General features: G+C 67.0%; 54 protein-coding genes (2 of these 54 cut by a window edge). 36 read left to right on the forward strand and 18 right to left on the reverse strand.

Features of this window, described 5'->3' with window-relative positions:
* From BMZ19_RS02960 to BMZ19_RS03020, 13 genes are all read left to right on the forward strand, one after another.
* A protein-coding gene (locus tag BMZ19_RS02960) for an ExeA family protein (RefSeq protein ID WP_090306633.1) crosses the window boundary here: on the forward strand, positions 1-487 show its 3' portion. Its footprint begins 452 nt before the window's first position; 487 of the gene's 939 nt are visible here — the last part of the coding sequence; its start codon lies beyond the left edge, outside the window; the stop codon is at positions 485-487.
* On the forward strand, positions 484-1,956 hold the full coding sequence (locus BMZ19_RS02965; protein ID WP_090306636.1) for a tetratricopeptide repeat protein: 1,473 nt from the start codon (positions 484-486) through the stop codon (positions 1,954-1,956). Before BMZ19_RS02960 ends, BMZ19_RS02965 begins: the two co-directional genes overlap by 4 nt.
* Positions 1,956-3,677: a GspE/PulE family protein gene (locus BMZ19_RS02970; protein WP_090306639.1), complete on the forward strand. Its 1,722-nt coding sequence runs from the start codon at positions 1,956-1,958 to the stop codon at positions 3,675-3,677. The genes BMZ19_RS02965 and BMZ19_RS02970 overlap by 1 nt, the downstream gene beginning before the upstream one ends.
* Positions 3,677-4,918 (forward strand): type II secretion system F family protein, encoded by a 1,242-nt coding sequence (locus BMZ19_RS02975; RefSeq protein ID WP_090306641.1) that lies wholly within the window; start codon positions 3,677-3,679, stop codon positions 4,916-4,918. Before BMZ19_RS02970 ends, BMZ19_RS02975 begins: the two co-directional genes overlap by 1 nt.
* Complete coding sequence (locus BMZ19_RS02980) at positions 4,915-5,424, forward strand: hypothetical protein (RefSeq protein ID WP_139214631.1); 510 nt, start codon at positions 4,915-4,917, stop codon at positions 5,422-5,424. Before BMZ19_RS02975 ends, BMZ19_RS02980 begins: the two co-directional genes overlap by 4 nt.
* 29 nt (positions 5,425-5,453) lie before the next feature.
* The gene (locus BMZ19_RS22760) at positions 5,454-5,951 is read left to right on the forward strand and encodes a prepilin-type N-terminal cleavage/methylation domain-containing protein (protein WP_090306646.1); all 498 of its coding nucleotides are present in this window, start codon (positions 5,454-5,456) and stop codon (positions 5,949-5,951) included.
* Positions 5,952-5,997: 46 nt separating this feature from the next.
* A complete protein-coding gene (locus BMZ19_RS22765; RefSeq protein WP_090306649.1) occupies positions 5,998-6,450 on the forward strand; it encodes a type II secretion system protein in 453 nt (150 codons plus the stop codon).
* 162 nt (positions 6,451-6,612) lie between these two features.
* Positions 6,613-7,092 carry a type II secretion system protein gene (locus tag BMZ19_RS22770; RefSeq protein ID WP_090306653.1) on the forward strand — a complete coding sequence of 160 codons (480 nt, stop codon included), beginning with the start codon at positions 6,613-6,615 and terminating at the stop codon, positions 7,090-7,092.
* Between the two features lie 4 nt (positions 7,093-7,096).
* A complete protein-coding gene (locus tag BMZ19_RS03000) occupies positions 7,097-7,543 on the forward strand; it encodes a type II secretion system protein (RefSeq protein ID WP_090306656.1) in 447 nt (148 codons plus the stop codon).
* Positions 7,540-8,037 carry a type IV pilus modification PilV family protein gene (locus BMZ19_RS03005; protein WP_090306659.1) on the forward strand — a complete coding sequence of 166 codons (498 nt, stop codon included), beginning with the start codon at positions 7,540-7,542 and terminating at the stop codon, positions 8,035-8,037. The genes BMZ19_RS03000 and BMZ19_RS03005 overlap by 4 nt, the downstream gene beginning before the upstream one ends.
* Positions 8,025-8,900: a PulJ/GspJ family protein gene (locus BMZ19_RS03010; RefSeq protein WP_244517090.1), complete on the forward strand. Its 876-nt coding sequence runs from the start codon at positions 8,025-8,027 to the stop codon at positions 8,898-8,900. Before BMZ19_RS03005 ends, BMZ19_RS03010 begins: the two co-directional genes overlap by 13 nt.
* Positions 8,890-9,324 (forward strand): hypothetical protein, encoded by a 435-nt coding sequence (locus BMZ19_RS03015; RefSeq protein WP_090306662.1) that lies wholly within the window; start codon positions 8,890-8,892, stop codon positions 9,322-9,324. Before BMZ19_RS03010 ends, BMZ19_RS03015 begins: the two co-directional genes overlap by 11 nt.
* A complete protein-coding gene (locus tag BMZ19_RS03020; RefSeq protein ID WP_139214632.1) occupies positions 9,321-12,068 on the forward strand; it encodes a DUF6701 domain-containing protein in 2,748 nt (915 codons plus the stop codon). The genes BMZ19_RS03015 and BMZ19_RS03020 overlap by 4 nt, the downstream gene beginning before the upstream one ends.
* A 268-nt stretch (positions 12,069-12,336) precedes the next feature.
* Here BMZ19_RS03020 and BMZ19_RS03025 read toward each other — a convergent pair whose 3' ends face one another.
* The 4 genes from BMZ19_RS03025 to BMZ19_RS03040 all read right to left on the reverse strand — a co-directional run bounded on the left by BMZ19_RS03025 (position 12,337) and on the right by BMZ19_RS03040 (position 16,508).
* A complete protein-coding gene (locus BMZ19_RS03025) occupies positions 12,337-13,548 on the reverse strand; it encodes a Bcr/CflA family multidrug efflux MFS transporter (protein ID WP_090306668.1) in 1,212 nt (403 codons plus the stop codon).
* A gap of 78 nt (positions 13,549-13,626) precedes the next feature.
* Entirely contained in the window at positions 13,627-14,949 is a 1,323-nt protein-coding gene (locus BMZ19_RS03030) for a TRAP transporter large permease (RefSeq protein ID WP_090306672.1), read from the reverse strand.
* Positions 14,946-15,479, reverse strand: a complete 534-nt coding sequence (locus BMZ19_RS03035) for a TRAP transporter small permease (RefSeq protein WP_090306675.1) — start codon at positions 15,477-15,479, stop codon at positions 14,946-14,948. Before BMZ19_RS03035 ends, BMZ19_RS03030 begins: the two co-directional genes overlap by 4 nt.
* A gap of 6 nt (positions 15,480-15,485) precedes the next feature.
* Entirely contained in the window at positions 15,486-16,508 is a 1,023-nt protein-coding gene (locus BMZ19_RS03040) for a TRAP transporter substrate-binding protein (RefSeq protein ID WP_090306678.1), read from the reverse strand.
* Positions 16,509-17,108: 600 nt separating this feature from the next.
* Between BMZ19_RS03040 and BMZ19_RS03045 the strand changes: the two genes are divergently transcribed.
* Positions 17,109-18,341 carry an OprD family porin gene (locus BMZ19_RS03045; RefSeq protein WP_090306682.1) on the forward strand — a complete coding sequence of 411 codons (1,233 nt, stop codon included), beginning with the start codon at positions 17,109-17,111 and terminating at the stop codon, positions 18,339-18,341.
* A 60-nt stretch (positions 18,342-18,401) separates the two neighbouring features.
* On the opposite strand, the gene hpaA is transcribed toward BMZ19_RS03045, so the two are convergent.
* Positions 18,402-19,310, reverse strand: coding sequence for a 4-hydroxyphenylacetate catabolism regulatory protein HpaA (gene hpaA / locus BMZ19_RS03050; RefSeq protein WP_090306684.1), 909 nt, complete (start codon positions 19,308-19,310; stop codon positions 18,402-18,404).
* A 204-nt stretch (positions 19,311-19,514) separates the two neighbouring features.
* On the opposite strand from hpaA, the gene BMZ19_RS03055 reads away from it, so the two are divergent.
* From BMZ19_RS03055 to BMZ19_RS03100, 10 genes are all read left to right on the forward strand, one after another.
* Positions 19,515-20,264 carry a fumarylacetoacetate hydrolase family protein gene (locus BMZ19_RS03055; protein WP_090306687.1) on the forward strand — a complete coding sequence of 250 codons (750 nt, stop codon included), beginning with the start codon at positions 19,515-19,517 and terminating at the stop codon, positions 20,262-20,264.
* Positions 20,265-20,275: 11 nt separating this feature from the next.
* Complete coding sequence (locus tag BMZ19_RS03060; protein WP_090306689.1) at positions 20,276-21,055, forward strand: fumarylacetoacetate hydrolase family protein; 780 nt, start codon at positions 20,276-20,278, stop codon at positions 21,053-21,055.
* Positions 21,056-21,065: 10 nt separating this feature from the next.
* Positions 21,066-22,526: a 5-carboxymethyl-2-hydroxymuconate semialdehyde dehydrogenase gene (hpaE, locus tag BMZ19_RS03065; protein ID WP_090306692.1), complete on the forward strand. Its 1,461-nt coding sequence runs from the start codon at positions 21,066-21,068 to the stop codon at positions 22,524-22,526.
* 141 nt (positions 22,527-22,667) lie between these two features.
* Positions 22,668-23,588, forward strand: a complete 921-nt coding sequence (gene hpaD, locus BMZ19_RS03070; RefSeq protein WP_090306695.1) for a 3,4-dihydroxyphenylacetate 2,3-dioxygenase — start codon at positions 22,668-22,670, stop codon at positions 23,586-23,588.
* A 12-nt stretch (positions 23,589-23,600) separates the two neighbouring features.
* Positions 23,601-24,011 carry a 5-carboxymethyl-2-hydroxymuconate Delta-isomerase gene (locus BMZ19_RS03075; protein WP_090306697.1) on the forward strand — a complete coding sequence of 137 codons (411 nt, stop codon included), beginning with the start codon at positions 23,601-23,603 and terminating at the stop codon, positions 24,009-24,011.
* A 7-nt stretch (positions 24,012-24,018) separates the two neighbouring features.
* Positions 24,019-24,822, forward strand: a complete 804-nt coding sequence (gene hpaH / locus BMZ19_RS03080) for a 2-oxo-hept-4-ene-1,7-dioate hydratase (protein WP_090306700.1) — start codon at positions 24,019-24,021, stop codon at positions 24,820-24,822.
* 10 nt (positions 24,823-24,832) lie between these two features.
* On the forward strand, positions 24,833-25,636 hold the full coding sequence (hpaI, locus tag BMZ19_RS03085) for a 4-hydroxy-2-oxoheptanedioate aldolase (RefSeq protein WP_090306702.1): 804 nt from the start codon (positions 24,833-24,835) through the stop codon (positions 25,634-25,636).
* A 21-nt stretch (positions 25,637-25,657) separates the two neighbouring features.
* Positions 25,658-27,112, forward strand: coding sequence for an NAD-dependent succinate-semialdehyde dehydrogenase (locus tag BMZ19_RS03090; RefSeq protein ID WP_090306704.1), 1,455 nt, complete (start codon positions 25,658-25,660; stop codon positions 27,110-27,112).
* Positions 27,113-27,199: 87 nt separating this feature from the next.
* Positions 27,200-27,655, forward strand: a complete 456-nt coding sequence (hpaR, locus tag BMZ19_RS03095; RefSeq protein WP_090307344.1) for a homoprotocatechuate degradation operon regulator HpaR — start codon at positions 27,200-27,202, stop codon at positions 27,653-27,655.
* Positions 27,656-27,830: 175 nt separating this feature from the next.
* Positions 27,831-28,265 carry a GlcG/HbpS family heme-binding protein gene (locus BMZ19_RS03100; RefSeq protein WP_090306707.1) on the forward strand — a complete coding sequence of 145 codons (435 nt, stop codon included), beginning with the start codon at positions 27,831-27,833 and terminating at the stop codon, positions 28,263-28,265.
* A 126-nt stretch (positions 28,266-28,391) separates the two neighbouring features.
* Here the strand turns inward: BMZ19_RS03100 and tfpB are convergent, their stop codons facing one another.
* Positions 28,392-30,176 carry a type IV pilus assembly ATPase TfpB gene (gene tfpB, locus BMZ19_RS03105; RefSeq protein ID WP_090306710.1) on the reverse strand — a complete coding sequence of 595 codons (1,785 nt, stop codon included), beginning with the start codon at positions 30,174-30,176 and terminating at the stop codon, positions 28,392-28,394.
* A gap of 139 nt (positions 30,177-30,315) precedes the next feature.
* A complete protein-coding gene (locus BMZ19_RS03110) occupies positions 30,316-31,680 on the reverse strand; it encodes a CYTH domain-containing protein (protein WP_090306714.1) in 1,365 nt (454 codons plus the stop codon).
* A gap of 113 nt (positions 31,681-31,793) precedes the next feature.
* On the opposite strand from BMZ19_RS03110, the gene BMZ19_RS03115 reads away from it, so the two are divergent.
* The 4 genes from BMZ19_RS03115 (at position 31,794) to argA (ending at position 36,502) form a co-directional block, all read left to right on the forward strand.
* Entirely contained in the window at positions 31,794-32,471 is a 678-nt protein-coding gene (locus BMZ19_RS03115) for a TIGR00153 family protein (RefSeq protein ID WP_090306716.1), read from the forward strand.
* A 37-nt stretch (positions 32,472-32,508) separates the two neighbouring features.
* A complete protein-coding gene (locus BMZ19_RS03120) occupies positions 32,509-33,774 on the forward strand; it encodes an inorganic phosphate transporter (RefSeq protein WP_090306719.1) in 1,266 nt (421 codons plus the stop codon).
* 96 nt (positions 33,775-33,870) lie between these two features.
* Positions 33,871-35,028 carry an acetylornithine deacetylase gene (gene argE / locus BMZ19_RS03125; protein WP_090306721.1) on the forward strand — a complete coding sequence of 386 codons (1,158 nt, stop codon included), beginning with the start codon at positions 33,871-33,873 and terminating at the stop codon, positions 35,026-35,028.
* Between the two features lie 172 nt (positions 35,029-35,200).
* A complete protein-coding gene (gene argA / locus BMZ19_RS03130; protein WP_090306724.1) occupies positions 35,201-36,502 on the forward strand; it encodes an amino-acid N-acetyltransferase in 1,302 nt (433 codons plus the stop codon).
* A 70-nt stretch (positions 36,503-36,572) separates the two neighbouring features.
* Here argA and gshA read toward each other — a convergent pair whose 3' ends face one another.
* From gshA to BMZ19_RS03145, 3 genes are all read right to left on the reverse strand, one after another.
* Positions 36,573-38,153: a glutamate--cysteine ligase gene (gene gshA / locus BMZ19_RS03135; protein ID WP_090306727.1), complete on the reverse strand. Its 1,581-nt coding sequence runs from the start codon at positions 38,151-38,153 to the stop codon at positions 36,573-36,575.
* 161 nt (positions 38,154-38,314) lie between these two features.
* Positions 38,315-38,698, reverse strand: coding sequence for a PaaI family thioesterase (locus BMZ19_RS03140; RefSeq protein ID WP_090306729.1), 384 nt, complete (start codon positions 38,696-38,698; stop codon positions 38,315-38,317).
* Position 38,699: 1 nt separating this feature from the next.
* The gene (locus tag BMZ19_RS03145; protein ID WP_090306731.1) at positions 38,700-41,030 is read right to left on the reverse strand and encodes a Tex family protein; all 2,331 of its coding nucleotides are present in this window, start codon (positions 41,028-41,030) and stop codon (positions 38,700-38,702) included.
* Positions 41,031-41,207: 177 nt separating this feature from the next.
* On the opposite strand from BMZ19_RS03145, the gene ompR reads away from it, so the two are divergent.
* Both ompR and BMZ19_RS03155 read left to right on the forward strand, forming a co-directional pair.
* Positions 41,208-41,951, forward strand: a complete 744-nt coding sequence (ompR, locus tag BMZ19_RS03150) for an osmolarity response regulator transcription factor OmpR (RefSeq protein ID WP_090306734.1) — start codon at positions 41,208-41,210, stop codon at positions 41,949-41,951.
* Positions 41,948-43,261, forward strand: coding sequence for an ATP-binding protein (locus BMZ19_RS03155; RefSeq protein WP_090306736.1), 1,314 nt, complete (start codon positions 41,948-41,950; stop codon positions 43,259-43,261). Before ompR ends, BMZ19_RS03155 begins: the two co-directional genes overlap by 4 nt.
* Here the strand turns inward: BMZ19_RS03155 and rimK are convergent.
* From rimK to BMZ19_RS03170, 3 genes are all read right to left on the reverse strand, one after another.
* Positions 43,258-44,163 carry a 30S ribosomal protein S6--L-glutamate ligase gene (gene rimK, locus BMZ19_RS03160; protein ID WP_090306739.1) on the reverse strand — a complete coding sequence of 302 codons (906 nt, stop codon included), beginning with the start codon at positions 44,161-44,163 and terminating at the stop codon, positions 43,258-43,260. The two genes, BMZ19_RS03155 and rimK, sit on opposite strands and share 4 nt — an antisense overlap.
* Positions 44,160-44,639, reverse strand: coding sequence for a retropepsin-like aspartic endopeptidase RimB (gene rimB / locus BMZ19_RS03165; RefSeq protein ID WP_090306741.1), 480 nt, complete (start codon positions 44,637-44,639; stop codon positions 44,160-44,162). Before rimB ends, rimK begins: the two co-directional genes overlap by 4 nt.
* A 66-nt stretch (positions 44,640-44,705) precedes the next feature.
* A complete protein-coding gene (locus tag BMZ19_RS03170) occupies positions 44,706-45,992 on the reverse strand; it encodes a diguanylate cyclase (protein ID WP_425287158.1) in 1,287 nt (428 codons plus the stop codon).
* A 364-nt stretch (positions 45,993-46,356) separates the two neighbouring features.
* On the opposite strand from BMZ19_RS03170, the gene BMZ19_RS03175 reads away from it, so the two are divergent.
* From BMZ19_RS03175 to BMZ19_RS03185, 3 genes are all read left to right on the forward strand, one after another.
* A complete protein-coding gene (locus BMZ19_RS03175; protein WP_090306748.1) occupies positions 46,357-46,749 on the forward strand; it encodes an RNA-binding S4 domain-containing protein in 393 nt (130 codons plus the stop codon).
* A gap of 113 nt (positions 46,750-46,862) precedes the next feature.
* Entirely contained in the window at positions 46,863-47,750 is an 888-nt protein-coding gene (gene hslO, locus BMZ19_RS03180; protein ID WP_090306751.1) for an Hsp33 family molecular chaperone HslO, read from the forward strand.
* A 123-nt stretch (positions 47,751-47,873) separates the two neighbouring features.
* A complete protein-coding gene (locus BMZ19_RS03185) occupies positions 47,874-49,418 on the forward strand; it encodes a phosphoenolpyruvate carboxykinase (RefSeq protein WP_090306753.1) in 1,545 nt (514 codons plus the stop codon).
* A gap of 70 nt (positions 49,419-49,488) precedes the next feature.
* Here the strand turns inward: BMZ19_RS03185 and BMZ19_RS03190 are convergent, their stop codons facing one another.
* The 3 genes from BMZ19_RS03190 to yrfG all read right to left on the reverse strand — a co-directional run bounded on the left by BMZ19_RS03190 (position 49,489) and on the right by yrfG (position 51,614).
* Entirely contained in the window at positions 49,489-50,157 is a 669-nt protein-coding gene (locus BMZ19_RS03190) for a YceH family protein (protein WP_090306756.1), read from the reverse strand.
* A gap of 143 nt (positions 50,158-50,300) precedes the next feature.
* Positions 50,301-50,765, reverse strand: a complete 465-nt coding sequence (locus tag BMZ19_RS03195; protein ID WP_244517091.1) for a hypothetical protein — start codon at positions 50,763-50,765, stop codon at positions 50,301-50,303.
* Positions 50,766-50,930: 165 nt separating this feature from the next.
* Positions 50,931-51,614: a GMP/IMP nucleotidase gene (yrfG, locus tag BMZ19_RS03200; RefSeq protein WP_090306761.1), complete on the reverse strand. Its 684-nt coding sequence runs from the start codon at positions 51,612-51,614 to the stop codon at positions 50,931-50,933.
* 120 nt (positions 51,615-51,734) lie between these two features.
* Between yrfG and nudE the strand changes: the two genes are divergently transcribed.
* Both nudE and cysQ read left to right on the forward strand, forming a co-directional pair.
* Complete coding sequence (gene nudE / locus BMZ19_RS03205; RefSeq protein ID WP_090306764.1) at positions 51,735-52,301, forward strand: ADP compounds hydrolase NudE; 567 nt, start codon at positions 51,735-51,737, stop codon at positions 52,299-52,301.
* A gap of 8 nt (positions 52,302-52,309) precedes the next feature.
* Positions 52,310-53,128 carry a 3'(2'),5'-bisphosphate nucleotidase CysQ gene (cysQ, locus tag BMZ19_RS03210; protein ID WP_090306767.1) on the forward strand — a complete coding sequence of 273 codons (819 nt, stop codon included), beginning with the start codon at positions 52,310-52,312 and terminating at the stop codon, positions 53,126-53,128.
* Between the two features lie 187 nt (positions 53,129-53,315).
* On the opposite strand, the gene BMZ19_RS03215 is transcribed toward cysQ, so the two are convergent.
* Entirely contained in the window at positions 53,316-53,768 is a 453-nt protein-coding gene (locus BMZ19_RS03215) for a thioesterase domain-containing protein (protein ID WP_090306769.1), read from the reverse strand.
* 187 nt (positions 53,769-53,955) lie between these two features.
* Between BMZ19_RS03215 and BMZ19_RS03220 the strand changes: the two genes are divergently transcribed.
* On the forward strand, positions 53,956-54,318 hold the full coding sequence (locus BMZ19_RS03220) for a BON domain-containing protein (protein ID WP_090306772.1): 363 nt from the start codon (positions 53,956-53,958) through the stop codon (positions 54,316-54,318).
* Between the two features lie 69 nt (positions 54,319-54,387).
* Here BMZ19_RS03220 and metK read toward each other — a convergent pair whose 3' ends face one another.
* Positions 54,388-55,187 carry the 3' portion of a methionine adenosyltransferase gene (metK, locus tag BMZ19_RS03225; protein WP_090306773.1) on the reverse strand. 391 nt of this gene lie beyond the right edge of the window, so only the last 800 of its 1,191 coding nucleotides appear in the window; its start codon lies off the right edge, out of view; its stop codon occupies positions 54,388-54,390.

The following is a 55,187-nucleotide window of genomic DNA, read 5'->3' on the forward strand; positions in this document are numbered from 1 at the left end:
CCTGGAAACCGAGCATTGCAAGCTGCTGCAGGTGGTGCTGTTCGGCCAGCCGGAACTCGACGAATTGCTCGAGCGCGCCGAATTCCGCCAGCTGCGCCAGCGCATCACCTTTTCCTACCGGCTGCGCCCGCTGGACCTGGCCGATACCCGCCGCTACGTCGACGAGCGCCTGATCCATGCCGGCTACCGCGGCGAGCCGCTGTTCGACGCCCGCGCCCTGCGCCGCCTGGTCGCCGGCAGCGGCGGCATTCCGCGGCTGATCAACATTCTCGCCCACAAGGCGCTGATGGTCGCCTTCGGCGCTGGCAGCCGCCAGGTGCGCGCGGCCCACGTGCAGCGCGCGCTGGAAGATACCGAAGGCGCCCGGCCGTTCCTGCGCCAGGGCTCCGTGCGCCTGGGCTGGAGCTTGGCCGGCGCGGGCGTGTTGCTGATGTTGCTTGGCCTGTGGCCGTGGCTGCAGGCCTGGTTGCCGGGAGGTGGAGCGTGAGCCTGGTCAACGACATGCTGCGCGACCTGGAAACACGCCGTGCCCCGCCGGCCGAGCGCGCCCCGCTGGACGGCCTGCTGCCGGCCGACGAAGGCGCCAGCGTTCGCCGCGCCGGGCGCCAGCGTCTGTTGCTGGGCCTGCTGTGGGGCGCTCTGGCCGTGCTGGCCGCGCTGCTGCTGGCACGCATCTGGCTGGCGAACCAGGCGCCGCCGCTGGCGGTCGTGGCGCCGGCCGCCCAAGCGCCAGCACCGGCGGCGTCGACTCCCCCAGCAGTGCCCGCGCCCGCCGAGGCTGCACTGCCTGCCGGCGAGTTGCCGGTCCAGCTGCTCGCCACCCTGCCGCAGCACGGCGATGGCCGCTTCATCCTGCAGCTGCTGCTCGACCGCGCGCCGAGCTACCAGCGCAGCGAGCAGAGCGGGGTGGTCGGCCTGCGCTTGCCGCAGCTGCGCCTGAGCGACGACGGTCCGCGCTCCGGCCGCTTCGAGCAGGGCGGCCGCAGCCTGAGCTGGAGCCTGCAGCCGCTGGGCGACGGCGCCGAGCTGCTGTTGGTCGGCCTCGGCGACGGCCTGCAGGTGCTCGACCGCCTGGAGCCGGCCGGCGAGCGCTGGCAGCTGTGGGTCGAGGTGCCGTTCTCTGCCGCCAGCAGCGACGCGCTCGATCCCGCGCAGCTACCGGTGGCCGGTGACGACGAAGCGGTGGCCGACGACTACCCGCCCGAGCGGGGTGCGGCTGCCGTGCCAGAGGTGCGGGTGGCTACCGAGGACAGGCAGCACGCAGCGGCGCCGGCTTCCCGTGGACAGCCGACCGAGCAGCTTGCCGCCGCCCCGCTGATGCCGGTGCAGCGTGCGCCTGCGCCCGCCGCGCCGGTCAGCCGCAGCCCGCAGGTCAGCGTCGCCAGCCACCAGCCCGACCCGTTGAGCGAGGCGCGCCAGGCCCTGCTGGCCGGCGACACCGAGCGCGCCATCGCCCTGCTCGAAGAACTCAACCTCCGCCAGCCGGACAACCGCGAAGCCCTGCGCTGGCTGGCCCGTGCCTGGCTAAGCGCCGGCCGCCACGAGCGCCTGATCGCCGCGCTGCCGGCGCAGCTGCAGCGCTTCCCGACCGACAGCGAGCTGCGCGTGCTGCTCGCCCGCGCCCTGCTGCAGAGCGGCGACGGCGCGGCGGCAGTGGCCACCCTGGCCGAGCGCATGCCGCCATTGGCCAGCGATCCGGCCTACCACGCGCTGCTCGCCGCCAGCTACCAGCAGACCGCGCAGTGGCGCGAAAGCGCCCAGCTGTACCGCAACCTGGTGCAGCTGCGCCCGACCCATGGCGCCTGGCAGCTGGGCCTGGGCATTGCCCTCGAACAACTCGGCGAGCGTGCCGCCGCCGCGCAGCACTACCGCCAGGCCCTGCAGGGGCAGGGCCTCGACGAAGACAGTCGGCGCTATGCCCGCGAGCGGGTACAGGCCAGCGGAGGAGAATCCTGATGGATGGCGGCGAACGGCCCCGGCGCAAGCTGCGCCTGGGCGATCTGCTGATACAGTCCGGCCTGATCAGCGAGGGCCAGCTGCAACTGGCGCTGGACGAGCAGAAGCGCAGCGGCGCCAAGCTCGGCCGCGCGGTGGTCGACATGGGCTTCGTCAGCGAGCAGAAGCTGCTCGAGGCGCTGTCGCGCCAGCTCGACATTCCCTACGTCGACCTGCGCCAGTTCAAGTTCAACGAGGCGTTGGTGCAGCGCCTGCCCGAGGCGCTGGCGCGGCGCTTCCGCACCATCCTGCTGGTCGAGGAGGGCGACGGCCTGCTGGTCGGCATGAGCGATCCGCTCGATCTCTACGCCCTCGACGAGCTGAGCCGCCTGCTGCGCCAGCCGCTCAAGCCGGCGGTGGTGCGCGAGAGCGAGCTGCTCGACAACCTCGACCGCTTCTACCGGCGCACCAACGAGATCGCCGAGCTGGCCGGCCAGCTCGACGAGCGCCTGGAGGAGAGCGACTTCGACTTCAGCGGCCTCAGCCTCGACAACAGCGACGCCCCGGTGGTGCGCCTGTTGCAGATGCTGTTCGAGGACGCTGTGCAGATGAAGGCCTCGGACATCCACATCGAGCCGGACGAGAAGGTCCTGCGCCTGCGCCAGCGCATCGACGGCGTGCTCAACGAGCAACTGATCAAGGAAACCCGCATCGTCTCGGCGCTGGTCATGCGCCTGAAGATCATGGCCGGCCTGGACATCTCCGAGAAGCGCCTGCCGCAGGACGGCCGCTTCAACATCCGGGTCAAGAACCACAGCCTCGACGTGCGCGTGTCGACCATGCCGGTGCAGTTCGGCGAGTCGGTGGTGCTGCGCCTGCTCGACCAGAGCGCTGGGGTGTTCAGCCTCGACCGCACCGGCATGCCGGCCGACATGCTGGCGCGCTTTCGCACCCTGCTGCAGCGCCCCCACGGTATCGTGCTGGTCACCGGGCCGACCGGCTCGGGCAAGACCACCAGCCTGTACGCCGGGCTGTCCGAGCTGAACAGCCCGGAGAAGAAGATCATCACCGTCGAGGACCCGGTGGAATACCGCCTGCCGCGGATCAGCCAGGTGCAGGTCAACCCGAAGATCGAGCTGACCTTCGCCCGCGTGCTGCGCGCCGCCCTGCGCCAGGACCCGGACATCGTCCTGGTCGGCGAGATCCGCGACCGCGAGACCGCCGAGATCGCCCTGCGCGCCGCGCTGACCGGCCACCTGGTGCTGTCCACCCTGCACACCAACGACGCGATGACCTCGCCGCTGCGCCTGATCGACATGGGCGCCGAGCCGTTCCTGGTCGCCAACGCCCTCAACGCCGTGCTGGCCCAGCGACTGGTGCGCCGGGTCTGCGAGCACTGCCGCGAGGAACACCTGCCCGAGGAGCGCGAGCGCCACTGGCTGGAAGGCATCGGCGGTCAGTCGCTGGCCGGTCGGCGCTTCGTGCGCGGCAGCGGTTGCCACCAGTGCCACAACACCGGCTACCTGGGGCGGATCGGCGTCTACGAGCTGCTCGAGATCGATGCGCCGCTGGCCGCCGCGCTGCGCCGCCATGATGCCCAGGGCTTCATCGACGCCGCCCGTGCCCAGCCGCACTACCGGCCGCTGGCCGCCGGCGCGCTGGACTTCGCCCTGGCCGGGCTGACCAGCGTCGAGGAAGTGCTCAAGGTCAGCGCCAGCCTCAGTGACGAGCGGGTGGCCTGATGGCGCAGTTTCGCTTCAGCGGGCGCGATGCCCAGGGCCGCAAGATCAGCGGTAGCCGTCAAGCGGCGAGCGCCGAGGTGCTGGCCGGCGAACTGCTGGCCGAGCGCATCACCCCGCTGAGTATCGACGCCCAGGCGGAGAAGGCAGAGGCTGACCAGGACATCCTGCGCCAGCTGAACAAGCTGCTCGGTCGCGAGCGCGTCGAGCTGGAGGAGCTGATCATCTTCTGCCGGCAGATGTACAGCCTGAGCAAGGCTGGCGTACCGATCATCCGTGCCATCGGCGGCCTCGCCGAGTCGGCGCGCAACCCGTATTTTCGCGAGGTGCTGCAGACCTTGCGCAGCGATCTCGAAGGTGGCACGGCCATGGCCGCGTCGCTGGGCAACCATCCCAGGGTGTTCAACCCGCTGTTCGTCAGCATGATCAGCGTCGGCGAGAACACCGGCCAGCTCGACCAGGCCTTCCGCCAGCTGGCCGGCTACCTGGAGATGGAGCGCGAGACGCGCAAGCGCATCAAGCAGGCCACCCGCTACCCGCTGTTCGTGCTGATCGCCATGAGCGTGGCGCTGGCGGTGATCAACCTGCTGGTGATCCCGGCCTTCTCCAAGGTGTTCGCCCAGTTCCACGCCGAGCTGCCGCTGCCGACGCGGATCCTGATCGGCTTCTCCGAATTCATGCAGCAGTGGTGGTGGCTGCTGGGCATCGGCATCGCCGGCTGCATCGTCGCCTTCGTGCGCTGGATCGCCACAGAGCCCGGCGCGCTGGTTTGGGATCGCTACAAGCTGAAGTTGCCGATCGTCGGGCCGATCTTCGAGCGCATCGCCCTGGCCCGCTTCACCCGCACCTTCGCGATGATGTACCGCGCCGGCCTGCCGCTGCTGCAGACCCTGAGCATCAACAGCCACACCGTCGGCAACCGGCATATCGGTACGGCGATCACCGCCATGCGCGAGGGCGTCGAGCGCGGCGAGGCGCTGACCCGCGGCGCCGCCGCCAGTGGACTGTTCACCCCGCTGGTGCTGCAGATGATGGCGGTCGGCGAGGAAACCGGCGCGCTGGACGACCTGTTCGTCGAGGTCGCCGACTTCTACGAGCAGGAAGTCGACTACGACCTCAAGCGCCTGGCCGACGCCATCGAGCCGATCCTCATCGTCGCCATGGGGATCATGGTGCTGATCCTTGCGCTGGGGGTGTTCTTGCCGATGTGGGAACTGTCGGCGGCGGCCAAGGGCGTCAAGTGAAGCGGTTGCCGGCGCGCGCCGAGCGGCTGCTGCTGGTGGCGCCGCTGCAGCGCCTCGCCTGGTGGCTGCTGGCTTTGATCCTGGCCAATGTGATCTTTATCTCGTTATGGCATATTGCGGTCGACAGCGAGAGGCAAGCCATGAACACGACGGCGGCGCACCTGGCGCGAAGCCTCAATGCGCTGGCCGCCGAGAATATGGCGCAAGGCCGCTCGCTGGACGCCGGCTGGGCCACGCGCAATCCGTTCGTCCTGCTGCGCGGGCAGCAGGGCAACTACTGCGGCGAACTGGCTGACGGCCAGACGCCGAGCCGGGGCTGCTGGTACTTCCTGCCGCAGCAGGCCCGCGTGCTGTATCGCGCCCGCTTTCGCGGCTGGCGCAGTAGTGGGGAGGAAGGCGTACAGGTCTGGCAGTTGGTGCGCCTTCCGCTGCAAACGATGGAAACCGCAAAGACCGCACGGCTCACCGCCGTGGAGCTGCGGGCGGTGAACAGGGCCGACCCGTGACAACGCCCGCAGGGCAAATGGAGATGGAAATGCAACGACAGAAGGGTTTTACCCTGATCGAACTGGTGGTGGTGATCGTGATCCTCGGCGTGCTTGCCGCGGTGGCGCTGCCGCGCTTTATCGATGCGACCAATGACGCTCACACTGCGGCGGTCAAGGGCACCGGCGGTGCGCTGGCGGCCGGCGTGGCGCTGGTGCGTTCGCAGTGGGAGCTGAACCGGGCCAGGGGTGTTGCCACCCCTCAGACCAACGTGGCCGGCTTCGGTGCGAACAATGTGGATGTGGACGCCACCAGTGGCTGGCCGCTGGGTATCAATGGTGCGTTCAATTGCCTTGAAGTATGGGAGAACGTGATGCAGGGTTCGGCGCCGCGTGTGGCCATTGCGGCTGCTACAGGTATCGACTATGTCGCCACCTCTGCCGGGTCCGTCTGCACCTACACCTACAGCCTGGACGGCCGTACTGCCGGTCAACGCAGCATTGCTTACGACTCCTCCAATGGCGTCGTGACAACTAGTGCCAACTGATTTGTTCTGCCTTCAATTTAATTAATCATCCGAAAGGACTTTAAACATGAAAAAACAACAAAGCGGCTTCACCCTGATTGAACTGATCATGGTCATTGTGGTGCTGGGTATTCTGGCGGCATTTGCGCTGCCGAAGTTTGCGAACTTTTCTGGTGATGCACGTTTGGCAGCTATGCAGGGGGCTTCAGGGGCCGTGAAGTCGGCTTCTGCAATAGTCCATTCTGCAGCGTTGGCTGACCCTGCTGCTGTTACTGCAGGGAAAGTTGATGTAGAGGGTGATATCGCACTCGTCGGCTCATATGCAGCGCCAACTGCGCTCGGCATCGGCTTGGCTGCCCAGTTAAGCGCTGGCGATTTCACTATTGATGTGGCCACTGCTGATACTTTTATTGTGAAGGATAAAACCAAGTCTGCCTGTCTGTTTAGCTATAAAATGGCGGCTGCTGATAGTGTTCCGACCATCACTACTACGGCCCTTACTGCGGCCAATTGTGATTAAATAGTTATGCTGGTGTTGCTTGTTGATAATTAGGAGTATGCGGGGCATGCCCCATTACTGATTTAATACTCTAAACAAGACAGGTGCCCTTGGGCACCTGTCGACTAATTATTCAACGGTCGGCTCGGAGCTGGCTGATCTACCCAGACAAGGACTGTCTGTATGCAACGACAACGTGGCTTCACCCTGATCGAACTCATTCTGGTGATCGTGATGCTTGGTATCCTCTCCGCCTTCGCCCTGCCGCGCTTCGCCGATCTGGGTCGGGATGCGCGCATCGCCAGCGTCCAGGGCGCCGCCGCATCGATCCGCTCGGCAGCCGCCATTGGCCACGCGGCCTGGCTGGCCGGGGGCGGCACGGGAAACGACATAGCTTATGAGGACACCTTTGTGCTGATGCAAGGCGGCTATCCTCAGGCACACATAAAGCTCGCCGGTGCCGTCGGCATTGCCGGTGCTGCCGGTATCGATGCCGGCAGTTACCAGATCAATCCGCTGCCGTATACCAATGTGAACACATCCACGGTGACCGTCCGGCCGCTGGGAGTTGCCGCCACAGCGACATGTTATGTGAGCTACACCCAGGCCAATATGACTGGCACAGTACCCCCGTCCATCAGCATGCAGACCGGCGGCTGCTGACCCCATGCATTCCCGCGGCTTCACCCTCGTCGAGTTGATCCTGGTGATCGTAGTCATCGGTATTCTCGCCGCCGTGGTGGGGCCGCGCTTTTTCGAGCGCTCGACCTTCGACGACCGCCTGTACGCCGAGGAAGTCCGCGCCGGGCTGCGTCATGCGCAGAAGCTGGCGCTGGCCGGCGGCTGCAGCATACGCTTCAGCCTGGATACGACGGGCTACCAGCTGCTGCGCGATGCCGATTGCGAGGGCAGCGGCAATACCTTTACGCCCAGCGTGCTCGACCCGTCCACCGGGCAGGCGCCCTACGCCGGCACGCCGCCGACCGGCATCACGCTGTCGGCGGCCTTCAACGTCGACTTCGACTCCCTCGGCCGGCCCAGCCAGGCGGTCAGCGTCACTCTCGGCGCCGGCCATGCAGTCCGCGTCGAGGCGGTCACGGGGTTCGTGCCATGAACCGCCAGCGCGGCATGACCCTGGTCGAGCTGGTGATAGCCATCGTGATCGTCGGTATCGCCGCCGCCGCGCTGTACAGCGCCATGGCCAGCATCACCAGCCGCTCGGCCGATCCCATGTTGCGCCAGCAGAGCCTGGCCATCGCCGAGGCCTATCTGGAGGAGATCCTCGCCCGGGACTTCCTCGATCCGACCAGTCACGATCAGTGCCCGGCTGCACCCGTGGCGCGCACCGACTTCGACAACGTCTGCGACTACGCCGGCCTCGACGACAGCGGTGCCCGTGGTGCCGATGGCAACCTGGTTCCCGGTCTGCAGGACTATCAGGTCAGTGTCGCGGTGACGCCGCAGGCCTTCGACAGCCTGAGCGCTGCGGCGGCGCTGCAGGTGGTGGTGACGGTCGAGGCGCCGGATGGCCAGACGCTGACCCTTGCCGGCTGGCGCACCTGCTACGGCGAGTACGACGGCGCGGGGGGCTACGCATGCGTGCCCTGATGGGAGGCAACCCAGCACGCCAGCGCGGCTTCACCCTGGTCGAGCTGATCCTGGTGATCGTCCTTTCCGCCATCGTCGGGGTGATGGTCAGCAGCGTGCTGTCGCGCCCGCTGGAAGGCTTCGTCGCGCAGAGCCGGCGCGCCGAGCTGGTGGATATCGGCGCCAGTGCCCTCAACCGCATGCAGCGCGACATCCGCATGGCGGTGCCCGGCTCGCTGCGGGTCAGCGCCGATGGCCAGGCGCTGGAGCTGCTGCTGATCCACAGCGGTGGGCGCTATCTGCCCAATCGTCCGCTCGACAACAGCCTGAACTTCTCCGCCACGCCGGATGCGCAATGCAACGGCCCGCTGGTGGCGGGTGTGCCGGCTTGCGATGTGCTGCAGGTGTTCGCCCCGGGTTTCTCGCCGCCGGCCGCCGGCTGGCTGGTGATCGCCAGCAGCCCGTTCAGCTGGACGCCGAGCAATCCGGGCAATATCACGCCGACCAACACCGTCTTCACCCGCTTGCCAGAGTCGGATACGGCGGCCTATCCAGGCATCAGCCTGATCCGCGTCACTCCGCCGGGAGCGGGCGGTGATTTCGCCTTCGCCGCGCCTTCTGCGCAGCGGCGCATCTATTTCGCCGACCGGGTGGTCGGCTATCGCTGCAGCGGCGGCCAGTTGCTGCGCTACGAGCACGACCAGCTGCAGCCCACGCTGCCCGCCGCCTTGCCGGCCACCGGCCGCCTGCAGGCCGACCGTGTGGAAAGCTGCGACTTCCGCTACGCCAGCGCTAGCGGACTGGCCACCTTGCGTCTGAATATCGCTACGGCGGGCGAGAGCATCCGTCTGGCCCAGCAGGTACAGGTGAACAATGCGCCCTGAGCGTGGATTCGCCCTGGTGGCGGCGCTGTTCGTGATGGTCATCATCGCCGTGGTGGTGGCGACCATGAGCCGGCTGTCGGTCACCCAGAACACCAGCCTCGACCTGGCCATCCAGCAGGCCCGCGCCTACCACGCCGCCCGCGCCGGTCTGGAGTGGGGGCTGCACCAGCTGATGGCCGAGAGCAACACGACTGGCGTCTGCCCGGTGGGTAATCCTTCTCTGGCCGGCAGTGGCCTGAGCGAGTTCAGCGTGAGCCTCACCTGCGTCAAGCTGCCCTGCGCCACGGCCACATGCGCGCAGAGCTATACGGAGGGCAGCCGCACCTTCAACCTGTACCGGCTGACCGCCACGGCCAGCAACGGTAGCCCGGATAGCCGGGTGGACTATGCCTGGCGGCGGCTGGAAGTGACGGTGGAACGATGAAATTGAAACGCTGGGGGCATTCGATACGGTTTTTGCTGGCCGTGCTGCTGGTGACGGCCAGTCCGGGGGCGTGGGCGGTCTTGTGTTCCGATGTTTTTTTCAAGGGCGCCGACGGCGATGGCCTGAATGCCGGGGTCCCGTTATTGACCTTGCCGGATTTCAACGCGGCGAGTTATCCCGCGCTGACAGCGGCGAACCCGCGGGCGGTTTCAGTGAGCAATAGCTACTGGGCGGGTGGAACCGCGCCCAACGGCTGGATATTGACTGCGCCAAGTTCAGGGACGGCCCGTGTCTACGTCAAGGGTGATCTGTTCATCTCCAACAATGCCGAAATCAATAAATGGGGGAAACCGCAAAACCTGATTATCGTGGTCATCGGCAATCTGGATATCCAGAACAGCAGCAATACTCAGCTCAATGCGCTGGTCTATGTGACGGGCAATGTGACGATCGGCAACAACCCGAGCATCGCCGGCGGGATTTCCGCGGTGGGCAGTCTGGTGCAGGGTAACAACGTCGTCTATGACTCGAGCGCCATCGCAGCAACGGACTTCGGTACGCTCTGCGACAATCCGGCCTCGGTGGGCCAGATCGACCACTACCGCTTCCTGCATGCCGCCAACGGGCTGACCTGCAATCCGCTGGATGTCACCCTGCAAGCCTGTGCGGATGCCAGCTGCAGCCGCCTGTACGAGGGCAGCGTCAATCTCGCCCTGAGTCCCACCAGTTGGGCGCCTGGCAATGTGGTGGCCTTCAACAGTGGCCAGGCCGCCCTCAAGCTGCATGGTAATGCACCGGGCTATGTGACTCTTGGCGTGGCGTCGGCCGTTCCGACGGCCAACAATACGCTGCAATGCAGCACCGCCGATTGCCGGGTGCTGTTCCACGACAGCGGCTTCGTCTTCGACGTGCCACATCCGCTCGCCGCCAAGGAGCAAACGGGCATTGTCCTGCAGGCGGTACGCAAGGACGTCACTAGCCAGACGTGCGCGCCGGCCTTTGGACCGGCCACGCGCACCCTGCAGTTCTGGAGCGACTATGTCGATCCCGGCGCGGGGAGTATGAAGGTGCAGGTCAACGACACGGCGATAGGCAACAGTGCGGCCTCGCCGACGGCACTGCCTCTCGTTTTCGACTCCGAAGCCAAGACACAGTTGAAGGTGCGTTACGACGATGCCGGCAAGATGCGTCTGAATGCGCAATATGTTGGAACAGGCGTCGAAAGCGGTCTGATCATGCTTGGCTCGGACGAATTCGTCAGTAGGCCCTATGGGCTGCATATCTCCACACCGGTCGACAGCACCTGCAGCACCGCCAGCGTGGCTGGCTGCGCTGCCTTGAGCTTGGCCGGAGTGCCACGTGCGGCTGGCGATAGTTTTCCGCTGACCATCCGGGCAGTGGCCTGGCAGGCCGATGGCGAGGCGCTTACCGAAGCCGCGCTGCGCGACAATCCGACCACTCCGAACTTCCAGCTGAACGGCATCGCCCTCAACTCCATGCTGGTCGAGCCGAGCGTCGCGAGCGGCGGCGTGGCCGGCACCTTCTACCGGCATGCCGCCGATGGCACTCGGCAGGCCGCGCTCATCAGCTACGACCATGCCCAGGGTGCCTCGACCACCCTGCAGGTCGGTCAGAGCGAGGTCGGTATCTACCGCATCACCGCCACGCCGCCGGCCGGCACCTACCACACCCTGACGGTCAGCGGCGGCGAGAGCGCGCTGATCGGCCGCTTCACCCCGGCGTACCTAGGCGTGACCAGTACGGCCAGCCTGACTCCGGCCTGTGGCGCCTTCAGCTACCAAGGGCAGCCCATCGGCTTCGCCGGCGGGCAGCCGGGTATCGTGATCACCGGCTACAACCGGCAGGGTGCGGTGACGCAGAACTACGACCGCGATCCGTTCTGGAACTGGTCAACCGATCCTTCTCAATATCCCCCTACTCGTCAGCCGTACAGCTTCAGCAGTGCGGGCAAGCCAGGCTTGGTCAGTCGATTGCAAACGCTGGGCGACGAGCAGGCGCTGGCAGTGGCGGACAGCGGAGCGGCCGACGGCAGTCGGACCTTCGACTGGCGGGCCGAGGGTGTACGCCAGGCCGATGCGCTGCTCTGGCAACTGCCGTCGCCGCCCACGGCCGAGGATCTGCCGTTCGTGCTGACCGCCGCGGGCGAGCATGTGGCGTTGACACTGACAGGCGAGCAACTGACGGATGAGGATGGCATCTGCTACCGCGGCAGCGACGGCAGTGCGGCCACCTGCCAGGACTTCGTCCATGCCTTCGGTGGCACCGAGGTACGCCTGGGCCGTCTGCGCATCGACGCGGCCAGTGGTCCGGAGAACCAGGCACTGGATCTGCCGTATTGGCTGGAAAGCTGGCAGGATCCAGGCAGCGGCCCGGTGTTCGGCGCGGCGGTGGGCGACAGCTGTTCGTTGGCGGCGCTGGGCGATGTGGTGCTGTCCGGTTTCACCGGCGACCTGCTGGCGAGCCATTTCCCGACGCCGCCTGGCACATTGGCTGCGGCGACTGGGACGCCGCTGCCGACCGGCGTTATTCACCTACCGGCGCCGAACCACAAGGGCAGCGCACTGGCGAGCCTCTCCGGCCTGAATGGCGCGACCCCGGCGCTGCCCTGGCTGCTGTTCGACTGGAATGGCGACGGCACGGCCGAGGCGCCTTCGGCACGGGCGACCTTCGGCGTGCTATCCAGCCAGCGCGCCCTGATCTTCCGCCGCGAAGTCTATCGCTGAGCCTGCCCTTTCCCGGTGCGAGCGCACAATCCATGTGCGGGAGGCGACAGTCTGGAGACTATCCGACAGTCCGCTTTCCCTTGCTCTAGAGCCTCGCCCGCTGGCGGAAGGGGATGCGACAGACCCACCAGACATGAAAAAGCCCCGGATCGCGCTGCAATCCGGGGCTTTGGGTATAAAAGGGGGAATCCCCGGCCTGCCTGTACCGTGGTCCCCGAAACTGGATACGGTATTCAAAGCACATGACGTGCCAATTACAGCATGCGGGCTATTTTTCCTGTGTTGCAGTGGCGCCTCGCTCCGGAATGCGGGTCAGCAGCAGGGCCAGCAGGCTGCCGATGCCGGTGGCGCCGACCACCAGGCTCATCGGCAGCGGGCTGCCGTCGTGCAGGGTACTGACCAGTGCGCTGGCGGCGGTGCCGAGGCCGAACTGCAGGGCTACCGCCAGGCCGGCGGCGGCGCCAGCCTGCTTATGGAAGCGCGCCAGCAGGCTGGCCACGCAGTTGGCACCGAGCATGCCGGTGACGCTGACGTAGAACAGCAGGCAGACGACGATGGCAGTCAGGCCGCCAAGGCCGCTGGCGCCGAGAATGGCCAGCGCCAGGCCGGACAGGGCGGCGATGCTGGCGCCGAACACCAGCATGCGCTGCGGGCCGAGGCGGGTGACCAGGCGGGCGTTGAGCAGGGTGGCAACGATGATGCCGCCGACATTCAGGCTGAACAGCCAGGCGTACTGCTGCGGTGACACGCCGAAATACTGGATGTAGACGAACGGTGAGGCGGTGATGAAGGCGAACATGCCACCGAACGACAGGCCCATGCACAGGATGTAGCCGAGCGCCTGCGGCTGCACGGCGATATGCCCGTAGGCGCGGAACACGGCGCCGACCGAGGCGCCGCGGGCGTCGGTCGGATGGGTTTCCGGGATCTTCCAGGCGACGGCCAGCAGGCACAGGCCGGCGAAGACCATCAGCACCACGAACAACGAACGCCAGCCGGCCAGCAGGATCAGGTAGCCACCGATCAGCGGGGCGATCAGGGTGGCGAACATGGTCACCAGGTGCATCAGCGACAGCACTCGCGCGGCGTCCTTGAGCGGGAACAGGTCGCGGACGATGGTGCGCGCCAGTACCGAAGCGCCGGCGCCGCCGAGAGCCTGAAGGATGCGCCAGAACACCAGCTGCTCGGCCTTGGCGGCGAGGGTGCAACCGATGCTGGCGAGCATGTACAGGGCGATGCCGCCGAGCAGCAGCTTGCGCCGGCCGAAGCGGTCGGACAGCGGACCGTAGACCAGCATGCCGGCGCACAGGCCGGCGAGGAACACGCTGATGGTCAGCTGGATCTGCGATTCCGGAGCGCCGAGGTCCTGGGCGATCAGCGGCAGGCTTGGCAGGTACATGTCGATCGACAGCGGGCCGAAGGCCACCAGCGCGGCCAGCAGGACGATCAGGCGTTGGGGATTGGCTACGGCGGGGGGCATGCGATCTCCATCAGGGTGCCGGGGTGTGTACATCTATAAAGAAGAAGGCCGCCCGGAGGCGGCCTTGGAGTCTACCGGCTACAGGGTGAGTAGCCAGAGACAGATGCCGGGGAACAGCGCCAGCAGGATGATGCGCAGGATGTCCGAGGCGAGGAACGGCAGCACGCCCTTGGCAGTCTCGGTGAATGGCACATCGGCCGCGGCACGCTGGACGATGAACAGGTTCATCCCCAGTGGCGGCGTGATCAGGCCGATTTCCACCACCATCAGGGCGAGGATGCCGAACCAGATCGACTTCGAGGACTCATCCAGGCCGAAGAAGTCCAGGCCCATGATCATCGGGTAGAAGATCGGGATGGTCAGCAGGATCATCGCCAGCGAGTCCATCACGCAACCGAGGATCAGGTAGGTGATCAGGATGGCGAGCAGCACCAGCATTGGCGCCATGCCACTGTTCTTCACCCAGTCGGCCAGCTCGGTGGGCATCTGGGTCAGCGCCAGACCGGAGTTGAGCAGGTCGGCGCCGAGCAGCACGAGGAAGATCATCGCGGTGGTTTCTGCGGTGCCGAGCAGGCTGGTGCGGATGCCTTCCCAGCGCATGCCGCCTTGGATCACCGCAAGGATGCCGCAGGCCGCGGCACCGATCGAGGCTGCCTCGGTGGGGTTGGCCCAGCCGCCGTAGATGCCGACGATCACCACCACGAACACGCCGATCACCGGCAGCACATTGACGAAGGCCTTGAGGCGCTCGGCTGCGGAGGCCTTGGCCACGGTATCGGCACTGGCGCTGTCACGGGTGACCATGATGCGCAGCACGATCATGTAGCCGATGGCGGCGAGGATGCCGGGGATCACCGCGGCGACGAACAGCTTGGCGATCGACTCCTGGGTCAGCACCGCATAGATGATCAGCGGCACCGACGGCGGAATCAGGATGCCCAGGGTGCCGCCGGCCGCCACGGTGGCGGTGGCCAGGCGGCCGGAGTAGTTGTGCCGGCGCAGTTCCGGCAGGGCCACGTGGCTCATGGTCGCCGCGGTGGCCAGCGAGGAGCCGCAGATCGCGCCGAAGCCGGCGCAGGCACCGATCGCCGACATGCCCAGACCACCCTTCCAGTGGCCGACGAAGGCCGCCGCGCAGCGGAAGATCGAGCGCGACAGGCCGCCGTGGGTGGCGAACTGACCCATCAGCACGAACAGCGGAATCACCGCCAGATCGTAGTTGGACAGCCGCGAGTAGGCGAGGTTGTTGAGGGTGAACAGCAACGAGGAGAAATCGCCGGCGTTGACCGCCAGGAAGCAGGCCGCGCCGCCGATCAGCATGGTGATGCCGATGTGCACGCGCAGCACCAACAGGGTCATGGTGATGGCCAGGGCAATCAGGCCGAGACTCAGACCGCTCATGCGCGACCTCCGGGCAAGCAGATCAGATCATGGATACGCGCGGCCGAGCAGACAGCCAGCAGGATCAGGCTGGGGACGATCAGCATCAGCGGAATCCACAGGGGAATCGACAGCAGGGTGGAGACGTCGCCGTATTCCATGTTGTCGAGCATCTGCAGGCCGGTGCGCCAGGCGAGGATCAGCGCGGCGAGCAGGCACAGCAGGTGGGCGAAGATGTCCAGGGCGCGCACCACGGTGTCGGGCATCTTCATGGTGAAGGCGTCGACCTTGATGTGGGTGCCCCGCAACTCGCACAGCGGCAGGAAGGCGGCGATGGCAATGGACGCACCGATTTCCATCAGCTCGATGTCGCCGCGGATCGGGGTGGAGAACAGTTTGCGGCCGATGATCGAGATCAGCGACATGTTGATGAGCAGCAGCAAGACCAGTCCGCCAGCCAGGGCAAAGCCCTGGGTGACGTAATGCAGAGCACGGCGGAATACGCCGTGCTCTGGGGTCAAGCCGCTCTCGAAGGACAGCGACTCATTCATCACAGATTACCGAGTGGAGGAGGACAGGTTGCGGGCGCCTTCCACAAGCGCCTTGCCGTCGATTCCCTTCTCGCTGATTTCCTTGGCCCAGGCATCGGCTACGCCGGCAGCCGCATCCTGCATGGCCTTGTAGTTGGTTGCGTCGATGGCGATCATGCCTTCAGCCGGAGTGGCCTTGCGGGCATCGTCCATGGCCTTGTCCCAGGCCGTGGCGAAGCGCTCGGAGAGGGCCTTGCCGCTGTTACGGTCGATGATTTCCTGCAGGTCCTTGGGCATGCTGTCGAACTTCTTCTGGTTCATCAGCATGGTCAGCACGGTATAGCCGATAGCGTGCTGGCCTTCCGGCGCGACGCTGTGGTACTGGGTCACTTCGTTCAGCTTGGTGGCCGGAACCACTTCCCAGGAGGCGAGGGCACCGTCGACCACGCCCTTGGAGATGGCTTCGGTCATCTGCGCCGGCGGCATGCTCACCGGAGTGGCGCCGAGGGCTTCGAGGGTCTTGGCCGCGGTACGGCTGGAGGCGCGCAGCTTCAGGCCGGACAGGTCGGCGAGGGTCTTCACCGGCTTGCCGCGGACATGCAGGTCCATGCCGCCGTCACCGAACAGGGAGAGCATCTTGTAGCCCTTGAAATCGTCCTTGGCGTACTGCTCGTAGAAGCTCCAGATCAGCTCGTTACCGGCCTTGCCGCCGTAGGGCAGCATGAACGGCAGTTCGAGGGCCTCGACGCGCGGGAACTTGCCGGCGGAGTAGGCCGGAGCGGTCCAGACGATGTCGGCCACGCCGTTGCGCACCATGTCGGGCAGTTTGGCGGGAGTACCGCCCAGCTGCATCGACGGGTACAGCTGGCACTTGATGCGATCGTTGGATTCCTGGCGCAGCTGCTCGCACCACGGCTCGATGATGTTGACTTGAGCGTTGGAGGTGGAAGGCAGGAAGTGCGCAACCTTCAGGGTGTAGCTATCAGCAGCTTGAGCGGCAGCGGCAGCGCTGATGGAGACGGCGAGGGCAACGAGTTTCAAGGTTCTCATGGGATACTCCCGTTTATTGTTGTCCCCAGATTAGTAACATGTTAATCGAATCGCTGCATCAAAATTCTGCAAGAAATCCGACCGATGCTTACAGGCTCCGGGTAACGAGTGGATCGGGGCCGAGGATGAAAGGCGGTGGGCTCTGCAGGCATGTCCCGGAAGCCCAGAACAGCGTAGCTGAGCAACCCGGCCTGCGCCTACCCCAGGCGCAGGGGCGGCCGCTTCATCTCGTGCTCTTGCGGTTTTTCACTCACGGCCCGCGCAAGATTTGCGCGGATCCGCTTGCTGGGCAGCTGGCCGCAAGAGGCTTTCGTTAACAAGTTAACCTTTCAATCGTGAGACAGTCGGCGGGCAACGTCAAGTCATGCCAAAGGAGGGGGCGGGGGATCTTGCTGTTCGCTGAAATCGCTTCATGCTTGGCCGGTCGCTTTTTCGCTGTTTTCTTATGCGCAGGAAAGGCGTCGAAGAGCCCGTTTAGAGCAAAAAAATTTGTTAACGAATTGATACGATGGTACAAGGCGCCTCCGCCCCCCGACCAGCTGCCGGTCAAAGGGGTGACCATCGATTGATCGAATAAGTCCCCGTGGAGACAAAAAAACAATGATCAAGACCTCTCAGCGTTCCAAGCTGGCCCTGGGCATCCTCGCTGCCGCCATGGCCGTTCCTGCTGTATCCCAGGCTGCCCTGGTCGAAGACAGCAAGGCCAGCCTTGAGCTGCGCAACATGTATCTGAATCGTGATTTCCGCTCTGGCTCGCAAGCTCCGTCCTATGGCGAGACCTGGGGCCAGGGCTTCATCGCCAAGTTCGAGTCGGGCTACACCGACGGCGTCGTCGGTTTCGGCGCCGACGCCATGGGTCTGCTGGGTGTCAAGCTGGACTCCAGCAAGGGCAATACTGCGGGCAACATGCTGCCCGTGGGCGCCAGCGGCGAGCCGGCCGACGAGTACAGCGAGCTGGGTCTGACCGCCAAGGCGCGCATTTCCAAGAGCGAGCTGAAGGTCGGCACGCTGCAGCCGGTCCTGCCGGTGGTGCAGTACAACAATACCCGTCTGCTGCCGGGCAGCTACGTTGGCGGCATGCTGAGTTCTCAGGATATCGCCGGCCTGACCCTGAATGCCGGTCGCCTGACCGAGTACAACCTGCGCGACTCCAGCAACAACGAAGAATTCGCCTCCAACGTCGACAACTTCGACTTCGCCGGTGGCAGCTATGCCTTCAATCCGCAGCTGACCGCCAGCTACTACTACGGCGATTTCGACAACGTCTACAAGCAGCACTTCGGCGGTCTGGTACACAAGCTACCGCTGGGCGAAGGGCTGAGCCTGACCACCGACCTGCGCTACTTCAACTCCCAGGATCAGGGCGAAAATCCGGCCACCATCGACAACGACATGTACCAGGCCATGTTCACCCTGGGCGTCAGTGGTCACAAGTTCGGTCTGGCCTACCAGGACCTGTCCGGTGACGGCGTCTTCCCGTTCATTACCGGTGGCGATCCCTACAGCCAGAACCTGTCCACCTTCTGGACCTTCAACCGTCAGGAAGAAGACGTCTGGCAGGCCCGCTACGACTACGATTTCGCCTCCGTCGGCATTCCGGGTCTGGCCTTCATGACCCGCTACGTCAGCGGTTCCAACATCGAGAGCGCCGCCAGCAACGATGGCAAAGAGTGGGAGCGCGATACCGACATGGTCTACACCCTGCAGAGTGGTGCCATGAAGGGGCTGCGTTTCCATCTGCGCAATGTGACCTACCGCGTGGCTGACGTGACCGGTGGTCGCGACGTCGACGAAAACCGCGTAATCGTCAGCTACACCCTGCCGCTGCTCTAACCAGCACCCGGTAGTCTGAAAAAGCCCGCCTCACCGGCGGGCTTTTTCGTTTCCGCCCCCTCACTCCAGGCGCTCGCCCTCGCGGCTGCGGTATTCGCTGGGGGTCATGCCGGCCTCGCGGCTGAAAAAGCGGGTGAAGTAGGCCGGGTCCTTGAAGCCGAGCTGGTAGCCGATCTCGTTCACCGAGCTTGAGGTGAACAGCAGCAGACGCCGCGCCTCCTGCATCAGTCGCTCGTGCACCAGGCGCTTGGACGGCAGGTCGGCGATGCGCCGGCAGATGTCGTTGAGGCGCGCCTCGGTGACGCCCATGGCCTGCGCATAGCGCGACAGCGGCCAGTGCTCGCGGTAGTGATCCTCGATCTGTGCGTTGAAGCGGTGGAAGATCTGCAGGTTGTCGTGGCGCACGTGCTGGTTCTTCAGCGGGTCGGTGGCCAGGCGCAGCAGGGTGATGAAGATCAGCTGGGTCAGCGCGTGCAGGCTGGCCTGACGCGCCACCTGGTGCTGGGCGAATTCACTGGCAAGCATCTCGAACAGGCGGTTGAGGCGCTCGATCTCCCCTGCGTAGCTGGCGTCCAGCGAGTTCAGCGCCACGCAGGTGGGCGACACCAGGCGCGGCTCGCCGCCCTGGCTGAGGTGCGCCTCGAGCAGCGGCCAGACCAGCTGCTGGCGCACGGTCAGAACATGGCCTTCACTGTCTGGATGAGTGACGAAGGCATGCGGAATGGTCGGCGGGGTGAGGAAGAACAGCGGCGCGCTTTCGCTGTACTGGCGGTCGTCGAGATACACCCGCGCCGCGCCGCTGGTCACGTAGTGGACCTGGAAGAAGCGGTCGTGGCGGTGCACCGGCATGTTGCGGCCGAAAAAGTCGGCGAGCTTGCCCAGCGCCTCGTAGTGGACGTCCTCGTCGGCATATCTTTGGTCGTAGACCTGGCCGATGTTGATGTTCGGAATCGGCTCGTTTTCCCGCATGGCTCGGGCTCTCCCGCCTGTTCTGGGTCGCTTGCATGATACCGCGCGTCGCCGTGACGACGATGAAAGACTTGACCATGATTAACATGTTAATTATAAAGTTCACATGTTAATTGGCCGTCGCCCGACGGCATGGTCATGGTGAGCGCCGGATCCTGTACGCAGGGGTCGGATTCATCCAACTGGTCTGTGGAGAAAGCTGGCATGCGCCGAGCGATGATTGAAGTGGACGGCAAGGTCCTCGAGGCGACGGTTGACGACAAGGGTCAAGCGCTCGTGAATGGCCAGGCCGTCAAGCCTGACGCCTGGAAAGCCCCGTTCAGCGGCACCGTGTTCGGCATCGCGCTGAACTACCAGGGCCTGCTGGACAGCAAGATTGCCGAGTTCAACCAGGACCCGTACAAGACCCCGCCGAAGACCCCGGTGCTGTACATCAAGACCCCGAATACCGTGGTCGGCCACGAAGGCAACATCGTCTTCCCGGCCGGCGTCGACGCCATCCAGGCCGGTCCGGCGCTGGGCGTGGTGATCGGCAAGCGCGCCAGCCGCGTTTCCGAAGCCGAGGCCATGGAGTACGTCGGCGGCTACACCGCGGTCAACGAAGTCACCCTGCCGGAAGTCAGCTTCTACCGCCCGGCGGTCAAGGCCAAGTGCCGCGACACCTTCTGCCCGGTCGGTCCGGTCGTCGTCGACGCCGCCGACATCGCCGATCCGCACGCCCTGGAGATCAAGCTGCTGGTCAACGGTGAAGTCCGTCAGCAGAACAGCACCGCCAACTTCGTGCGTTCGATCCCCGAACTGATCAGCTTCCTCAGCCAGTTCATGACCTTCGAGCCGGGTGACCTGATCATCACCGGCGTACCGGAAGGTCGCGTCGACATCGCCGTCGGCGACAAGGTCGAAGTCGAAATCGCCGGCGTAGGCCGCCTCAGCAATACCGTGGTCGCGGAATAAGGAGCCGGAACATGAAACACGCACGCATCCGTTACCAGGGCGAAGTCCACAACGTCGCCGTCGAGGACAACAACGCCGTCCGTCTGGCCGATGGCACCCTGCTGGCCGAGGATCAGGTCGAGTGGCTGGCGCCGGCCACCGGCAGCATGTTTGCCCTTGGCCTGAACTACGCCGACCACGCCGCCGAGCTGGCGTTCAAGGCGCCGACCGAGCCGCTGGTGTTCATCAAGGCGCCGAACACCTACACCGGCCACCGCCAGATCACCTGGCGTCCGGACAACGTCGCCTACATGCACTACGAGTGCGAGCTGGTGGCGGTGATCGGCAAGACCGCGCGCAACGTCAAGCGCGAGGACGCCCTGGAGTACGTCGCCGGTTACACCGTGTGCAACGACTACGCCATCCGCGACTATCTGGAGAACTACTACCGGCCGAACCTGCGGGTGAAGAACCGCGACTGCACCACTCCGGTCGGCCCGTACATCATCGACCGCAGCCAGATCGCCGACCCGCAGAACCTGACTCTGCGCACCTGGATCAACGGCGAGCTGCGCCAGGAAGGCTCGACCAAGGACATGATCTTCGACATCCCGTTCCTGATCGAATACCTGTCCTCCTTCATGACCCTGCAGCCGGGCGACATGATCGCCACCGGCACCCCGGAAGGCCTGGCCGACGTGGTCCCGGGCGACGAAGTGGTCGTGGAAGTGGAGGGCGTCGGTCGCCTGGTCAACACCATCGTCAGCGAAGCCGATTTCTTCGCCGTCAAGAACGCCGCAGTAGCCAAGTGAGGGTAGAACAATGATCAAGCATTGGATCAACGGCCGTGAGGTCGAGAGCAAAGAAGTCTTCCAGAACCTGAACCCGGCTACCGGCGAAGTGATCTGCGAAGTGGCCAGCGGCGGCGCCGAGGAAATCGCCCAGGCCGTGGCCGCGGCCAAGGAAGCCTTCCCGAAGTGGGCCAACACCCCCGCCAAGGAACGCGCCAAGCTGATGCGCAAGCTGGGTGAACTGATCGATCAGAACGTGCCCAAGCTGGCCGAGCTGGAGACCCTGGACACCGGTCTGCCGATCCACCAGACCAAGAACGTGCTGATCCCGCGCGCCTCGCACAACTTCGAGTTCTTCGCCGAGGTCTGCACCAACATGAATGGTCACACCTACCCGGTGGACGACCAGATGCTCAACTACACCCTGTACCAGCCGGTGGGTGTATGCGGCCTGGTTTCCCCGTGGAACGTGCCGTTCATGACCGCCACCTGGAAGACCGCGCCTTGCCTGGCACTGGGCAACACCGCGGTACTGAAGATGTCCGAGCTGTCGCCGCTGACCGCCAACGAGCTGGGCCGTCTGGCTCTGGAAGCCGGCATCCCGGCTGGCGTGCTCAACGTGGTGCAGGGCTACGGCGCCACCGCCGGTGACGCCCTGGTCCGCCACAACGACGTGCGCGCCATCTCCTTCACCGGCGGCACCGCCACCGGCAAGAAGATCATGGAAACCGCGGGCCTGAAGAAGTACTCCATGGAGCTGGGCGGCAAGTCGCCGGTGCTGATCTTCGAAGACGCCGACCTGGATCGCGCCCTCGACGCCGCGCTGTTCACCATCTTCTCGCTGAACGGCGAGCGCTGCACCGCAGGCAGCCGGATCTTCATCCAGGAAAGCGTCTACGACCAGTTCGTCGCCGAGTTCGCTGCCCGCGCCAAGCGCCTGATCGTCGGCGATCCGCAGGATCCGAAGACCCAGGTCGGTTCGATGATCACCCAGGCGCACTACGACAAGGTGACCGGCTACATCAAGATCGGCATGGAAGAGGGCGCCAACCTGGTTGCCGGTGGCCTCGAGCGCCCGGCCAACCTGCCGGCGCACCTGGCCAAGGGCCAGTTCATCCAGCCGACCGTGTTCGCCGACGTCGACAACCGCATGCGCATCGCCCAGGAAGAGATCTTCGGCCCGGTGGTCTGCCTGATCAAGTTCAAGGACGAGGCCGAAGCGCTGCGTCTGGCCAACGATACCGAGTATGGCCTGGCCTCCTACATCTGGACCCAGGACATCGGCAAGGCCCACCGCCTGGCCCGTGGCATCGAGGCCGGCATGGTGTTCATTAACAGCCAGAACGTGCGCGACCTGCGTCAGCCGTTCGGCGGCGTGAAGGGCTCTGGTACCGGTCGCGAAGGCGGCGAGTACAGCTTCGAGGTGTTCGCCGAGATCAAGAACGTGTGCATCTCGATGGGCAGCCACCACATCCCGCGCTGGGGCGTATAAGGCTGTCCGCGGCGACCGCCTGACGGTCGCCAGCACCGAAGACGGGCAGCTCCTTCACGGGGGACTGCCCGTTTTCGGCCCTGCACCCCATCCGCATCCACGCCGCGCGCGCCGCTCGCGCCGGCCAACGGGAGAATCGTCATGGGCAAACTTGCTCTGGCTGCCAAGATCACCCACGTTCCCTCCATGTACCTGTCCGAGCTGCCCGGTCCGCGCCACGGCTTTCGCAAGGCGGCCATCGACGGTCACCTCGAGATCGCCCGCCGCTGCCGCGAGCTGAACGTGGACACCATCGTGGTGTTTGACACCCACTGGCTGGTCAACGCCAACTACCACATCAACTGCGGTGCCCACTTCAAGGGCCTGTACACCAGCAACGAGCTGCCGCACTTCATCAGCAACATGGCGTACGAGTTCCCCGGCAACCCGGAGCTGGGCCGCCTGCTGGCCGAAGAGGCCAACCGTCTGGGCGTGGAAACCATGGCCCACGACGCCACCACCCTGGCGCCGGAGTACGGCACCCTGGTGCCGATGCGCTACATGAACGCCGACCAGCACTTCAAGGTGATCTCGGTCTCGGCGCTGTGCACCTCCCACTACCTGGCCGACAGCGCGCGCCTCGGCTGGGCGATGCGCAAGGCGGTGGAAGAGCACTACGACGGCACCGTGGCCTTCCTCGCCAGCGGCTCGCTGTCGCACCGCTTCGCGCAGAACGGCCAGGCGCCGGAGTTCGCCACCAAGATCTGGAGCCCGTTCCTGGAGACCCTCGACCACCGCGTGATCGAGATGTGGGAGGAGGGCGACTGGGACACCTTCTGCGCCATGCTGCCGGAGTACGCGGCCAAGGGTCACGGCGAAGGCTTCATGCACGACACCGCGATGCTGCTGGGCGCGCTGGGCTGGAGCAAGTACGACGCCAAGGCCGAGGTAGTCACCCCGTACTTCGCGGCTTCCGGCACCGGGCAGATCAACGCCGTGTTTCCGGTCACCCCGCAGGACGGCTCGACCATCCCGGCGGCGCAGGCCTCCAACCCGGACTTCATCGCCGCCAGCCGCCTGTAAGGAGTCGCTGCCATGCCCCATCTGGTCCTCTACTACAGCCCCGACATTGAGCGCGACGTCGACGTCGCCGGCCTGTGCCGCGAGCTGGCCGACTGCATGCTCGCCCAGCGCGACGAGACCGGCCGCCAGGTGTTCCCCACCGGCGGCACCCGCGTGCTGGCCTATCCGGCGGCGCACGCCGCCATCGCCGACGGCCAGGGCGACTACGGCTTCTTCTACGCCAACCTGCGCATGGGTAACGGGCGCAGTGCGGCGGTGCACAAGCAGGTCGGCGACAGCCTGCTGGCGGTGCTGCGTGGGCGTCTCGACGGCCTGCTGGCCCAGCGCCCGATCGGCGTGACCCTGCAGATCGACGAAAGCCAGAACCAGGTCTTCGACGCCAAGCACAGCAGCCTGCACCCCCTGTTCACCAAGAATTCCTGAGGTTTCCATGTTTGATGCCCAACTGATCCAGCAAGCTGCCGAGCGCCTCGACGTCGCCGAGCGCACCGGCGAGCAGATCCGCCAGTTCTCCCTGGAGAACCCGGACATGACCATCGCCGACGCCTATGCCATCCAGCGCGCCTGGGTCGACAAGAAGATCGCCGGCGGCCGCAAGATGATCGGCCACAAGATCGGCCTGACCTCGCGCGCCATGCAGGTATCCTCCAACATCACCGAACCGGACCACGGCGTGCTGCTCGACGACATGCAGTTCGAGGAAGGCTCGGACATCCCGATGAGCCGCTTCATCGTGCCGCGCGTCGAGGTGGAACTGGCGTTCATCCTCGGCAAGCCGCTGCAGGGGCCGAACTGCACCATCTTCGACGTGCTGGACGCCACCGAATACGTGATCCCGGCGCTGGAGATCATCGACGCGCGCATCCACAACGTCGACCCGGAAACCGGCATCACCCGCAAGGTGTTCGACACCATCTCCGACAACGCCGCCAACGCCGGCATCGTCCTCGGTGGCCGCGCCATCCGTCCGCACGACATCGACCTGCGTCGCGTGCCGGCGATCCTCTACCGCAACGGCGTGATCGAGGAGTCCGGGGTGTCCGCCGCGGTGCTCAATCATCCGGCCAAGGGCGTAGCCTGGCTGGCCAACAAGCTGGCACCCTACGGCGTGACCCTGGAGCCCGGCCAGATCATCCTCGGCGGTTCGTTCACCCGTCCGGTGGCCGCCAAGGCCGGCGACACTTTCCATGTCGACTACGACATGCTGGGCTCCATCTCCTGCCGCTTCGTCTGAGGAACAACCGATGCAGATGCCCGTCAACACCTTCAAGCAGCGCCTGAGCGCCGAACAGCAGATCGGCCTGTGGGTCGGTCTGGCCGACCCGTACTGCGCCGAGCTGGCCGCCAACGCCGGTTTCGACTGGCTGCTGCTCGACGGCGAGCACGCGCCCAACGACCTGCGCGGGCTGCTCGGTCAGCTGCAGGCGGTGGCTCCGTACGCCAGCCAGCCGGTGATCCGTCCGCCGATCGGCGACTCGGTGGTCATCAAGCAGCTGCTCGACATCGGCGCGCAGACCCTGCTGGTGCCGATGGTCGAGTCGGCCGAGCAGGCCGAAGAGCTGGTGCGCGCCATGCACTATCCGCCCAAGGGCATCCGCGGCGTCGGTGCGGCCCTGGCGCGCGCCTCGCGCTGGAACAACATCGCCACCTACCTGGCCGAGGCCGACGAGCAGATGTGCCTGCTGGTCCAGGTGGAAAGCCTCAAGGGCCTGGAGAACCTCGACGCCATCGCCGCGGTTGATGGCGTCGACGGCGTGTTCATCGGTCCGGCCGACCTGTCGGCGGCCATGGGCCATCGCGGCAATCCGGGCCACCCGGACGTGCAGGCGGCCATCGAGGGCGCCATCGCGCGCATCCGCCAGGCCGGCAAGGCCGCCGGCATCCTTTCCGCCGACGAGAAACTGGCCCGTCGCTACCTCGAGCTGGGCTGCGCCTTCGTCGCCGTGGGCGTCGACACCAGCCTGCTGATGCGTTCGCTGAAGGCCCTGGCGGCCAACTTCAAGGGTACTGCACCGGCGCCGGCTGCCGGCGGCAGCAGCGTCTACTGATTTCCTTGCGAGAGATTCGTCATGCAACTGACCGATAACACCCTGCTGCGCACCCAGGCCTTCATCGACGGCCAGTGGGTCGACGCCGACGATGGCGCCACCTTCGCGGTGACCAACCCGGCCGACCTGTCGCACATCTGCAACGTCGCCTCCGTCGGCGCCGCCGAGACCGCGCGCGCCGTCGCCGCCGCCGAGGCCGCCCTGCCGGCCTGGCGCGAGAAGACCGCCAAGGAGCGCTCGGCGCTGCTGCGCAAGTGGTTCGAGCTGATCATGGCCAACCAGGAAGACCTGGCCCGCCTGCTCAGCTGGGAACAGGGCAAGCCGCTGACCGAGAGCCGCGGCGAGATCGCCTACGGCGCCAGCTTCATCGAGTGGTTCGCCGAGGAAGCCAAGCGCATCTACGGCGACGTGATCCCCCACGACAAGCAGGGCCGCCGCCTGGTGGTGATCAAGCAGCCGATCGGCGTGGTCGCGGCGATCACCCCGTGGAACTTCCCCAACGCGATGATCACCCGCAAGGTCGGTCCGGCGCTGGCCGCCGGCTGCACCGTGGTGGTCAAGCCCGCTTCGGAAACCCCGCTGTCGGCCCTGGCCCTGGCCGAACTGGCCGTGCGTGCCGGCATCCCGGCCGGCGTGGTCAACGTGGTCGCCGGCAACGCCCGCGCCATCGGCGGCGAGCTGACCCGCAACCCGAGCGTGCGCAAGCTGTCGTTCACCGGCTCCACCGGCATCGGCAAGATGCTGATGGCGCAGTGCGCCGACACCATGAAGAAGGTCAGCATGGAGCTGGGCGGCAACGCGCCGTTCATCGTCTTCGACGACGCCAACCTGGATGCTGCGGTGGCTGGCGCCATGGCCTCCAAGTACCGCAACAGCGGGCAGACCTGCGTGTGCACCAACCGTATCCTGGTGCAGGACGGCGTCTACGACGAGTTCGCCAAGCGTCTGGTGGCCGCGGTCAACGCCCTCAAGGTCGCCCCGGCCGGCGAAGCCGGTGCCGAGCAGGGCCCGCTGATCAACGCCAAGGCGGTAGCCAAGGTCGAAGAGCACATCGCCGACGCCGTGGCCAAGGGCGCCAAGGTGCTGGCCGGCGGCAAACCGCACGCTCTGGGTGGCAGCTTCTTCGAGCCGACCGTACTCGGCGAGGTGACCCCGGACATGCTGGTGGCGCGCGACGAGACCTTCGGCCCGCTGGCGCCGATCTTCCGCTTCAAGACCGAAGCCGAAGCCATCCAGATGGCCAACGACACCGAGTTCGGCCTGGCTTCCTACGTCTACACCCGCGACCTGGGCCGCGCCTGGCGCGTCAGCGAGGCGCTGGAGTACGGCATGGTGGGCGTCAATGAGGGTATCATCTCCACCGAGATCGCTCCGTTCGGCGGCATCAAGGAGTCCGGCACCGGCCGTGAAGGCTCGCACTACGGCATCGACGACTACGTCGAGCTGAAGTACATGTGCCTGGGTATCGGCGGCTGAGTGCGCCACCGCCTTCTGTGGTAAAGCATGGCGCCGCTCCGGATGGGGCGGCGTCGTGTTCGTTTGCGTAGGAACATCATGGCCTCCATGCCCAAGCAAGACCCCTCACTGACCCTGGCCCTGTTGCAGGCGCGCGAAGCGGCGATGAGCTTCTTCCGGCCGTTGCTCAACCAGCACGATCTGACCGAGCAACAGTGGCGGGTGATCCGCATCCTCAGCCAGTACCCGCACGGCGAGCTGGAAAGCCACCAGCTGGCGGAGATGGCCTGCATCCTGCGCCCGAGCATGACCGGCGTGCTGATGCGCCTCGAGCGTGACGGCCTGGTGCGACGCTGGAAGCCGGCCAGCGACCAGCGCCGCCTGTGCGTCAGCCTGACCCCCAAGGGTGTCGAGCTGTTCGAGGAAATGAGCGGTGAGATGAGCCGCCAATACAAGGAAATCCAGCGCCAGTTCGGCCCGGAGAATTTCCAGACCCTGATGCGTCTGCTCCAGGAACTGGGCAAGGTCACCCCCGGCGCGCAGCCCGGCCGCAAGAGCGCCTGAGGCTGCCCGCCGCCGCAGGCATTGCTTGAGGTCTGGTTCCAGATGCCGGCGCACCAGCAGCCCTGCCGGCGATTGCCTTGCCTGCCGCTCGCCTGCTAGCTTCCCCCGCCAGACCGGCCCGCACCGGTCGCGGTCTTCGACTCCCGAAAACAACAACTCATCCGCGAGGTGTCCGATGTTGCGCAACCAACTGTCCCTGTCCCTGGATCTGGCCCTGCTGGCGCTGCCGGCGGTGCTCGCCGAAGCCCGCAATCTGAAAGTGCGCGTCAGCGTGTCGATCGTCGATGCGAGCGGCCAGCTGATCCACTTGGCGCACATGGACGGCGCACCGGCGCCGAGCCGCGACATCGCCCTCGACAAGGCCTGGACCGCCACCGGCTTCGGCGTCGCCACCAGCGCCTGGGAAGAGCGCCTGGCCGGTATGCCGGCCAGCGTGCGCGACGGCCTGCTGCAGCGCCCGCGTCTGGCGATGTTCGGCGGCGGCGTGCCGGTCAAGGTCGAGGGTGCCGTGGTCGGCGCCATCGGCGTGTCCGGCGCCACCGCCGAGCAGGACGAGCAGTGCGCCCAGGCGGGCGTCGATGCCATCCTCGCGGCGCTGAATCAGGCTTAAGCGGCGAGCCCGTCGACGGCTCAGCTGGGAGGTCCGCCTCCGGGGCGAAATTCTTGGCCTCGGAGCGGGCCTGCGGCCCGTGTCGCCGCGAGGTCGCGCCTCCAGCAGGCGACTCCCGGGAAGCCCCTACCTCTGTTCGCTCTGCGGCGTTACCCGCAGGATTTCCTCCACCGTGGTCTGCCCGCTGGCGATCTTCTGCGCGCCGGACAGGCGCAGGCTGCGCATGCCTTCCTTGAACGCCTGGCGGCGCAGGGCGGGCAGGTCGGTGTCGGCCTGGATGTGCTGCTTGACGCTCTCCGACAGCAGCAGAATCTCGTATACCCCGGCGCGGCCGCGGTAGCCGGTGTCGCGGCACTCGTTGCAGCCCACCGCGCGCATGGCGCTGGCCGGTGGCGGCGCATTCCACGGCCGGGTCAGCTCCTGCCAGTCGCCCGCCTCGATGGTGTGCGGCGCCTTGCAGTGCGGGCACAGGGTGCGCACCAGGCGCTGGGCCATCACGCCGAGCACGGTGGCCTTGATCAGGTAATGCGGCACGCCCAGCTCGAGCAGGCGGGTGATGGCGCTGGGCGCGTCGTTGGTGTGCAGGGTGGATAGCACCAGGTGACCGGTCAGCGCCGCCTGGATGGCCATCTCGGCGGTCTCGAGGTCGCGGATCTCGCCGACCATGATGATGTCCGGGTCCTGGCGCATCAGCGCGCGCACGCCGCTGGCGAAGCTCAGCTCGATGTTGTGCTGCACCTGCATCTGGTTGAACGCCGGCTCGATCATCTCGATCGGGTCCTCGATGGTGCAGACGTTCACCTCCTCGGTGGCCAGCTGCTTGAGGGTGGTGTACAGCGTGGTGGTCTTGCCCGAGCCGGTGGGGCCGGTGACCAGGATGATGCCGTTGGGCTGACCGGTCATGCTCCGCCAGCGCTTGAGGTCGTCGGCCGAGAAGCCCAGCTGGTCGAAGCCCTTGAGCAGCACCTCGGGGTCGAAGATACGCATCACCAGCTTCTCGCCGAAGGCGGTGGGCAGGGTGGACAGGCGCAGTTCGATCTCGCCGCCGTCGGGGGCCTTGGTCTTCACCCGACCGTCCTGCGGCTTGCGCTTCTCCGCCACGTTCATCCGCCCCAGGCTCTTCAGCCGGCTGACGATGGCCATGGTGACCTGCGGCGGGAACTGGTAGACATTGTGCAGCACGCCATCGATGCGAAAGCGCACGGTACCCTGCTCGCGGCGCGGCTCGATGTGGATGTCGCTGGCGCGCTGCTGGAAGGCGTACTGGAACAGCCAGTCGACGATGTTGACGATGTGCGCGTCGTTGGCGTCCGGCTCCTGATCCTGCGCGCCGAGGTTGAGCAGCTGCTCGAAGTTGCCAACCCCGCTGATCTTCTGCTCGTTGCCCGAGGCGCCGCTGACCGAGCGCGCCAGGCGGTAGAACTCGGTGGTGAAGCGCTGGATGTCCGCCGGGTTGGCCACCACCCGCTGGATCGGCCGCTTGAGCACATGGGTGAGGTTGGCTTCCCAGCTGCTGACGAACGGCTGCGCGCTGGCGATGGTCACCGCCTCGCTGTTCACCGCCACGGCGAGGATCTTGTGGCGCTGGGCGAAGGCGTAGGACATCAGCGGGGTGACCGCGGCGACGTCGATCTTCAGCGGGTCGATGCGCAGGTAGGGCTGCTGGGCGGCGGCCGCCAGCCACTGGGTGAGGGTTTCCAGGTCCAGCTTGCGCCCGGGATGGGCGTGGTCGTCGAGCTGCTGAGCGGCAAGAAATTCCAGCGGATGCTGCTGGGTGTCCAGCGAACTGCGGCGGATGGCCAGGCACTGCTCGGCGCTGTCCTGCTCGAGGCGACCCTGGCTGACCAGCTCGCGCAGCAGGTCGTTGAGGTCGATCCAGCGATCCTGGGCGGGGGTGGTGAAGGCGGTCATCGGATTCCTCGGGCAAGCGGTCGGCGCGAGGGGCAAGCTTGCCGGGAAATGTACGGGCTGTCGCCGGGGTGGATCATGTTTCGGATCGGCGAGGCCGCCAGTTGCCCCGCTCTCGCGTGGCAACTGGCGGGCGTGTGGCTTACTTCAGCGCCTTCCAGCCCTTGGTCATGAACACGGTCAGTGCCTGGGCGGTGCGCGCTGCCAGCAGCTCGTCTTCGCCGAGCGGGCGGTTGGCCAGTTCGGCCAGCTTGTTCAGCTCGCCGTACAGGCGGTCGGCTTCCGGGATGTCCAGCACGCTGCGCGCCAGGCGCAGCCAGACCAGCATGCGCTCCAGGCGCGGCAGCTGTTCGGCGAGGTCTTCCGGTTGGCGTTGGTAGCGGTCCAGTTGCAGGGCGGCGGCCTCCTCGGCGAGGAAGCGCTGCAGCCAGCGGCCGATGCTGGCGGCACCGATGCGTGCGCCGCGCTCGTTGCGCTTTTCCGTCCAGGCGCGGGTCAGCAGCCAGCGCGAGGCCTGCAGGGAGAACAGCCCCCAGCGCGGTTCGTCCAGTTCGGCGGCGAACTGCTCCGGGGTGGCCTGGCGCACGCTGTCGTCATCCTGGCCGGCCTGCACGTGCGGGCGCCAGTCCTCGAGCAGGGCATCCAGAGCCTCGCGCAGCTCGCGGGAGCTGGCGCGCGGCGCCGCCTGGCCGAGGCTGCCGAGCAGGGCGCGCAGGTCGATCAGCTGGGCCAGCCACTGTTCGAGCAGTTTCCAGTGGCCGTTGAAGCGGTACTGCTCGGCCAGGCGCTGGCTGTTGCCCAGCAGTTGCCAGGCCAGCGCGGCGAAGGCGTCGTCCAACGGCATGGCGGCATCGAGCGCCGGCTCCGGCAAGCTGACGCTGTAGCAGGACGGATCGAACAACCGGTAGCCGCGCTCGGCCTTGCTGATGTCGCAGGGCATCAGCGCCAGCTTGGCGGCCAGCTCGATGGCCAGCTCCAGCAGCGCGGCGGGATCGCCCTCGCGCAGCTCCAGCTCCAGCTCGCAGATTTCCTCGTGCTGCTTGCCGGCGATCACCTTGCCGAGATCCAGCGCCGCCTCGATCACCACCTTGGCCTTGCCGCGGCCCCAGGCGATCTCGGCCTTGTCGCGGACGAAGTCGGTGGTGAAGATCGGCTTGAGGGTCTTCTTGTCCAGCTCGGCCAGTTCGGCCGGCCAGCACTCGTCGGTCAGCTTCTTCAGGTCCAGCTTGTTCTTGTCCAGCGGCCAGTCCCACTCGTTGCGCTCGGACAGTCCGGCGATGCTCTGCCCGCGGCCCTTCAGCGTCTGGATGAACTGCTCGCCGTCGCGGCGCAGGCGCAGGGCGACTTTGGCCTGGGCCAGCTCGCGGCTGGGGGTGTCGAAGTACTGGTTGAACAGCTCGCAGTGCTGCCAGCCGCTCTTGTTGCGCTTCTTCAGCAGCGGGTGCTCGCGCAGGGCGGTGAGGGTGGCGCGGCTGGCGCGCAGCTTGATTTCGGTTTCTTTGACCATGACTGGCGGGTCCTGCCCTTATCAGACAACTGTGACAACAAAATGAGAGCGCGCTGGCGGGGCTGCGGGGGGCGGCTTTATAATCGGGATCCTTTTCAACAGGGTTTTACCCCATGCCGATCAATCCCTTCGTCAGCCTGTTTGGCCGTTCCCCGATCGGGCCGATGCAGCAGCACATTGCCAAGGCACACGAATGTGCGGCGAACCTCCTGCCGTTTTTCCAGGCCGTCGTCGCCGAGGACTGGCCGCGGGTGGAAGAGATTCAGCAGGAGATGTCACGCCTGGAGCAGGAAGCCGACAAGCTCAAGAAGAGCGTGCGTATCCACCTGCCGAAAAGCCTGTTCCTGCCGGTGCCACGCTCGGATCTGCTCGAGCTGCTCAGTGTACAGGACAAAGTCGCCAACCGCGCCAAGGACATCGCCGGCCTGATGCTGGGCCGCCAGATGACCATCCCGCACGCCCTGCAGCCGCTGATGCTGGCCTACGTGCAGCGCACCGTCGACGCCAGCGCCCAGGCGCTGAAGGCGATGAACGAGCTGGACGAGCTGCTCGAGACGGGCTTCGGCGGTCGCGAGGCGACCCTGGTGGAGAACATGGTCGAGGAGCTGGAAATCATCGAACAGGACACTGACCGCATCCAGATCGAAGTGCGTCGCACCCTGTTCAAGCTGGAGAAGGAACTGCCGCCGGTCGACGTGATGTTCCTCTACCAGATCATCGAATGGATCGGCGATGTGGCCGACCGTGCCGAGCGGGTCGGCAATCGTCTGGAGCAACTGCTGGCGCGCTGAGCGGCGGCAATCTGTCTAGGATCAACGAGAACTTCCTATGTCTCTTATCGCGGATTACGGCTTCGTACTCCTGGTGCTCGCCTGTGCCTTCGGTTTCTTCATGGCCTGGGGTGTGGGCGCCAACGACGTGGCCAACGCCATGGGCACCTCGGTCGGCTCACGCGCGCTGACCATCAAGCAGGCGATCTTCATCGCCATGGTCTTCGAGTTCTGCGGCGCCTACCTGGCCGGCGGCGAAGTCACCGAAACCATCAAGAACGGCATCGTCGATGCCGAGGTCATCTCTCCCGACCTGATGGTGCTGGGCATGATGTCGGCGCTGCTGGCAGCCGGCACCTGGCTGATGGTGGCCACCGCCAAGGGCTGGCCGGTGTCCACCACCCACTCGATCATCGGCGCGGTGATCGGCTTCGCCGCGGTCGGCGTGTCGATGGATGCGGTGCAGTGGAGCGCCATCGGCCCGATCGTCGCCAGTTGGGTGATCACCCCGTTCCTCTCCGGCCTGGTCGCCTTCGGCCTGTTCATGAGCGTGCAGAGGCTGATCATCGACACCGATGAGCCGTTCCGCAACGCCAAGCGCTTCGTGCCCGTCTACATGTTCCTCACCGGCTTCATGGTCGCGCTGATGACGGTGACCAAGGGCCTCAAGCATGTCGGCCTGCACCTCAGCAGCGGTCAGGGCATCCTGCTGGCGGTCGGCATCGGTGTGCTGGTGATGCTGGTCGGCATCGCCATCCTCAGTCGCATCCAGGTGGATGCCGAGGCGGACAAGGGCTTCCACTACGCCAGCGTGGAGAAGGTGTTCGCCGTGCTGATGGTGTTCACCGCCTGCTCGATGGCCTTCGCCCACGGCGCCAACGACGTGGCCAATGCGGTCGGCCCGCTGGCCGGTATCGTCGGCGTGATCCAGTCCGGCGGCGACATGGCGGTCGGCGCCAAGTCGGCGGTGCCGGGCTGGGTGCTGCTGCTCGGTGCCGTCGGCATCGTCATCGGCCTGGCCACCTACGGCTACAAGGTGATCGCCACCATCGGCAAGGAAATCACCGAGCTGACCCCCAGCCGCGGCTTCGCCGCCGAGCTGGCCACCGCGTCCACCGTGGTCGGCGCCTCGGCCATCGGCCTGCCGGTGTCCACCACCCACACCCTGGTCGGCGCGGTGCTCGGCATCGGCATGGCCCGCGGCATCGGCGCGCTGAACCTCGGCGTGATCGGCAAGATCTTCATGTCGTGGATCATCACCCTGCCGGCTGGCGCGATCCTCGCCATCATCTTCTTCACCATCCTCAAGGCGATCTTCGTCTGAGGCCGGCCGCCGCGACCGTCCTGGCGGGCGGTCGCGGCGGTTTCCCCCTCGGGCCACCCGGCCTATCATGCAAGGCACTGTTTCCGGAGTGCCGCCATGCCCCTTCCCAGTCTCAAGCAGCAGTTCGCCGAACTGATCGCCCTGCCGTCGGTGAGTTGCACCCAGGCGGCCCTCGACCTGCCCAACCGTCCGCTGATCGAGCGCCTGGCCGGCTGGCTGAGCGATCTCGGCTTCGCCTGCGAGATCCAGGACATCGCTCCCGGCAAGTGCAACCTGCTGGCGACCTTCGGCTCCGGCCCCGGCGGCCTGGTGCTGGCCGGCCACAGCGATACCGTGCCTTTCGATGCCGCGCTGTGGAAGTGCGACCCGCTGCAGCTCACCGAGCGCGACGACCGCTGGTACGGTCTGGGCAGCTGCGACATGAAGGGCTTCTTCCCGCTGATCATCGAGGCCGTGCGCCCGCTGCTCGATCAGCCGTTCCGCCAGCCGCTGCTGATCCTCGCCACCTGCGACGAGGAAAGCTCGATGAGCGGTGCCCGCGCCCTGGCCGAGGCCGGCCGTCCGCTGGGCCGCGCCGCGGTGATCGGCGAGCCGACCGGCCTCAAGCCGATCCGCCTGCACAAGGGGGTGATGATGGAGCGCATCGACATCCATGGGCAGAGCGGCCACTCCTCCGATCCGTCGCTGGGACGTAGCGCGCTGGAAGCCATGCACGCAGCCATCGGCGAGCTGCTCACCCTGCGCGGCCAGTGGCAGCGCGAGTACAACAACCCGCTGTTCAACGTGCCGCAGCCGACGCTGAACCTCGGCTGCATCCACGGCGGCGACAATCCCAACCGCATCTGCGGCCAGTGCGCCCTGGAGTTCGACCTGCGCCCGCTGCCGGGCATGGACCCCGAGCATCTGCGCGCGGCGATCCGCGGCAAGCTGCAGCCGCTGGCCAAGCAGCGCGGCGTGCGCATCGACTACGGCCCGCTGTTCCCCGGCGTACCTCCCTTCGAGCAGGCCGCTGACAGCGAGTTGGTGCGCCTGGCCGAGCGCCTCACCGGCACGGCCGCCGAGGCTGTGGCCTTCGGCACCGAGGCGCCGTATCTGCAACAGCTCGGCTGCGAGACCATCGTCCTCGGCCCCGGCGACATCGCCTGCGCCCACCAGCCGGACGAGTACCTCGACCTTTCGCGCATCGCGCCGTGCGTCGAGCTGCTGCGCGGGCTGATCGGGCATTATTGCCTCGACGCCCAACCGATCCCGTAGGAGCCAGCCTACAGCGCCACTGCCGTCGCGTGTGCAGCGAGCAGGCTGCTGACAGGAGTCTCGGCGTCATGGATGACGCCGTGAAGCCCCATGGATGGGTTCACGACGTCTCCTGACAGTAGACTGCTCGCCGCACCGGCACCTTCAGACGAACACCCCATAGGCCACACCCATGCACGACTACGTCAACTGGCTCCGCCACGCCTCGCCCTACATCAATGCCCACCGCGACCGCACCTTCGTGGTCATGCTGCCGGGCGATGGGGTCGAACATGCCAACTTCGGCAACATCGTCCACGACCTGGTACTGCTGCACAGCCTCGGCGTGCGCCTGGTGCTGGTCCACGGCTCACGCCCGCAGATCGAGGCGCGTCTGGCCGCCCGTGGTCTGCAGCCGCGCTTCCACCATGGCCTGCGGGTCACCGACGGGCCGACCCTGGAGTGCGTGGTCGAGGCGGTCGGCGGCCTGCGCCTCGGCATCGAGGCGCGCCTGTCGATGGACATGGCCGCCTCGCCGATGCAGGGCGCCCGCCTGCGCGTGGTTGGCGGCAACCTGGTCACCGCGCGGCCGATCGGCGTGGTCGACGGCGTCGACTACCAGCACACCGGCGAAGTGCGGCGAATCGACCGCAAGGGCATCGAGCGCCTGCTCGACGAGCGGCGCATCGTCCTGCTGTCGTCGGTCGGCTACTCGCCCACCGGGGAGATCTTCAACCTGGCCTGCGAGGACGTGGCGCAGAGCGCGGCCATCGAACTGCAGGCCGACAAGCTGATCCTGTTCGGTGCCGAGCGCGGCGTGCTCGACGATGCCGGCCAACTGGTGCGCGAGCTGCGCCCGCAGCAGGTGCCGGCGCATCTGGCCCGTCTCGGCGGCGACTACCAGGGTGAGCTGCTGGACGCCGCTGCCCAGGCCTGCCGTGGCGGCGTGCGGCGCAGCCACATCGTCAGCTACGGCCAGGACGGCGCGCTGCTGAACGAACTGTTCACCCGCGAGGGCGCCGGCACCCTGGTCGCCCAGGAGCAGTTCGAGCAGTTGCGCGAGGCCGGTATCGACGACGTCGGTGGTCTGCTCGAACTGATCCGCCCGCTGGAGGAGCAGGGCATCCTGGTGCGCCGTTCGCGCGAGGTGCTCGAGCGCGAGATCGGCCAGTTCAGCATCGTCGAGCGCGAGGGCCTGATCATCGCCTGCGCCGCGCTCTACCCGGTGCCGGATTCCGACTGGGGCGAGCTGGCCTGCCTGGCCGTGCACCCCGAATACCGCCAGGGCGGCCGCGGCGACGACCTGCTCGCCCGCATCGAACAGCGCGCCCGCGCCCAGGGCATCAAGACCCTGTTCGTGCTCACCACCCGCACCGCCCACTGGTTCCAGGAACGCGGCTTCAAGCCGAGCAGCGTCGAGCGCCTGCCGGCGGCGCGCGCCTCGCTGTACAACTTCCAGAGGCAGTCGAAGGTGTTCGAGAAGCCGCTGCTGTGAAGCAAAGAGGGCGGGCGCTCCGCTGGGAGGCCCGCCCTCGGGGCGATCGCGTGGGCTACCGCGCCCGGCGTTACGCGCTCGGCTCGATAGCCGCCATGTAGCGCTCGACGAACTCCTCGAAGCTGCCCTGCTGTTCCTGCTCCAGCTGTGCCTGGGCGGCCAGCGAGTCGCGGGCGGACTGGGTGAAGGCGGCCTGGCTTTCGGCATCCAGCGGCCGGCTGCGGAACCAGGCTGCGTGGCGTTCGGACTGGCGCTGGGCGAAGGCGAAGAAGCTGAGATTGTCCTCGCGCAGGCTGCGCAGCACCCGCGCCGACGGGGTCAGGCTGGGATCCTCCAGCTTGGCGCGCTGGGCGTTGAGGGCAAGCTGGTGCAGGTCGCTGCCGTGGGCGGTGTCGAGCAGGGCCGCGCAGGCCTCGATGCGCTCGAGCAGTTCCAGTCCCCAGGCGGTCAGCTCGCGTGCTTCGCCGTGCTGCTGCAGGGCGAGACCCGGCTTGCGGCCTTCCTTGACGGTCAGGGCGAAGTTGCTGGTGCACTCGCGGCACTCGTCGCCGGCCATGTTCGGGCTGTCTTCCAGGGCGCAGTAGAGCAGGAAGGCGTCGAGGAAACGGGCGGCGACCAGGTCGATGCCCAGCGGCAGGAACGGGTCGATGTCCAGGCAGCGCACTTCGACGTACTGCACGCCGCGCGCGCCGAGGGCCTGGATCGGTCGTTCGCCGGAGTTGGCCACGCGTTTGGGGCGGATGCTCGAGTAGAACTCGTTCTCGATCTGCAGCACGTTGGTGTTGAGTTGCTGCCACTCGCCGTCTTTTTGCAGGCCGATGGCCTCGTAGGGCGGGTAGGGCGTCGACACCGCCTGGCGCAGGCTGGCCAGGTAGCTGTCGAGGTCGTTGTAGCAGGGGCGCAGGCTGGCCTGGGCGTTGTTCTGGTAGCCCAGGTCGCTCATCCGCAGGCTGGTCGCCCAGGGCAGGTACAGGGTGCCCTCGCCAAGGGTTTCCAGGTTGTGTTCGCGTTCCTTGAGGAAGCTGGCGCACACCGCCGGCGAGGCGCCGAACAGGTACATCAGCAGCCAGCTGTAGCGGCGGAAGTTGCGGATCAGGGCGACGTAGCGCTCCGACTGCCAGTCCTGTGCCGGGCGGCTGTCGCCTTCCGCTTGCTGCAGCAGCGGCCACAACGCTTCGGGCAGGGAGAAGTTGTAGTGGATGCCGGCGATGCACTGCATGGCCTTGCCGTAGCGCACCGCCAGGCCCTTGCGGTAGACGTGCTTGATCCGGCCGATATGGCTGCTGCCGTATTCGGCGATCGGGATGTCGGCCTCGGCCGGCAGCTTGCACGGCATCGAGTGGGTCCACAGCAGCTCCTCGCCCATTTGGGCGTAGGCGAAGCGGTGGATGGCGTCCAGCTCGTCGAGGCTGCGCGCCGGGTCTTCCTCGGCGGCGGTGATGAACTCCAGCAGCGCCTCGGAATAGTCGGTGGTGATCTGTGCGTGGGTCAGCGCCGAGCCCAGCGCCTGCGGGTGCGGGGTCAGCGCCAGGTGGCCGGCGGGATCGACGCGCAGGCTTTCCTTCTCCAGGCCGTGGCGGCAGTGGCGCAGCAGGTCGCGCTGTTCGGCACTGTCGAGCAGGGCCAGGCGGCGGGAAAGTAGATCGCTCAAAAGTCGGATTCCTGTTGGCATTGTGTGCGCACTATGGGGGCGACGGGCGGTAGTCTCAAGGGGCGAGGCCGGCGGGAGCGGATTTATCAGCGATGACCGCCAGAGGTCATCGCAACTAAATTGGCTCCTGCCGGGGCAGGCTTGCCTTTATCCGGGGAAGACTAGACCAGCATGAAGGTGCCCTGGGCGCGCGCCACCAGGGCGTCGCCCTGGCGCACCTCGGCCTCCACCACCAAGGTGCGGCTGCCGTGGTGGATCACCTTCGCCTGGCAGAGCACTTCGCCTTCGTCGATGGCGCGCATGTAGTTGATCTTGCACTCCACGGTGACGCTGTGGCGGTCGAAGCCGTGGGCGCTGGAGCAGGCCAGCCCCATGGCGATGTCGACCAGGCTGAAGATCGCCCCGCCGTGCAGCTTGCCGGCGCGGTTGCGCAGCTCGGGCTTGAGTGCCAGGCGCACCTCGGCCTCGCCGTCGTCCAGGCGGGTCAGTTCGCTGCCGAGCAGGTGGCTGAAGGCGCTGGTGGTCACTTCGCGTACGTCGGTCATCTCAGCGCTTCTTGATCTGCTTGGCGTTGGCGAACAGTGCGGCCATGCCCGGGTTGCTCGGCGCCGGCTTGTCCTGGCTGGAATGGCGCTCGCTGCGCGGCGCGTTGCCGGGCTTGCCGCCACCACGGGATTGCCCGCCACGGGGGCCATCGACCTTCTCGCCGGGGGTGTCGCCCATGCGCATCGACAGGCCGACGCGGTTGCGCGGGATGTCCACCTCCATGACCTTGACCTTGACGATGTCGCCGGCCTTGACCACCTCGTAGGGATCCTTGACGAACTTCTCCGACAGCGCGCTGATGTGCACCAGGCCGTCCTGGTGCACGCCGATGTCGACGAAGGCGCCGAAGTTGGTGACGTTGGTCACCACGCCTTCCAGCATCATGCCGGGCACCAGGTCCTTGAGGCTCTCGACGCCTTCCTGGAACTCGGCGGTCTTGAACTCCGGGCGCGGGTCGCGGCCGGGCTTGTCGAGTTCCTTGAGGATGTCGGTGACGGTCGGCAGGCCGAAGCTCTCGTCGGTGAACTTGGCCGGGTCGAGGCGCTTGAGGAAGCCCGAGTCGCCGATCAGCGAGCGTATGTCGCGGCCGGTATCGGCGGCGATGCGCTTGACCAGCGGGTAGGTCTCCGGGTGCACCGCCGAGGCGTCCAGCGGGTTGTCGCCGTTCATCACGCGCAGGAAGCCGGCCGCCAGCTCGAAGGTCTTGTCGCCCAGGCGCGGCACCTTCTTCAGCGCCGCGCGCGAGGCGAAGGCGCCGTTGGCATCGCGGAACTGCACGATGTTCTGCGCCAGGGTCGCGTTGAGGCCGGAGATGCGCGCCAGCAGGGCGGCGGAGGCGGTGTTGACGTCGACGCCGACGGCGTTCACGCAGTCCTCGACCACCGCGTCCAGCGAACGGGCCAGCTTGAGCTGGGAGACGTCGTGCTGGTACTGGCCGACGCCGATGGCCTTGGGCTCGATCTTCACCAGCTCGGCCAGCGGGTCCTGCAGGCGGCGGGCGATGGATACCGCGCCGCGGATCGATACGTCTAGGTCGGGGAATTCCTTGGCGGCCAGCTCGGAGGCCGAATACACCGAGGCGCCGGCTTCGCTGACCATGACCTTGGTGAGCTTGAGGCCGGGCACCTGCTTGATCAGGTCGGCGGCCAGCTTGTCGCTCTCGCGGCTGGCGGTGCCGTTGCCGATGGCGATCAGCTCGACCTGGTGCTTGGCGCACAGGCGGGCCAGCACGGCCAGGGTGCCGTCCCAGTCGTTGCGCGGTGCGTGCGGGTAGACGGTGGCGGTGTCCAGCAGCTTGCCGGTGGCATCCACCACGGCGACCTTGCAGCCGGTGCGCAGGCCGGGGTCGAGGCCTAGGGTGCAGCGCGGGCCGGCCGGCGCGGAGAGCAGCAGGTCGTGCAGGTTGCGGGCGAACACGTTGATCGCCTCGCTCTCGGCGGCCTCGCGCAGCTCGCCGAGCAGGTCGGTTTCCAGGTGGGTGTACAGCTTGACCTTCCAGGTCCAGCGCACCACCTCGGCCAGCCATTTGTCGGCGGCGCGGCCGCGGTTCTCGATGGCGAAGCGCTCGGCGATCATGCCTTCGCACGGATGCATGCTCCCCGGCAGCTCTTCGCCGACCTTCAGGCTGGCGCTCAGCACGCCCTCGTTGCGGCCGCGGAAGATCGCCAGGGCGCGGTGCGACGGCACGCCCTTGAGCATTTCGTCGTGCTCGAAGTAGTCGCTGAACTTGGCGCCTTCCTGCTCCTTGCCGGCGACCAGGCGCGCGCTGAGGGTGGCGTTGTCCTTGAGGAAGCCGCGCAGCTTGGCCAGCAGGTCGGCGTCCTCGGCGAAGCGCTCCATGAGGATGTACTTGGCGCCGTCGAGCACCGCCTTGACGTCGGCGAAGCCCTTGTCGGCATCGACGAAGCGCGCCGCTTCGCGCTCCGGGTCCAGCGCCGGGTCGGCGAACAGCGCATCGGCCAGCTCGCCGAGGCCTGCCTCCAGGGCGATCTGGCCCTTGGTGCGGCGCTTCTGCTTGTAGGGCAGGTAGAGGTCTTCCAGGCGCGTCTTGGTGTCGGCCAGGTTGATCTCGCGGGCCAGTTCGGCGGTCAGCTTGCCCTGTTCCTCGATGCTGGCGAGGATCGAGGCGCGACGCTCGTCCAGCTCGCGCAGGTAGCGCAGGCGCTCTTCGAGGGTGCGCAACTGGGTGTCGTCGAGGCTGCCGGTCACTTCCTTGCGGTAGCGGGCGATAAAGGGCACGGTCGAGCCTTCGTCGAGCAGCGCCACGGCGGCGGCGACCTGTTGCGGGCGGACGCCGAGTTCCTCGGCGATGCGGGCGTTGATGCTGTCCATATGACTTCCTGCTGGTGCGGGGGAAGGTGGCCGGGAGGCCGCAAAGGGCCGGATTATACCCAGCGGCCCGTTTCTGGCGAGGCGCAGGGCGGGCCGGGGGAAAAATCTGCTAACAATGGCTGTACATGGCGCTGCCGCGGCTGCGCCATAATCGGCCGATATTTTCGAGGACTCCCGATGAACAGCACTGCCAGCAGCCAGCCGGAAGGCGAAAAAATCCTCATCGTCGACGACGACGTGCGTCTGCGCCGCCTGCTCGAGCGCTTTCTCGACGAGCAGGGCTACCGCGTCAAGACGGTGGAGAACGTCGAACAGATGGACCGCCTGCTGTCCCGCGAGCTGTTCAACCTGGTGGTGCTCGACCTGATGCTGCCCGGCGAGGATGGCCTGTCCGCCTGCCACCGCCTGCGCGAGCAGGGCAACCGCATGCCGATCATCATGCTCACCGCCAAGGGCGACGAGGCCAGCCGCATCCAGGGGCTGGAGCAGGGCGCCGACGACTACCTGGCCAAGCCGTTCAACCCGCGCGAGCTGCTGGCGCGCATCCGCGCCGTGCTGCGCCGCCAGGCGCCGGTGGTGCCGGGCGCACCGGGCAGCGAGGAGGAAACGGTGAGCTTCGGCGACTACCAGCTCAACCTCGGCACCCGCGAGCTGAGCCGCGGCGGCGAGGTGCACATGCTCACCACCGGCGAGTTCGCCGTGCTCAAGGCGCTGGTTCAGCACGCCCGCGAGCCGCTGACCCGCGACAAGCTGATGAGCCTGGCGCGCGGCCGCGAGTGGGATGCCCTGGAGCGCTCGATCGACGTGCAGATCTCCCGTCTGCGCCGGCTGATCGAGCCCGATCCCTCCAAGCCGCGCTACATCCAGACGGTGTGGGGTGTCGGCTACGTGTTCGTGCCGGACGGCAGCGCGCGCAAGTGAGAACGCCGGTCTGGTTCCCGCAGAGCGTGTTCGCCCGCATCCTCTGGCTGGTGCTGATCGTCGTGCTGTTCTCCAAGGCGCTGACCCTGGTCTACCTGCTGATGAACGAGGACATGCTGGTCGACCGCCAGTACAGCCACGGTACCGCGCTGACCCTGCGCGCCTACTGGGCGGCCGACCCGGCCTCGCGCGAGGCGATCGCCGCCGCCGCCGGCCTGCGCCAGCTCAAGCAGGACGAGGTGCCGGCCGGTGAGTACCACTGGCCCTACACCGAGGTGCTGCAGGCGCAAATGCGCCAGGAGCTGGGCGAGGACACCGAGCTGCGCATGCGCGCCCAGCGCGCGCCGCGCCTGTGGGTACTGGCGCCGGCGCTCGGTCCGGACTGGGTCGAGGTGCCGTTGTATCCCTATCCGCTCAAGGTGCAGCGCATCTGGAGCGTGCTTGGCTGGTTCCTCGCCATCGGCCTGCTGTCCACCGCGGCGGCCTGGCTGCTGGTACGCCAGCTCAGCCTGCCGCTCAAGCGCCTGGTGTTCGCCGCCCGCCAGGTCGGCCGCGGCCGCAGCGTGCGCCTGCCGGTGAGCGACACGCCGAGCGAGATGACCGAGCTGTACCGCGCCTTCAACCAGATGTCCGCGGACGTCGAGCAGGCCGCCCGCGAGCGCGAGCTGATGCTCGCCGGGGTGTCCCACGACCTGCGCACGCCGCTGACCCGCCTGCGCCTGTCGCTGGAGCTGCTGTCCACCGACAACGAGCTGACCGAGGACATGGTCCGCGACATCGAGGACATGGACGCGATCCTCGACCAGTTCCTCGCCTTCATCCGCGACGGCCGCGACGAGCCGCTCGAGGAGCTCGACCTCAACGAGCTGATCCGCGAGGTGGCGGCGCCGCTCAACCAGAGCGAGGAGCGCGTGCGCCTGTGCCTGGAGCCGCTGCCGGCCATGCCGCTGCGCCGGGTGTCGATCAAGCGCCTGCTCGCCAACCTGATGGAGAACGCCCTGCGCCACGGCGGCAGCGGCGTGGAGGTGTGCGCCAGCCTGTCCGGCGGCGCGGCGGCGCCCTACGTGGTGCTCAGCGTGCTGGACCGTGGCCCGGGCATCGATCCGGCCGAGCTGGGCGACATCTTCAACCCGTTCATCCGCGGCGACCGTGCGCGCAGCAGCAAGGGCACCGGCCTCGGTCTGGCCATCGTCAAGCGCATCGCCGCCCAGCACGGCGGCAGCGTCGAGCTGCGCAACCGCTCCGGCGGCGGCGTGGAGGCGCGGGTGTGTCTGCCGCTGGGGCTGCTGCTGCCGCGGGATGCGGCCTAGCCCCGTCCCTTGGTCCGCGTCTGGTTGGGCCGGGCGTGTTCCTCGATGTGCTGGATGATCATCGCCGCGACGTCGTGACCGGTGGTGGTCTCGATACCTTCCAGGCCCGGCGAGGAGTTGACCTCCATCACCAGCGGGCCGTGGTTGGAGCGCAGGATGTCGACCCCGGCTACGCCCAGGCCCATGGCCTTGGCCGCGCGGATCGCGGTCATGCGCTCCTCGGGGGTGATCTTGATCAGGCTGGCGGTGCCGCCGCGGTGCAGGTTGGAGCGGAACTCGCCGGGCTTGGCCTGGCGCTTCATCGCCGCGATCACCTTGTTGCCGACCACGAAGCAGCGGATGTCGGCGCCGCCGGCCTCCTTGATGTACTCCTGGACCATGATGTTCTGCTTGAGGCCCATGAACGCCTCGATCACCGACTCGGCGGCCTTCGCGGTCTCGCAGAGCACCACGCCGATGCCCTGGGTGCCCTCCAGCACCTTGATCACCAGCGGTGCGCCGCTGACCATGTCGATCAGGTCGGGGATGTCGTCCGGCGAGTGGGCGAAGCCGGTCACCGGCAGGCCGATACCCTTGCGCGACAGCAGCTGCAGCGAGCGCAGCTTGTCGCGTGAGCGGCTGATCGCCACCGACTCGTTGAGCGGGAACACGCCCATCATCTCGAACTGGCGCAGCACCGCGCAGCCATAGAAGGTCACCGAGGCGCCGATGCGCGGGATCACCGCATCGAAGCCTTCCAGTGCGCGGCCGCGGTAGTGGATCTGCGGCTTGTGGCTGGCAATGTTCATGTAGGCGCGCAGGGTGTCGATGACCTCCACCTCGTGCCCGCGCTGGCGACCGGCCTCGACCAGACGACGGGTGGAATACAGACGCGGGTTGCGCGACAGCACAGCGATTTTCATCGGACACCTGAGGGGGTAGTGGGCACCGACAGCAGCGGCTTGCCCTGGACATAAGTAAGCGCGGGGTTGACCACCAGTTGACCGGCGATCAGGGCCTTGGCGCCGAGCAGTACGCGATAGCGCATGGTCTTGCGGCAGGCCAGGGTGAATTCTACAGGCCAATGGCGGTCGCCGAGCACCAGATCGGTGCAAATCACGTAGCGGGTCTGGGTATGGCCGGTGGAGCTGCGGATGGTCTTCATGCTGACCAGCGGCGCCTCGCGCTGGCGCTGGCGGCTCTGCACCAGGCTGCCCAGGTGCGCGGTGAAGCGTACCCAGGGTTGGCCATCGCGCTCGAAGGGCTCGATGTCGCTGGCGTGCAGGGTCGAGGTACCGGCGCCGGTGTCGATCTTGGCGCGCAGGCCGGCCAGGCCCAGCCCGGGCAGGGCGATCCATTCGCGCAGGCCGATCACGGCCAGATGGTCGAAGGTCTTCACGGCGGCTCACTTTCCGGTGGCGATGAACGGCATGGATGGACATTCCCGGAGCAGGGAGGTAGTGGATCAGTCGGCAAAGGCCTCCTCGGCCGGCTTGACGCCGACCCGGTCGCGTCCCCGGTGCTTGGCATCGTACAGCGACTCGTCGGCGCGCTGCATCAGCGTCGCCACCGAGTCGCCGCGCAGTACCGTCGCCAGCCCGGCACTGCTGGTCAGCGGCCGGGGGCAGGGAAAGGCATGGCTGCGGATCTGCTCGAGGATGCGCTCGGCCAGCTGCACGGCCTGGCTCAGGTCGGTCTCGTGGCAGATCACCAGAAACTCCTCGCCGCCCCAGCGACACACGGTGTCCACGCTGCGCAGGCCTTTCTTGAGCAGCTGGGCAAACTCCACTAGCACCTTGTCGCCCATCAGATGGCCCAGCTCGTCGTTGACGGTCTTGAAGTGATCGATGTCCAGCAGAATCACCGACAGCGGCCGGTCGTAGCGCTGGGCGCGGATGATATCCAGGGCAAATGACGAATCGATGGCATGGCGGTTGGGCAGGTCGGTGAGCTGGTCGGTTTCGGCCTGGCACTTGAGCTGGTTGTTCAGTTTGCGCAGGTGGGCCATCCAGGCCAGGCTGGTCGCCAGGATGGCGGCGAGCACCAGGCCCAGCCAGAGGGCGAGGCTGTAGTCGGTGACCACGTCGGTCACCACCTGCATCGACACATGGCGATCGACGATCTGCCGGCGCTCCAGCGGCGTGAGGGTGGCTATGCCCTTGTCGAGGATGTCCCTGAGCGTGGTCTCGGACTTGAGCACGCCCATGCGCAGATGGTTGTCGTAGCCGGGTATCTGCCCGGAAATTTTCAGGTTGAACCAGCCCTCGTGCTTGATGGTGGCGGCCGCGACGATCAGCGAGCGCAGGCTCATGTCGGCCTTGCGCGCCTCCACCAGACCCAGGGCTTCGCGCTCCGACTCGGTTGGCACGATGGTCAGGTTGGGGAAGTCGCGGGCGATGCGTTCGAGCATCGCGGTGCCGCGCGGCAGGGCGATGGTCTTGCCTTGCAGCGCGCCGATGTCGGAGACGAACGGGTGTTCCTCGCGGGTGATGATCACGTTGGGATCGACCAGCAGCGGTTCGGTGAAGATCAGCCACTGGTCGCGCTCGGGCGTGCTGTTGAGGAAGCTCAGCGCCAGACAGTCGCCGGCCTGGGAGGCGGTCAGGCTCTCCTCCCAGGTGTGCGTGGGATGCAGCTGCAGATTGATGCCGGTGCGCTGGCTGACCAGGGCGATGAGGTCGGCCGCCATGCCGGTATGCCGGCCGGACTCGTCGATCAGCTCGAACGGCCACCAGTCGGGATCGATGCACATCGGGACCGTCGGGTGGGCCTGCAGATAGGCGCGTTCCGATTCGCTCAGCTCGACAACCTCGCTGGCTGCCGCCGGTGCCAGCCAGAGCAGGATGAGCAGCGTTGCCAGTCCGCAGCGCAGCGGGCGCCAGGCTTGAAGGGGGGCTGCGCAATGGAGGGGCCGTCGCCTGGCCTCCGGCAGGTGCTCGCTGACCTTGGGCATGTGGGAACTTCCTCGCTGTTCTGCCGTGACCAGGTCGATGCGGGCCTGGGTCATGCCATTATGGTCAACGCCCGGCGTGCCGTCATGTTCTGTGACGGGCTCGACAGCGTTGGGGGTGGCGGCTGCACTCCGCAGGTCGGCCAGCAGTGACACGAGAGAGAGCATGAGCGAGAAAGACGACGACAAGGTGCGCCTGGACAAGTGGCTGTGGGCGGCGCGTTTCTTCAAGACCCGCGCGCTGGCCAAGGCCGCCATCGAGGGCGGCAAGGTGCATTGCCGCGGCGAACGCTGCAAGCCGGCGAAGGAGCCCAGGGTGGGCGACGAGCTGCTGATCCGCAGCGGTTTCGACGAGCGCACGGTGATCATCCGCGCGCTGTCCATGGTCCGCCGCGGCGCGCCCGAGGCGCAGCAACTCTACGAGGAAACCGCCGACAGCATTACCCGCCGCGAGCAGGCCGCGGCGCTGCGCAAGGCCGGCGCCCTGGGCGTGCAGAGCGATGGCCGGCCGAGCAAGAAGCAGCGCCGGCAGATCCATCAGTTCCGCGACGGCCAGTGAGTTGCCGGCGCCCGATAGATTTCACCCGAAGCGGCGATAGACGGACGCCCCTTGGTGGTGTAGGCCGTTTGCGCCTAAAATCGCCGTTTACGAGCAAACCCTGCGGGCCTGGCATGTCAGATTTTTCCCAACGTTTCCTGTTCGACGATACCGATGTGCGCGGCGAACTGGTCGACCTCGAACAGAGTTACGCCGAGGTGCTGGCCAAGCACGCCTACCCCGAGCCGATCGCCCAGCTGCTCGGCGAGATACTTGCCGCGGTGACCCTGCTCAGCGACATCCTCAAGTACGACGGCCTGCTGGTGCTGCAGGCGCGCTCCTCCGGCCCGCTGCCGCTGCTGATGGTCGAATGCTCCAGCGATCGCGAGATTCGCGGCATCGCCCGCTACGAGGCCGAGGCCCTGGGCGAGGCGCGCAGCCTGCGCGAGCTGATGCCCGACGGTGTGCTGACCATGACCGTCGACCCCAAGGTCGGCAAGCGCTACCAGGGCATCGTCAGCCTGGACGGCGAGACCCTCGCCGAGTGCCTGTCCAGCTACTTCGCCATGTCCCAGCAACTGCCCACCCGCTTCTGGCTGAATGCCGACGGTCGCCGTGCCCGCGGCCTGCTGCTGCAGCAGCTGCCGGCCGATCGCCTGACCGATGGTGATGAGCGCGCGGCCAGCTGGGAGCATCTGGTCACCCTGGCCGACACCCTGACCGCCGAGGAACTACTCGGCCTCGACAACGAGACCCTGCTGTATCGCCTGTATCATCAGGAGGTGGTGCGCCTGTTCGACGCCGAGCCGCTGCGCTTCGGCTGCAGCTGTTCGCGCGAGCGCTCGGCCAATGCCCTGGTCAGCCTGGGCGCGGCCGATGCCGCGCAGCTGGTGGAAGAGCAGGGCGGGGCGGTGCAGATCGACTGCCAGTTCTGCAACCAGCGCTACCAGTTCGACGCCGCCGACATTGCCCAGCTGTTCGCCGGTGGCGGCAGCAGCGAGCCGTCGCCAACCCGGCACTGAGTGTTTTTTACCCAAAACCCGACTTTTCTGGCATAATCGCGCGCAATTTTTTCGCTGTAGCGCGCCTATAAAAACCGCTACACAAACGTTTGGAGGACTCGGCCTCAGGCCGACGGGGACCACATGACGCAAGCCAACACTGCCGTGTACACCGACATCAGCACTGCCGAACTGATCGAGCAGGCCATCCAGCGTGGCGAAGGCGAACTCGCCGCCAACGGCTCGCTGGTCGTGCGTACCGGTCACCGTACCGGCCGCTCGCCGATGGACCGCTACATCGTCCAGGAGCAGAGCACCGAGGCCAAGATCGCCTGGGGCAAGATCAACCGTCCGTTCCCGGCCGACAAGTTCGATGCCCTGTGGGATCGCGTCGAAGCCTACCTGGGCGAGCGCAGCCACTTCGTCTCCCACGTGCATGTTGGCTCCGCCGTCGAGCACTACCTGCCGGTGAAGATGAGCACCGAGACCGCCTGGCACAACCTGTTCGGCCGTTGCCTGTTCATCAACCCGGAAACCTTCAACCCGACCGGCAAGGGCGAGTGGCGCATCCTCAACGTGCCGTCGTTCGTCTGCGATCCGGAGCGCGACGGCACCAACTCCGACGGCTGCGTGATCCTCAACTTCGCCGACAAGAAGGTGCTGATCGCCGGCATGCGCTACGCCGGCGAGATGAAGAAGGCCATGTTCTCCGTGCAGAACTTCCTGCTGCCGGAAGCCGACGTGCTGCCGATGCACTGCGCCGCCAACATCGGCGAAGAAGGCGACGTCACCCTGTTCTTCGGCCTGTCCGGCACCGGCAAGACCACCCTGTCCGCCGACCCGAGCCGCTACCTGATCGGCGACGACGAGCACGGCTGGGGCGAGGGTGTGGTGTTCAACATCGAGGGCGGTTGCTATGCCAAGTGCATCGACCTGTCCGAGAAAAACGAGCCGGTGATCTGGAAGGCCATCCAGTTCGGCGCCGTACTGGAAAACGTGGTGCTCGACGAGCGCACCCGCCAGCCTGACTACGCCGACGCCAGCCTGACCCAGAACAGCCGCGCGGCCTACCCGCTGGAGCTGGTCGAGAAGCGCTCGGAGAAGAACCTCGGCGGCGAGCCGAACGCGGTGATCTTCCTGACCTGCGACCTGACCGGCGTACTGCCGCCGGTGTCGATCCTCAACAACGAGCAGGCGGCCTACCACTTCCTGTCCGGCTACACCGCGCTGGTCGGTTCCACCGAGATGGGCAGCGGCGGCGGCATCAAGTCGACCTTCTCCACCTGCTTCGGCGCGCCGTTCTTCCCGCGTCCGGCCGGCGAGTACGCCGAGCTGCTGATCAAGCGCATCAAGGGCTTCGGTTCCAAGGTCTACCTGGTCAACACCGGCTGGACCGGTGGCGGCTACGGCGTCGGCAAGCGCTTCAACATCCCGACCACCCGTGCGGTGATCGCGGCGATCCAGAGCGGCGCACTGGTCGGTGCCGAGACCGAGCACCTGCCGATCATCAACCTGGACGTGCCGAAAGCCGTCGCCGGCGTCGACACCCAGCTGCTCAACCCGCGCAACACTTGGGCCGACAAGAGCGAGTACGACCAGGCCGCCCGCGCCTTGGCCGCGTTGTTCATCGACAACTTCAAGAAGTTCGAAGTGTCCGACGCCATCCGCAGCGCCGGCCCGCAGCTGTAAGCAGCCGCGCTCCGCTGTGAAAAAAACCGCCTTCGGGCGGTTTTTTCGTTTTTGATCCTGCCGCAGCCGGCTAGTCGGCGCTGGCCTCCAGGCGGGCGAGGCGGGCCTCCAGCTCGGCGAGGCGCTCCTCGAGGGCGGCGATGCGCTCTTCCTGGGCGCTCGACGCCCCGCGGGATGCGGCCGGCTCCTCGGCGCGGGCGGCGAGCAGGCTCTCCAGCTCGGCCGGATCGCCCAGCTGATGGGCATAGCGCTCCTCGCGCTGGCCGCTCTGGCGCGGCAGCTGGCAGGCCAGTTCGCGCATCGCCAGGCGTTCGAGGTGGTGACGGACTTCCTCCTGATCGTCGAAGGCGTGCAGGCGGGCGCTGCGGGCGAACAGCTCGCCGAGGGTCTGCGGCCCGCGCAGCATGAGCAGGGCGAGCAGGATCAGCTGGGCGTGCACCAGCTCCAGCTGCTTGTCGGCGCGCTGTTCCCAGCGGTCGGCGCGGCTGCCCATCACCAGCCGGGTCAGGCCGCGCTGTTCCAGGCTGCGCAAGGCCTGGGCGAGTTCGCCGGGATGGAGGTTCATCAGTGGTTCGCGACTAGTCTTCTGGTTGCAGGCCAGTTGCAGGGCGTTGAGGGTCAGCGGGTAGCTTTCCGGCGTGGTGGCCTGCTTCTCGATCAGGCAGCCAAGGGCGCGGACCTCGACGGCGGACAGCGGCGCGTCGGCGAAGGGGGAGGGAGTGGGAGACGATTCGCTCATGGGCAAGGGCGCTCTGCGGGGAGGAGTGCCCTAGTGTCCCCAAGCCGGTGGGGCTTTGCCAGCAGCAAAGCACGCTCGCGCGTGCAGGATCGCCGCGCCAGCCCGTACGGGGCAGCAGGCGCGGCGGTGCTGCGAGGGACGACTCAATCGTCCCAGTGACGGCGATGCTTGTGCCTGTGCTTGCGGCCGTGGCCGCGACCATAGTCGCGGTAGCCGTGGTCGTGGCGATAGCCGCGACGGTCGCTGTAGTGCTCCTCGCGGGTGTTGCGGTCGCCGATGTTGTTGCCCAGTGCGCCGCCGACCGCGCCGCCGAGGCCGGCACCGACCAGACCGCCGGTGGTGCCGCCGAGGGTGCGGCCGACCGCGTTGCCGCCGGCTGCACCCAGGCCACCGCCGATCGCCGCCTCGGTCCGGCTGCCGTGGTTGGCGCTGACCGCGCCGCCAGCGGCGCCGCCGAGACCGGCGCCGATGGTGGAGCCGGTGCCGCCGCCGACCGCCTGGCCGACCACCGAGCCGAGTACCCCGCCGAGCGCACCGCCGACCGCGGTGCGGCCGTCGCCGTCGGCCCAGGCGGAACCGCCGGCCAGGGTCAGGGACAACAGGAGCATGGAGGAGTATTTCTTCATCGACACGATCACTCAATAGGGATGACGGCGCCGATCCTGCGCAGCCGGGCGGGCTTTGGCAAGGTCTGTTCCGACGGTCGGCAGCATTATGCAAAATTCTGCACGTTGCTGGCTTTTGTCTGGAACTTTGCCGGATATGCCCCGGTCTTATCGCTCTGGTTCGACCGCTTGCAGCCCCTCGCAGAGCGCCAGGTAGCAGTCCACGGCGGCGAATTCCTCGGTGTCCTTGCGTTCGCCGCGGCTGTCAGGCTGGCGCACGCCGAGCAGGTGGGCGATGCCGTACTGGCGGGCGCTGCGCAGGATCGGCAGGCTATCGTCGATGAACAGGCTGCGTGCCGGCTCGAAGCCGAAGTCCTGCTGCAGGGCGAACCAGAACTGCTGGTCCTCCTTGGCGAAGCCGTAGTCGTGGGAGCTGATCAGGCGGTCGAAGAACGGCGCCAGTTCGATCCGCTCCATCTTCAGCGACAGCGAATCGCGGTGCGCGTTGGTGATCAGCGCCACGCGCTTGCCGGCTGCGCGCAGGGCGGCGAGGAAGTGGTCGGCGTCCGGGCGCAGGGCGATCAGGTGGGCGATCTCCTCCTTCAAGGCGCGCACCGGCAGGTCCAGCTCGCGGCTCCAGAAATCCAGGCAGTACCAGCTCAACTGGCCGGCATGCTGCTGGAACAGCGGCAGCAGCTCGGCCAGCGCGGCGTCGAGGCTGATGGCGTGCTTGTCGGCGTAGCGCTGCGGCAGGTGGTGCAGCCAGAACTGGTTGTCGAAGTGCAGATCGAGCAGGGTGCCGTCCATGTCGAGCAGGACGGTGTCGATCTGGTTCCAGGGCAGCTGGGACATGGGCGGGCGGCTCGGGCTGGGCCGGCAGGGGCGATGGCCGCAGGGCGGCGCGACACTCTGCCGGGAGTCGAAAAAGGGATGCGTTATGGTAACGTGTCGGCTCGCCAAGGAGTCCAGCATATGCGTCAGAAACCCGATGTTCTCGCCCGCGCCATCGTGGCCAAAAGTCGCCTGTTTACCGTCGAAGAACTGCAGTTGCGCTTCAGCAACGGCGTCGAGCGTACCTACGAGCGCCTGCTCAATCGCGGGCTGGGCTATGGCGCGGTGATGGTGGTGGCCATGGAGGATGCCGAGACGGTGCTGCTGATCGAGGAGTACTGCGCCGGCGTCGATGCCTACGAGCTGTCGCTGCCCAAGGGCCTGATCGAGCCGGGCGAGGACGTGCTGGCGGCGGCCAACCGCGAGCTGAAGGAGGAGGCCGGTTTCGGCGCCCGCCAGCTCGAGCACCTCACCGGCCTGTCGCTGTCGCCGGGCTACATGAGCCAGTGCATCCAGGTGGTGCTGGCCCGCGACCTGTACCCCGAGCGGCTGCCCGGCGACGAGCCGGAAACCATCCGAGTCGAGCGCTTCAGCCTGCGCGACATCTCGCGCCTGGCCCTGTCCGAAAACTTCAGCGAGGGGCGCGCCCTGGCGGCCATGTACCTGGTGCGCGACCTGCTGACCCAGCGCGGCGAGTATCAACCGTGAGTCCAGCCATGAGTCATCCGCTGCTGGCGGGCGTGGTCGAGCTGGTGCAGCAGGCCGGCGTCGCGACCCTGTCGTACTGGCGCGACGATGTGGCCATCGAACTCAAGGCCGACGCCTCGCCGGTGACCGCCGCCGACCTGGCCGCCCATCGCCTGCTGGCCGATGGGCTGGCGCAGCTAGCGCCGGAGATCCACCTGCTGTCCGAGGAGGACTGCGAGATCGGCCTGGCCGTGCGCCAGCACTGGTCGCGCTGGTGGCTGGTCGATCCGCTGGACGGCACCAAGGAATTCATCGCCGGCAGCGAGGAGTTCACCGTCAACGTGGCGCTGATCGAGCAGGGCAAGGTGGTGTTCGGCGTGGTCGGCGTGCCGGCGCGCGGCCTGTGTTTCTATGGCGGTGCCGGCCTGGGCGCCTGGCGGCTGGCGAACGGCGCGGTCGAGCCGATCGGCGTGCGCATCGCGCCGCCGGAGGCGTTCACCGTGGTCGCCAGTCGTCGCCACTCCAGCCCGGCGCAGGAGCGCCTGCTCAACGGGCTGAGTGAGCGCTTCGGCGACCTGGCGTTGGCCAGCGTCGGCAGTTCGTTGAAGTTCTGCCTGCTCGCCGAGGGCAGTGCCGACTGCTATCCGCGTCTGGCGCCCACCTCGCAGTGGGACACCGCGGCGGCGCAGGGCGTGCTGGAAGGCGCCGGCGGCGAGGTGCTCGACCTGCACGGCCAGCCACTGGACTACCCGGCGCGCGAGAGTCTTCTCAACCCGCATTTCCTCGCCCTGCCGCAGGCCGCCGAGTGGCGCGAGGAACTGCTGCAGCTGGCCCTGGCGCTGGACTGAGCCCCGCCGCCTTGGGCGGGGTTCTGCAGGAGGCGCGCCCCTGCGGCGATGCGGGCCGCAGGTCCGCCAGAAAGCCCGAGCTCCGTAAGGTGGCAACTCGTGCAGCGATTGTTCACCTGTCAGGCCGCAGCGCGGGGCTGGCAGAAGACCTCTGCGCGGACTTTCTACCCTACGGGCTGCGGCGCACTCACTTGTGCAGCACGTACTCCCCATGCAGATGCACGGCGTCGGCACCGCTCGGCGCGGGGATGCGGATGTCCAGGTACAGGCGCGCGCGGCCGCGGCGGCGGTACAGGGTTTCGAACTTCTTCCAGTCCTCCTCGCTCGGCGCGGCGCAGATCGCCACGGCCTCCTCGACCACCGGCAGCGGATAGTCGATCTGCCCGCCCTTGATCACGATATGCCCGTCGTCGATGCCGGCCTCGCGCAGGCGCAGGGTCAGCCAGCCCCAGCCGGCCAGCACGCTGATGCTGTACAGGCTGCCGCCGAACATGCTGCCGGTGTGATTGACGTTGGGCGCCAGCGGCATGGCCAGGCGCAGTTCGTGGTGGTCCCAGCTGGCGACGCGCAGCTGCATGGCGCGGGTCAGCGGGATGTCGTGGTGGAGGAGGTCTTCCAGATAGCGACAGTCGGGTTTCATGTCCGGGGTGTCCTGGTGCGAGGCAAGAAGGGTAATGATCCTGCGTCGCGCCGGCAGCTGCAATCGCTCGGGTACCTCGTCCAGGCGGGTCTATAATGAATTGTTGCTCATGCTTGCGGGGTGACCTGTCACTGCCGTTGCGAAGCGGCCGCAGGCGGGGCTGAACGTACCCTGGGAGGTACTCGCCATGAAAATGCATTCCTTCAATCGCTACTCGCACGATCTGGGTGCGACGGTTCAGGATCTTTGGCTCACCGCCAAGGTGAAATCCGCCCTGGAGCTGGCCAAGCCGACCCGCGGTCAGCATATCCACGTCAAGGCCCATGCCGGGGTCGTGACCCTGAGCGGGCAGGTGGCTAGCCACCAGTTGTGCGAGCAGGCCATCGAACTGGCTCGCGGGGTTCACGGGGTCGCCGAGGTGGATGCCCATGAACTGGAAACCTGGATGGTCGCGCCGGGCCATCTACCCGAGGCGCCCAACGAGGAGGAAACCGTCGACTGTCAGGATCATGCGGCAATGGACAAGGACCGCAGCAAGACCCGCCACTAGCGCACGGACCGCCCACGAAAAAGCCCCGCACAGCTCGCGCTGGCGGGGCTTTTTCATGTCGCGGTGGGATTACAGACCGGCAGCGGCGCGCAGCGCCTCGGCCTTGTCGGTCTTCTCCCAGGTGAAGGTGGTGAAGGTGTCGTCGCCGACGGTCATCACCTCCGGGGTACGGCCGAAGTGGCCGTAGGCCGCGGTCGGGCGGTACATCGGGTGCAGCAGGTCGAGCATCTTGGTGATCGCGTACGGACGCAGGTCGAAGACTTCACGCACCAGCTTGATGATGGTGTCTTCGCTGACCTTGTTGGTGCCGAAGGTGTTGATCGAGATGGAGGTCGGCTGGGCCACGCCGATGGCGTAGGACACCTGGATCTCGCAGCGCTCGGCCAGGCCGGCGGCGACGATGTTCTTGGCCACGTAGCGACCGGCGTAGGCGGCCGAACGGTCGACCTTGGACGGGTCCTTGCCGGAGAAGGCGCCGCCGCCGTGACGGGCCATGCCGCCGTAGGAGTCGACGATGATCTTGCGGCCGGTCAGGCCGCAGTCGCCCACCGGGCCGCCGATGATGAACTGGCCGGTCGGGTTGATGTGGAACTGGGTGTCCTTGTGCAGCAGTTCGGCCGGCAGGGTGTGCTTGATGATCAGCTCCATCACCGCTTCCTGCAGATCGGCCTGGCTGATCTCCGGGTTGTGCTGGGTGGACAGCACCACGGCGTCGATGCCGACCACCTTGCCGTTCTCGTAGCGGCAGGTGACCTGGCTCTTGGCATCCGGGCGCAGCCACGGCAGCAGGCCGGACTTGCGCGCTTCGGCCTGGCGCTCGACCAGGCGGTGCGAGAAGCAGATCGGCGCCGGCATCAGCACGTCGGTCT

The sequence above is a fragment of the Pseudomonas linyingensis genome (assembly GCF_900109175.1).
Taxonomy (GTDB): Bacteria; Pseudomonadota; Gammaproteobacteria; order Pseudomonadales; family Pseudomonadaceae; genus Geopseudomonas; species Geopseudomonas linyingensis.

Bases quoted from the DNA above. Each gene is read 5' to 3' on its own strand.
- BMZ19_RS22765 (WP_090306649.1), top strand. From the start codon at position 5,998: ATGAAAAAACAACAAAGCGGCTTCACCCTGATTGAACTGATCATGGTC.
- hslO (WP_090306751.1), top strand. From the start codon at position 46,863: ATGTCAGATTTTTCCCAACGTTTCCTGTTCGACGATACCGATGTGCGC.
- BMZ19_RS03215 (WP_090306769.1), bottom strand. From the start codon at position 53,768: ATGAAACCCGACTGTCGCTATCTGGAAGACCTCCTCCACCACGACATC.
- BMZ19_RS22770 (WP_090306653.1), top strand. From the start codon at position 6,613: ATGCAACGACAACGTGGCTTCACCCTGATCGAACTCATTCTGGTGATC.
- yrfG (WP_090306761.1), bottom strand. From the start codon at position 51,614: ATGTCCCAGCTGCCCTGGAACCAGATCGACACCGTCCTGCTCGACATG.
- hpaA (WP_090306684.1), bottom strand. From the start codon at position 19,310: ATGCGGGAAAACGAGCCGATTCCGAACATCAACATCGGCCAGGTCTAC.
- nudE (WP_090306764.1), top strand. From the start codon at position 51,735: ATGCGTCAGAAACCCGATGTTCTCGCCCGCGCCATCGTGGCCAAAAGT.
- BMZ19_RS02975 (WP_090306641.1), top strand. From the start codon at position 3,677: ATGGCGCAGTTTCGCTTCAGCGGGCGCGATGCCCAGGGCCGCAAGATC.
- BMZ19_RS03040 (WP_090306678.1), bottom strand. From the start codon at position 16,508: ATGAGAACCTTGAAACTCGTTGCCCTCGCCGTCTCCATCAGCGCTGCC.
- BMZ19_RS02970 (WP_090306639.1), top strand. From the start codon at position 1,956: ATGGATGGCGGCGAACGGCCCCGGCGCAAGCTGCGCCTGGGCGATCTG.
- BMZ19_RS03015 (WP_090306662.1), top strand. From the start codon at position 8,890: ATGCGCCCTGAGCGTGGATTCGCCCTGGTGGCGGCGCTGTTCGTGATG.
- cysQ (WP_090306767.1), top strand. From the start codon at position 52,310: ATGAGTCATCCGCTGCTGGCGGGCGTGGTCGAGCTGGTGCAGCAGGCC.
- BMZ19_RS03190 (WP_090306756.1), bottom strand. From the start codon at position 50,157: ATGAGCGAATCGTCTCCCACTCCCTCCCCCTTCGCCGACGCGCCGCTG.
- BMZ19_RS03055 (WP_090306687.1), top strand. From the start codon at position 19,515: ATGCGCCGAGCGATGATTGAAGTGGACGGCAAGGTCCTCGAGGCGACG.
- BMZ19_RS03075 (WP_090306697.1), top strand. From the start codon at position 23,601: ATGCCCCATCTGGTCCTCTACTACAGCCCCGACATTGAGCGCGACGTC.
- BMZ19_RS03035 (WP_090306675.1), bottom strand. From the start codon at position 15,479: ATGAATGAGTCGCTGTCCTTCGAGAGCGGCTTGACCCCAGAGCACGGC.
- BMZ19_RS03185 (WP_090306753.1), top strand. From the start codon at position 47,874: ATGACGCAAGCCAACACTGCCGTGTACACCGACATCAGCACTGCCGAA.
- BMZ19_RS03005 (WP_090306659.1), top strand. From the start codon at position 7,540: ATGAACCGCCAGCGCGGCATGACCCTGGTCGAGCTGGTGATAGCCATC.
- argA (WP_090306724.1), top strand. From the start codon at position 35,201: ATGCACGACTACGTCAACTGGCTCCGCCACGCCTCGCCCTACATCAAT.
- BMZ19_RS03030 (WP_090306672.1), bottom strand. From the start codon at position 14,949: ATGAGCGGTCTGAGTCTCGGCCTGATTGCCCTGGCCATCACCATGACC.
- rimK (WP_090306739.1), bottom strand. From the start codon at position 44,163: ATGAAAATCGCTGTGCTGTCGCGCAACCCGCGTCTGTATTCCACCCGT.
- tfpB (WP_090306710.1), bottom strand. From the start codon at position 30,176: ATGACCGCCTTCACCACCCCCGCCCAGGATCGCTGGATCGACCTCAAC.
- BMZ19_RS03010 (WP_244517090.1), top strand. From the start codon at position 8,025: ATGCGTGCCCTGATGGGAGGCAACCCAGCACGCCAGCGCGGCTTCACC.
- BMZ19_RS03020 (WP_139214632.1), top strand. From the start codon at position 9,321: ATGAAATTGAAACGCTGGGGGCATTCGATACGGTTTTTGCTGGCCGTG.
- argE (WP_090306721.1), top strand. From the start codon at position 33,871: ATGCCCCTTCCCAGTCTCAAGCAGCAGTTCGCCGAACTGATCGCCCTG.
- BMZ19_RS03100 (WP_090306707.1), top strand. From the start codon at position 27,831: ATGTTGCGCAACCAACTGTCCCTGTCCCTGGATCTGGCCCTGCTGGCG.
- BMZ19_RS03145 (WP_090306731.1), bottom strand. From the start codon at position 41,030: ATGGACAGCATCAACGCCCGCATCGCCGAGGAACTCGGCGTCCGCCCG.
- BMZ19_RS03000 (WP_090306656.1), top strand. From the start codon at position 7,097: ATGCATTCCCGCGGCTTCACCCTCGTCGAGTTGATCCTGGTGATCGTA.
- ompR (WP_090306734.1), top strand. From the start codon at position 41,208: ATGAACAGCACTGCCAGCAGCCAGCCGGAAGGCGAAAAAATCCTCATC.
- BMZ19_RS22760 (WP_090306646.1), top strand. From the start codon at position 5,454: ATGCAACGACAGAAGGGTTTTACCCTGATCGAACTGGTGGTGGTGATC.
- BMZ19_RS03140 (WP_090306729.1), bottom strand. From the start codon at position 38,698: ATGACCGACGTACGCGAAGTGACCACCAGCGCCTTCAGCCACCTGCTC.
- BMZ19_RS03120 (WP_090306719.1), top strand. From the start codon at position 32,509: ATGTCTCTTATCGCGGATTACGGCTTCGTACTCCTGGTGCTCGCCTGT.
- hpaR (WP_090307344.1), top strand. From the start codon at position 27,200: ATGCCCAAGCAAGACCCCTCACTGACCCTGGCCCTGTTGCAGGCGCGC.
- BMZ19_RS03195 (WP_244517091.1), bottom strand. From the start codon at position 50,765: ATGCTCCTGTTGTCCCTGACCCTGGCCGGCGGTTCCGCCTGGGCCGAC.
- BMZ19_RS03170 (WP_425287158.1), bottom strand. From the start codon at position 45,992: ATGTGCATCGATCCCGACTGGTGGCCGTTCGAGCTGATCGACGAGTCC.
- hpaE (WP_090306692.1), top strand. From the start codon at position 21,066: ATGATCAAGCATTGGATCAACGGCCGTGAGGTCGAGAGCAAAGAAGTC.
- BMZ19_RS03175 (WP_090306748.1), top strand. From the start codon at position 46,357: ATGAGCGAGAAAGACGACGACAAGGTGCGCCTGGACAAGTGGCTGTGG.
- BMZ19_RS03220 (WP_090306772.1), top strand. From the start codon at position 53,956: ATGAAAATGCATTCCTTCAATCGCTACTCGCACGATCTGGGTGCGACG.
- BMZ19_RS03090 (WP_090306704.1), top strand. From the start codon at position 25,658: ATGCAACTGACCGATAACACCCTGCTGCGCACCCAGGCCTTCATCGAC.
- hpaD (WP_090306695.1), top strand. From the start codon at position 22,668: ATGGGCAAACTTGCTCTGGCTGCCAAGATCACCCACGTTCCCTCCATG.
- hpaH (WP_090306700.1), top strand. From the start codon at position 24,019: ATGTTTGATGCCCAACTGATCCAGCAAGCTGCCGAGCGCCTCGACGTC.
- BMZ19_RS03045 (WP_090306682.1), top strand. From the start codon at position 17,109: ATGATCAAGACCTCTCAGCGTTCCAAGCTGGCCCTGGGCATCCTCGCT.
- BMZ19_RS03060 (WP_090306689.1), top strand. From the start codon at position 20,276: ATGAAACACGCACGCATCCGTTACCAGGGCGAAGTCCACAACGTCGCC.
- BMZ19_RS03025 (WP_090306668.1), bottom strand. From the start codon at position 13,548: ATGCCCCCCGCCGTAGCCAATCCCCAACGCCTGATCGTCCTGCTGGCC.
- BMZ19_RS03110 (WP_090306714.1), bottom strand. From the start codon at position 31,680: ATGGTCAAAGAAACCGAAATCAAGCTGCGCGCCAGCCGCGCCACCCTC.
- hpaI (WP_090306702.1), top strand. From the start codon at position 24,833: ATGCAGATGCCCGTCAACACCTTCAAGCAGCGCCTGAGCGCCGAACAG.
- BMZ19_RS03115 (WP_090306716.1), top strand. From the start codon at position 31,794: ATGCCGATCAATCCCTTCGTCAGCCTGTTTGGCCGTTCCCCGATCGGG.